This is a genomic window from Hydrogenophaga crocea, assembly GCF_011388215.1.
Taxonomy (GTDB): domain Bacteria; phylum Pseudomonadota; class Gammaproteobacteria; order Burkholderiales; family Burkholderiaceae_C; genus Hydrogenophaga; species Hydrogenophaga crocea.
Genome location: NZ_CP049989.1, coordinates 228,308 through 283,251 on the forward strand (window position 1 = coordinate 228,308; position 54,944 = coordinate 283,251).

A 54,944-nucleotide genomic window follows, 5' to 3' on the forward strand; every position below is an offset into this window, starting at 1 on the left:
GGCAGGCCGTGATTGCCGAAGCATCCAAAGCCTTTGGGCGCCATGGGTCACAGAACGTCTCTCTGGACGAAATTGCCAAGGCCCTCAACGTTACCAAGCCTGCGCTCTACTACTACTTCAAGAGTAAGCAGGAGCTCATTTACGAGTGCCATGAACTGGCGATGAAGATTGGCGATCAGGTGTTGAAGGACGCGATTGCCTCAGAGTCCACTGGATATGGTCGGGTCACGGCTTTCATCCGGAATTACATCTCACACCTGACGGATCAGATGGGTGCTCCGGCGATCCTGCGCGACTTCTCCGCCATGACGCCGGCAGATCGCAAGAAGATCACCGTGCGCAGAAGGAAGTTCGACCTCCAGCTCCGCAACATTATTGAAGAGGGCATTCGCGACGGTTCAATCGCCCCCTGTGATGCACGGCTCGCGGTATTCTGGTTTATGGGAGCGATCAGTTCCATTTCGCAGTGGTACCACGCCGATGGCAGCCTCACTGGCGACCAGGTGGCGGAGGTGTTCATCCGCTTCCTGGCCGATGGCATCCGTCAGCGGGCGACGAATCCGGTTCTCATCTGAGCCGGGAGGGCGAACGCCCGCTTCATTGGCGAGAACGTTCGCGACCAGCAGGCATTCGCGATACGGTGTCGGCGGTGCGCGCCATCAACCGTGAACTTCTCTGTTTCGGGTAAGCAAGCTTATCGCCTCAATCATTACCAATCACCACGGGTACTGCCTCTACGGCTTGAATCACAACTGATGTAGAGCGTTACTACCTCCGTGTCGCTGTATGGCATAGGAGATTTACGTGAAACGAACTGCATCGACCGCAGCTAAGCCCAACTCTGCAAAGACCAAACCGAAGACATCAGCCGCTAAGCTCGCGCCATCTCGATCTCTCTCGAGGGTGGTTGTAGCGCACTCGTCCAAGAAGGCTGGCAGGCAGCCAAACTCGAAAGCTGAACTGGTTGCGCAAGCGCAACCTCATGGAGCCGCTTCCGGAGAAGGTCCATCGAGCAAGCAATCGCAAGTGATTGCTTTGCTCAAGTCAGGCGCCGGGGCCTCAATGGCCCAGTTGATTGAGGTGACCGGCTGGGTGCCGCACACCGTTCGAGCAATGATCAGCACGGCTTTGCGCAGGCGGCTTGGCCTGAATGTTGAGCTGAAAGTTGAAAACGGTGTGCGCGTCTACCGGATCGTGGAGGTGGCCGGCCAATGACGGAGCTGGAAGTTATCCGGACGGCCAGCCGGGATCTCCTCGTGACCCGGTGGCAGGTGCGTTTCAACGTCAATCCACCACCCCGGGTTCACACCGAGCTGTTGCGCCGCGTTTTGGCCTGGCATGTCCAAGTCGAGGCCACTGGTCAGAAGGTGACCTTGCATCGTCCTAGCTCTGCATCGGTAGATCGGACAAGGTCGCTACTTACGCCAGGCACTCGGTTGTTGCGGGAGTGGCGTGGCACTACCCATGAGGTCTCGGTCTGTCCCGATGGGTTCGACTACGCAGGGAAGACCTACAAGAGCCTCTCTGCCATCGCTCGTGCCATTACCGGTACACCTTGGTCAGGTCCCGCGTTCTTTGGGATCAAGCGCTGATGGCGGCCAAAAAGTCAGGGAGTCTTTCTGCTCCCCAGGTCGATCCCTCGCTGGCTTGCGCGATTTACACACGCAAGTCGTCGGAGGAGGGCCTGGAGCAGGACTTCAACTCCCTTCACGCCCAGCGTGAGGCGTGTGAGGCTTTCGTGCTGAGCCAGAAGAGCCTGGGCTGGACCCTCATGCCGACCGCCTACGACGATGGTGGGTTTTCCGGCGGCAACGTCGAGCGACCCGCCCTCAAACGCCTCATCGCCGACATCGAAGCGGGCAAGGTCAAGGTGATCGTGGTCTACAAGGTCGATCGCTTGACCCGGTCGCTGGCTGACTTCGCCAAGCTGGTGGACCTGTTCGATGCCAAAGGCGTTTCCTTCGTCTCGGTGACCCAGCAGTTCAACACCACCACCTCCATGGGGCGCCTGACGCTCAACGTCTTGCTGTCCTTCGCTCAGTTCGAGCGCGAGGTGACCGGTGAGCGCATCCGCGACAAGATTGCCGCCTCCAAGAGAAAAGGCTTGTGGATGGGTGGTGTGCCACCGGTTGGCTACCTGGCCAAAGGACGCACGCTCGACCCCGAGGAGCCCCATGCAAGTCGTGTCCGAGAGATCTACGACTTGTATCTCAAGCTCAACTGCGTGCGCTTAGTCGCGGCAGAACTGAAGGCGCGGGGATGGTTGACGCCAGAGCGTGAAAACAAGCGTAAGGGGTTTGGTGGGAACCGGGCTTTCAGCCGCGGGCACCTCTACCGGATCTTAGGTAACCCGATCTATGCGGGCATGGTCTGCCACAAGGGCGAGAACTTTCCCGGGATGCATCCGGCCATCGTCGAGATGGATCTTTGGACGCAGGTCCAGCAGCGGCTGGAGGCCAATCGACAAGGTCACAAGACCCAGGTTAAGGCGAAGAATCCCAGCCCATTGAGCGGCAAGCTGTTTGATGAAACGGGTCGCCGGCTAATCCCATCCCACACCCGAAAGGCCAACAAGCGGTACCGTTACTACGTGACACCGATAGACGACCCAGGGGAGCCTATCCGACTACCTGCGGATGATCTGGAACAGCTCATCGTCCAGGCCATCGTGAATTGGTCTTCAAACGACAAGGAGGTACTGAATGCCGTGGGATGGAAGGACGCCAAGAGGGCGGCCGATGCCTTGAAGGAGGCGAAGCATCTGGCCACAGTCTTGCAGCACAAGCCGAAGACAGAACTGGCTTCCCGAATTGCTCGGGTCGAGGTAACTCCCAGCCTGGTGAGGATTTGGCTCAATCTGGCGAGTTCCGGGCTGCGCAAGGATGGCTTGGGACCTAAAGAAGCCATCATTGAGGTGGCTGCTGAGCGCAAGCGCAGCGGCATGGCTGTGCGGCTGGTCATCGGTGACCAGCGCCCCGGCAAACTGCAGATGCGTTCTCCTGATCCGACCCTGGTGTCCTTGATGACCAAAGGAAAGACCTGGTTGCAGCAGTTCACACAAGGCGGGCAGGCGATCGAGACCATTGCCGAGCGCGAAAAGCTCAGCTCCCGATATGTAAACCGGGTTATCAACGTCGCGCTGCTGGCGCCTGACATCGTGCAGGCGATCGAGCGAGGAGACCACCCGGAGGATCTGAACGTGACCAAGCTAATCACGACAGTGCCATTTCCTGTGGACTGGGATCAGCAGCGACAGCTATTGGGGATCGGATGACCAAGTCAGCCTTCGCGTGTTTGCTTGGGGTACATCGTTCCTGCCTGACGCGATACGAGAGCGAGGAGCTTGGGGCGCCACCGAAGGTCATCAACGATTGCCTGCGTGCAATAGCAGCACACCTGAATCCCATCTCAAGCGCAAGACCGCCGCTGGCGCAAGCACTTCACCACGCACGACAGGGGGTGGAGCTACTAGAGCGCGCTACCCCGTCGTAAGCGTTCGATGGAACACCTGAAAGATGGCGATCGAGCACAACCGGTCCAGGATATGAGTGTTGGATAGACCCCGCTGACTGCGGATATGACTGACGAACGACAGACGCCATCACACGGCCCGCCACACATCGATCAGGTCGGCTTGGGCGTCATAGATGCCGATCGCAGGCAAGAGACCAGTGCCAGCTCGTACCAACCTAGACGTCGAAATCCGCATGCGAAGCCACGGCCGTCATCAATACGGCGATCCAGTGGATCGCGACCATAAGCCGCATCACGATCTGCGGCCCGAAGGGAAAGAAATGCTCTCGCATCTTGGCCACCAGCAGCCACATAAGAACGGCAGTCCGACGGGATCTCGCTCACCTCATCGTTGCCTCGCTCGTTGTACCCCTCGATGAGATTGAGCTTGCGAAAATTCGCGTCGATCAGTTGCCACAGTGCATCCGCCGTGCCAGCGGGCTTGTACAACGCGAATGTGGCCCCTACACTGCGTCAGTTCGCTGCAATCCAGTCATCGAAATCCGCATGCGCAGCCACGGCCTCCATCAACACAGCGATCCAGTGGTTGCGACCATAAACCGCTGCACGATCTGCGGCCTGCAGGGAAAGAAATGCTCTCGCATCTTGGCCACCAGCAGCCACATAGGAACGGCAGTCCGACAGGATCTCGCTCACCTCATCGTTGCCTCGCTCGTTGTACCTTTCGATGAGATTGAGCTTGCGAAAATGCGAGTCGATCAACTGCCACAGTGCATCCGCCATGCCGGCGGGCCTGCGCAACGCGAACGTTGCCCCTACACCTTTTAAAGCTGGGTTCTTATGCAGCATCACTTGGATGAACGGCTCATCGGGCAAGTGATCTGAATAGGCATGCAAGTACTGCCGGCGGCCAGCCGCGCAAAGCCAATCGTCGTTCTTGATCGAATTGCAGATTGAGCAGCAGGGAACCAGGTTCAGCGGGTGCACAGAGAACTCTGGAAACTTTTCCGCAGGCAAGTAGTGGTCGAACGTTTTGGGCAGTGTGGTCCCGCACATCGGGCAGTACTTCAGGCGCCGTTCGGGCTGCTCGGCTTTGATGTCCCGCTTGAGTTCTTTAAGCGGCTGGGTGGCTCCGCCATAACACGCGCGCAGCGCTTCGCTGATCTGCCGGGCCTGGACGTTGGGTTGCAGGCTCTCCAACGCACCAAGCGCAACAGCTTGCGCATGGTCCTGGTACCTTTGGGTCAGTAGGGCGTGGTTGGCCACCAGTAGGCCTCGTGTTCCATGGTGCTTGCTGTCGCGGATAGACACATATCGACCAAGGTAATTCGCGGGCTCGGGCAGCGGACTCAGAGGCTTCACCGATTGCCCCCTGCCTTTTTGCCGTACTGCGCCAGGAGATAGGCCTGTGCAGACAGACTCAAGCCCTGCTCAAAACGTGCTATGACCTGCTGAACCGATTCGGTCTGTGCAAGCTCCTTGAGCGTGCGGCGATACACACTGTCCACCTCATCGGTCTCGAACACATGCCGCGTCAACTCCGTGACGCTTTCCCCGAAGCTCTCAAGACCCAGGGGTTCGGCTTCGGTCACGTTGCCCATGCGCTGGAACATGAGCACCCGTTTAGCCGGAATCTCCTGGATGACGATCGGCGAGTGGGTGGCGACAACGGCATAGGAATCTGATTCCTCGAGAATGTCCGAGAGAACGAGGAACAGGCTGGCCACAGCGTTGGGGTGCAGATGGGTCTCCGGTTCGTCAAACAACACGATGGAGTTGGGCTGAATCCAAGCCAGTAGAGCCGTGACGAAGTGCGCAAGTATCGATTGCCCTGAGCTGAGCAACGACAGCGCTTTGTCCTCCAGGTTGTCCGAGCCGATTTCATCCTCCAGGTCCATCGTCAGCTGAGCGCTCAGGTCGCCCAGAATCGCCTGCATGTAGCTTGTCCATTTGCGCTGGTCACCGCGCTCGCGGATACGCGCCTGATTGGCGCGGTAGCTATCGATCAAGGCGCTGCGCGAGAGGATGCCCTTGTCGTTGCGGATACCGCAGTACACGTAACTGCTGGAACTGTCCTGGTGCGGTCTCTTGAAGCGGTCAAACGCGCTGTAGGAAATTGCGATGACCCGCGTGAAAAGTGGCCGACCCAGCGGGAACCGTGTCTCGCGCTCATTCAGTTTTTCGGCCGAAGTCCGGGCGATCTGCGCCAGATCGGCAGCCAGGCTCGCCATGAACCGCGTCTTACCCACCGCGTTGCGGCCGATGATGCCCACGATGCGCCCGGGCACAGGATCCTCCGCGTAGAAAGCGAAACGCGCAGTGACCTCTGCTTCGGCCCCCTCGATGGCCCCGACGTAAGTGAAATCCAGTTTCTCAGTGACTTTCACGCCGGAAGCCCAGGGCCTGCCAAAGCGGCGCGCTCGGTGAGCTCCGTTTTCGCGCATCAGGGCGTTTCGGAATCCGGAAGTTGGCTCGAAATCGGCCGCCAGCGCCGGAAGCCAGGCGATGTCCCGCAAGGCCGTCAAAACGTCGCCGGCTTGCGCTCCCATGAGCTCATGAAGGCCCTTGTAATAGTCATCGTCCTGCCCGAGAGAGACGAACGAATCGTCCAACGCTTGGAACGACTCAGGCAGCACAGTGCTCTTGGCCAACCCAATCGCTTCACCAGGAGCACTGACCCGCTGAAGGACCTTCAGCGTTCCAAGGTGTGTTTGATAATTTTTTTCATCGACATAGGTCATTGAAGTCCCCTCGAATTCCTGAGCCAGTCAGAAGTAGAGGTTGGGGAACAGTTTGACACGGTACTCGACCGGAGGGATTCGGCCGAGGGCTTCATGGGGACGATGGTGGTTGTAGCGGTGCAGCCAGTCGGCCGTCATGTCACGGACTTCCTGCAGGCTGTCGAATACGTAGCAGTCCAGCACCTCGGTGCGGTAGGTCTTGTTGAATCGTTCGACATAGGCGTTCTGCGTGGGCTTGCCAGGTTGGATGTGCTGCAGGGCGATGCCCTTGCTCTGAGCCCACTGGGCCAGCGCGTGGGCGATGAACTCCGGGCCGTTGTCCAGGCGAATCGACAGCGGCGCACCTCGCACCTCCACCAACTCGTTGAGCGCCCGGATGACGCGCGCAGCAGGCAAGCTGGTGTCGACCTCGATGCGCAGGCCCTCGCGGTTGAACTCGTCGATGACGTTAAAGGTTCTGAAGCGCCGCCCTGACCACAGCGCATCGGCCATAAAGTCGCAGCTCCATCCCTGGTTGGGCTGGCCTGCGGCGTGCAGGGGCTGTTTGATGCGCGCAGGCAGGCGCTTCTTGCCCCGCCTGGGCAAGTTCAGCCGCAGCTCGCAGTACACGCGCCACAGCACCGTCTTGCCCCAGGGCTTGCCTTGGTGGCGGGCGCTGTCGTACAGCAGCCCAAAGCCGTGGCGCGGGTTCAGTGCCATGTAGGCCTGGATGAAGGTGATGACCCCGGAGTCGTCGCGTGCAACGGGTCGGTATCGCAGCGTGGAGCGGGCGATGCCGCTGGCCTGGCAAGCACGTCGCTCGCTCATGCCGTGCTCGTCCACGAGCGCGCGCACGACCAGCTCACGACGCTCCGGGGTCAGAGCTTTCGGTCAACGACGTCCTTGAGCGCGTGGTGCATGAGCGCCAGGTCGGCGTACATGCGTTTGAGCTTGGCGTTCTCATCTTGCAGTTGGCGCAGCTGCGCTAGATGCGAGACCGTCATGCCCGAGAACTGGCTCTTCCACTTGTAGTACGTCGGCTCGCTCACGCCGTGCTTCCTGCACGTCTCGCCGACCTTCGCACCCAGCTCGACCTCCTTGAGGATGCCGACTATCTGCGCTTCGCTGAATCTGGATTTCTTCATGTAGAGACTCCGTCTGGGGGAATTCTCTACTTCCGGGTGGTTCAGGTTTTCAGGGGGACTTCAAGTTGCTTTCGGAGCGAAAAGCCCGCGTGGTGTATGTCGACGACGACGAAGTTCTCACCTTTTTGATGGAGCGCCTGTTCGTGCGTGCGGGCTATCAGATCAATACCTTTAACGACCCTATGGTCGCACTGGACTGGATCGCCCGCCCGGATACGCAGGTAGACCTCATCCTCACTGACTACAACATGCCTCGCACCAACGGTATCGAATTCGCCCGAGCGCTGCGGGCCGCCGGTACAAATATCCCGGTGGCCATCATCACAGGACACATCACGGAGGTTCTGCGACAGCAGGCCGATCAACTGGGTGTGTACGGCATCGTCTACAAACCCGACAGTGCTGACGGCATGTTCCAGGAAATCGACCGCATGGTGGGTGAGTTGATGTTGCATGCAGATAGTCAAGCCTAAACGTTAACACCTGTGACGATTGAGCAGCCAAAACACGGATGACGATCTCATGCCTCGTGCGTCAAGGTGGACAACCTAACCCATCTACTCATAGGCGGTGGCCCAAATGCACGCCTCTGCCGCATTAAGAAAGTGCTCAGGCGCCCAACTCCATCGGAGGCTGAAATTTTTTGTACCCAGTTAGGTTCCCTCCTTCTCTAAATCTGCCAAATCGGCCTCGAAGCACCATTGGGGTGATTGCCGAGGAGAGCAGGTCGTCGATTGATTTGAAGAACTTGCAATGTTTCTCGTTAAACAAAAATCACATGCACTTTGGAGTTGAATCATGCCCTTAAATCGCAAACTTCTATTGATTAACGGCATTTTGATAGCCCTCCTGGTCGCCCTGAGCGCGAGTGTCTGGTTTGCCATGGGCAAGGTGGCTGGCGATGCCGCGCGCATCAACAACGACAACGTGCCCGCACTGCTGACCATAGCGGACATGGAGCTCAACGTCACCCGCACCTCGCTGCAGTTGCGCCACGGCATCCTGGCGCGCGACTCGCAGGAGCGCGATGAAGCTCTGGCCGATATCTCCACCAAAAAGGTCTTGCTGGCCAAGCTGCTAAGCCAGTTGGTAAAGGATAACGCCGCCCCAGAAGACGGCGAGTCCGTGCAATCGCTCGCCAGGCTGCTCGATTCCTTCTGGCAGGAAGGCGAGGCCAACGTCGCGCTCATTCAGCAAGGCCGTAAGGAAGAGGCTTTCGCCTACTTGGTGGACCGCACCATTCCCGCCCGCAATGCCCTCCTCAAGCCATTGGGCGAGCAGAAGCTTCGTCTAAGCCAGGAACTTAGCGCTAACGTGGAGGGCGTGCGCTCCATGGCTACGCTCGATCGCAACTTGGTGGTGGGCGCAGCCCTGCTCATCACCCTGGCCCTGACCGGCCTGGCCATGTTCTTGATGCGCATTACACGCGAACTCGGCGCTGACCCGCATGTCCTTAAGGCTGCTGCCGATGCCGTGGCCCACGGCGATCTCACCATCGACATCCCTTTGCGCCCAGGCGACACCACCAGCGTGATGGCCGCCCTGCGCGCAATGGTGGCTCGGCTTGAAGAGTCAGTGCGCGGCGTGCGTCAAAGCGCCGAGAGCGTGTCTCTGGCCAGTGGCGAGATCGCCTCCGGCAACTCCGATCTCTCCGCACGTACCGAAAGCCAGGCCAGCGCCTTGGAAGAGACTTCAGCCTCTACCGAGCAACTGCGCTCCGCCGTGCGCAGCACCGCTGACAACGCCGCCCTGGTCAATGAAGCGGCTCGCACCGCCAATGCCTTGGCCGGAGAGAGCGGTCAAACCGTGGCTAAAGTGGTGACCACCATGTACGGTATCGAAGAGAGCAGCCGTCGCATTCAAGACATCATCGGAGTGATTGAGAGCATCGCCTTCCAGACCAACATCCTAGCGCTCAACGCGGCAGTGGAGGCCGCTCGCGCCGGCGAACAAGGCCGCGGCTTCGCCGTCGTAGCCAGCGAGGTGCGCTCGCTCGCCCAGCGTTCTGCCACCGCTGCCAATGAAATCAAGCAGCTCATCGAAGCCAGCGGCGAGCGCGTCCAACAAGGTACAGACATGGTGGCCCAAGCCCAAGAGGTAATGCAGCGCATGGTGGCCTCCATCAGCGAGGTCTCGCAGTTGGTGGAATCCATCAGCCTGGCCAGCCGCGAGCAGAGCGCCGGGCTTGACCAAGTGGGTCAGGCAGTCAGCCAGATGGACCAGTCTACCCAGCAGAACGCCGCCATGGTCGAGCAGATGGCCGCCGCTGCCGCCAATCTCTCTACCCAGGCTACCGGCCTGCTCGAGACCGTCTCCACCTTTCAACTACGCCCAAACGGCATAGGTCAAGACTAGCAAGGGACAGAGATGCGTATTGCCGCGCTGGATGATGACGTGTTACAGCTGAACCTGATTCAGAGCAGCGTCAAATCCATTGGCCATGACTGTGCTGTTTTCCAAAGCGGTCTGGCCTTGCTACGGGAACTGCGCCGCAACACCTTCGACCTCCTTATCGTCGATTGGCAGTTGTCCGATATCAGCGGCCCCGACGTGGTGCGCTGGATTCGCGCCAACTGCGAGCACGCCATGCCCATTCTTTTTCTGACAAACCGCAGCGACGAGCGCGACCTGGTCGAAGGCCTGGACAGTGGAGTTGACGACTACACGGTCAAGTCTGCGCGGGTGAGCCTTGACGCTCGCTGCCACATCTGCGCGGCGGACATTCCCGATGGCAATCTCTAACTTTTCGTATCGTCAAGCAAGGCCTCAAGTAACCGATTGCCCACACAGTTCAGTAGCCGAACTGCGGATGTACAAGCGCGGGAGGGGAATGACTCCACTCGTTGCGTTATTGGACACCGGCTTGGAGACTTTATCGTTGAATCGAGCAGAGGTGCTGGCGATGCATTTGGCAGCGGCAGCGGGGATTGACGCAGTCCGGGTTAGGCTGCTCAATCCGGTGCAGCGGCCTATTCTCGTTGGCGAGCGCTTTGACCGTACTGAGGTGGGCGAGCGCCGTCCGTTCCTGTCTGCACGTAGCCTGCTCCTAGCCCACGGGCGTGATGACGTCGGGCCCCTTGACCTGCTGCAAGCGATGCGCGTGCATTGCAGGGATCATTCCGGTGACGCTAGTCAGCTATGGCAGCGTCTCGTTTTCATGCGGCTGATCTGTCAGCCGGGTAACGATTTGCGAAAAATCGGATTCCTTTATGCCGGTCATGGGCGTTGGCGTCTTGCGCCCGCGTACGGCTTGCGCCTTTATCCGGCTTTCGAGCCAAACGATGAGGCGGTGGCGAGCGGGAGTCCCCGGCTTACTTTGAAGGAGCTCATGGTGAGGGCGGAGGAGTTCGGGCTTGGCCCTGATCAGGCTCGGTGGCACCTCAGTCGCCAGCTGAACAGCCTCGGACGCTGGAAGACTATGGCCTCGCAGTTTTTCGTTCACATGAGCGCACTGGATATCGTGCTGCTCGAGCCAGCGATACACAACTCGTTGGTCGATGGTGCGCGCTTGCTGAGGGTGTTCCCGAGTTCGACCTGACCGTAGCGACGTCCTCGTGGCCTGAACATGCTTTAGCCACTATCTGTATCGACAAAAGCGCCGGGTAGAGAGAAACCAGCGCCAAAGCAGGGCAAGGGGGCTGCTAGCTGTATTTCGGAGAAGTGAGAGACGGGGTGCCATCGGCCGCAACCCCGCACCGCGCCTAGCGTTCGAACAATAAAAAAGCCCCTGCACTGCAGGGGCCTCAGACTCGCTGGCGGAGAGAGAGGGATTCGAACCCTCGATACAGGAGAACCTGTATGCCGGATTTCGAATCCGGTGCATTCGACCACTCTGCCATCTCTCCGTGTCGAAGCCCGCGATTCTAGCAGGCTGAAGACCCGGGTTCGCACGGCCCGCGCACGCCGCTTGCCAGTGCGACAATGCGCCGACTTCCAGCCCCTACATGCTCGTCGACACCCAACCCGCCACGCACCAGCACGCGCCAGCCGCCCCCGAGGTGCGCGACGCCTGGGTCAATGCCCAGCTCATTGGCGTCTTGATGGATCACCTCGGGCCGACGGTGCTGGCCTCGGCGGTCTTCGTGCCGGTGCTGGCCATGCTCATGTACGGCGAGGTCTGGACGCCGGGCCTGGCGCTCTGGGTCCTGGCGATGCTGGCCATGCTGGGCTTTCGCTACCACCTCATCGGCCTGTACCGTCTGCGGCACGACAGCGTCGAAGGCCCGCAGCGGCAGCAGTTCATCGACCGTTACCGCTGGACCTGGCCCGCCGCCGCCGTGCTCTGGAGCGTGCCCGTGGCCCTGAGCTACCTGCAGGCCGATTTCATCACCCAGTTCGCGTGCGCGCTGCTGGTGCTGGGCCAGGGCCTGCTCACGCTCAACGCCTACAGCGCCTACCTGCCGGTCTACCGCACCTACACGCACGGCCTCGCGGGCTCGGTGCTGGTGGGGCTGCTGGTGGGCGCCTTCCTGCACATGCACCAGCCCGACGTGGTGCGCTCCACGGCCATCTTCATGCTGCTGCTGCTGTCGTTCTGGTTCCTGCTGCTCATGGCCGGCGCGCGGCTGCACCAGGTGCACCGATCGAGCTTTGAGCTGCAGTTCTCCAACCAGGAACTGATCGACTCGCTGACCCTGCAGACGCGCGCCTCGCTGCGGGCCGTGTCCACCAAGAACCGGTTTCTGGCCTCGGCCGCGCACGACCTGCGCCAGCCGGTGCACGCGCTGAGCCTGTACGCCGACTGGCTCGCGAGCGAGCCCGAGATGGCGCGCGACATCGCGCCGCGCATCCTGCAGTCCACGCGCGCCATCAACGAGCTGTTCGACTCGCTGTTCGACCTCACGCGCATCGACGCGGGCAACTACAAGGTGCGCCTGCAGCATGTGGAGGTGCAGAAGCTGTTCGCCGACCTGCGGCTGCAGTTCGAGCCCGTGGCCTCGGGCAAGCAGCTGCAACTGCGCACGCGCGCCCACCCGATCACGCTGTGGTCCGATCCGGTGGTGCTGCGCCGCATTCTCGGCAATCTGGTGTCGAACGCCTTGCGCCACACCCAGCGCGGTGGCGTGCTGATTGCCTTGCGCCAGCGCAAGGACATGGTGGTCTTCGAGGTCTGGGACTCGGGCGTGGGCATCGCACGCGAGCACCAGCAGGCGATCTTCCAGGAGTTCTTCCGGGTGTCGCAGCACCAGGGCACCGAGGACAGCCTGGGCCTGGGGCTCACCATCGTGTCCAAGCTGGCGGCGCTCATGGGCTACCAGCTTGCGCTGCAGTCGGAGGCGAACCGGGGCAGCGTGTTCCGCGTGATGCTGCCGGCCTACACGCAGCAGGCACCGGGCGAACAGCCCCAGCCCACCATCATCCAGGCCAGCGCGGCCTGAGGCAGCCCCGGGGCTGCGGCGCAGGTTCGTTCAGCTCAAAGATCGAGCAGGCCGGCGGTGCGGGCCAGGTGGCTGGCCTGCGAGCGGCTCTTCACGTTGAGGCGGCGGAACAAACGCCACAGGTGCACCTTCACCGTGTGTTCGCTGATCTGCAGTTGTTCGGCGATGTCGCGGTTGGACAGGCCGCGGTCGAGCATGACCAACAGCTGTTTCTGGCGCTTGGACAGCTTTTCGGGAATGGTGGGAGCGTTCTCGTCCTCGATCTCGTCGGCGAGGAATTCGCGCAGCACCTTGGCGATCTGGGCTGCGCCCGCGGATTTCTCGACGTAGGCATCGGCGCCGGCTTCGCGCGCGAGGTCTTCGTAGTCGGAAGAAGGCGAGGCCGACAGCACGATGAGCGAGGCGTCGGGCAGCATCTGGCGGATCTCGCGCACGCCGGACACGCCGTTGGTGTCGGGCAGCTTGAGGTCCAGGCACACGAGTTCGGGCTCGCCATGTTCGGCGATGGCCTTGCTCACCGAGGCCAGCCGCTCGAGTTCGACGACCTGGGTCGAGGCGCGCAGGCGGCGCAGCAACATGACCACGGCCTCGCGCATCAGCGGATGATCGTCAATGACAAAAATACTCATGTCGCAGGGCGCACTTCATGATTTGGACTGACAGCGCAGCATAAAGGCATAACTGTCGTTTGGCGAGGGCGGCAATCCCCCGAAAGAGGGCGCGCGCTCGGCGGGCCGGGCGTGCAGCGCCGCGGAGCGGGGGATTGTGACCCAATTCAGGCGCCGGCCTCCCGCAATGCCTTGAGCGCAATCGTGACGCCTTCCACATCATCGGGTGCGATCAACTGTTGCGCCATTGCATCGAGCGCAACAGATCCCTCCCGCTGCAGGCGGGCCATGGCCTGGGCGGCGTCGCGCGGCGCGGCGAAGCCGCGGCTTTGCAGCAACACCGCGCCCTTGGCATCGGTGAGCTTGAAATAGAACTGACCGTCCTTCTCGCGGTACTGCTTGAAGGCCGGCAGTGCCGCCTTGGCGGCCTTGGCCGGGCCGCCGGACGGCGCGGCCTGGCGGTCGAGCGGGCGCAGGCCCACGGCGTGGCGCAGGCGCTGGGTGAAGGGGGTGGCGATGGCGCGGGCCTTCTCGGCCCCCATGCGCAGGGTCTGTTCGATGCGCGCCGGATCCTGGATCAGCGCGTCGTAGACCTCGCGCAAGGGCGCGATCTCGCGGTCCAGGCGCTCGAAGAGCCGCTGCTTGGCCTCGCCCCAGGCGATGCCCTCGGCATAGGCCTTGGCCAGGGCGGCGGTCTCGTCGGCGCTCGCGAAGGCCTGGTAGAGCTGGAACAGCGCCGAGCCCTCGGTGGCCTTGGGTTCGCCGGGTGCGCGCGAGTCGGTCACGATGCCCATGATGAGCTTGCGCAGTTGCTCGCGCGGCACGAACAGGGGGATAGTGTTGTCGTAGCTCTTGCTCATCTTGCGGCCGTCCAGGCCGGGCAGCGTGGCCACCTGCTCCTCGATGACCGCCTCCGGCAGCGTGAAGTGCTCGCCATAGAGGTGGTTGAAGCTCGAGGCCATGTCGCGCGCCATCTCGATGTGCTGGATCTGGTCGCGCCCCACGGGTACCTGGTGGGCGTTGAACATCAGGATGTCGGCCGCCATCAGCACGGGGTACATGAACAGGCCCGCGGTCACGCCGTCGTCGGGCTCGGCACCCGCTTCGTGGTTCTTGTCGACCGCAGCCTTGTAGGCGTGCGCGCGGTTGAGCAGGCCTTTGCCGGTCACGCAGGTGAGCATCCAGGTGAGCTCGGGGATCTCGGGGATGTCGGACTGGCGGTAGAAGGTGACCTTCTCGGGGTCGAGCCCGCAGGCCAGCCAGGTGGCCGCGATCTCCAGCGTGGAGCGTTGCACGCGCGCCGGGTCGCCGCTGGTCTTGATCAGCGCGTGGTAGTCGGCGAGAAAGTAGAAGCTCTCGACGTTGTCCAGGCGGCTGGCGCGCACCGTGGGCCGGATGGCGCCCACGTAGTTGCCCAGGTGGGGCGTGCCCGAGGTGGTGATGCCGGTGAGGACGCGTTGCGTTTTCATGGGGAGCGGGTTCAGAGCAGGAGCAGTCGCACGGGGGTGAGCAGCCATTCAATGGCGGTGCCCGTGAGGGTCATGAGCGGGCGCAGCCAGTAGTCGCCCACGAGGCCGGTGACCACGAGGGCCAGCACGATGAAAAAACCGTAGGGCTCCACGCGCGACACGGCCACGGCCTGCTTCCAGGGCAGCAGGCCCACGAGGATGCGGCCGCCGTCGAGCGGGGGCAGCGGGAACAGGTTGAAGGCGAACATCACGAGGTTGACCGTGACGCCCGCACGGCCCATGTCGAGCCAGAAGCGTTCGCTCACGCCGAGTGCGATCAGCACATAGACCAGCAGCACCCAGCCGATGGCCTGCACCAGGTTCGAGGCCGGGCCGGCGAGCGCGACCCAGATCATGTCGCGCTTGGGGTTGCGCAGCCGCCCGAAGTTGACCGGCACCGGCTTGGCGTAGCCGAACAGGAACGCGCCCGCCGTGGCGAAGTACAGCAGCAGCGGCATGGCGATGGTGCCCAGCGGATCGATGTGCTTGACCGGGTTGAGCGTGACGCGGCCGAGCTGCCAGGCCGTGGGGTCGCCGAAGTGGCGCGCCACGTAGCCGTGCGCCGCTTCGTGCAGCGTGATGGCGAACAGCACCGGGATGGCGTAGAGGGTGACCGTCTGGACGATGAGGGCGAAATCCATGCGTGGATTGTCCCAGACGCAGGATCAGAGCCCGAGCGGCGCGAGCGCGCCCTGGCCTTCGCGCACCACCTCGGGCTCGCCGCCCGTGCCCATGGGCACGAGGTCGAGCACGGTGGTGGGTTCGAGCGCGCAGGCGCCGGCGTCGATCACGGCGTCGATCTCGTGCTGCAGCCGCTCGCGGATGGCCTCGGGGTCGTTGAGCGGGTGCTCGTCGCCAGGGAGGATCAGCGTGGTGGCCAGCAGCGGCGCGCCGTGCAGTTGCAGCAGGTCGAGCAGCGCGCGGTGCTCGGGCACGCGCAGGCCGATGGTCTTGCGCGAGGGGTGGCTCACGCGGCGCGGCACTTCCTTGCTGGCTTCGAGGATGAAGGTGTAGGGGCCGGGCGTGGCGAGCTTGAGCAGGCGGTACTGGCGGTTGTCCACCTTGGCGTAGCTCGCGAGCTCGCTGAGGTCGCGGCACAGCAGCGTGAGGTGGTGCTTGTCGTCGACCTCGCGGATGCGGCGCAGCCGGTCGGCCGCGGCCTTGTCGTCGAGCTGGCAGGCCAGCGCGTAGCTCGAATCGGTGGGCACGGCGATGACGCCGCCGCGCTCGAGCAGCGATACCGCCTGCTTGAGCAGGCGCGGCTGAGGGTTGTCGGGGTGCACGCTGAACAGCTGCGACATGGCTCAATCCTCCGGCGGTGCGATGGGCAGCGAACGGCTGCGGGTGGCGCGCCAGCCGCTCACCGCGCCGCACAGCACGATGAGGGCGATGCCGGTGAGCTCCACCGTCCCCGGCACGTGGGCGAACACCAGCCAGCCGAACACCATGGCGAAGGCGATCTGCGCATACAGGTACGGCGACAGGGTGGAGGCCGGCGCGCGCTGGAACGCCATGATGAGCATCAGGTGGCCCACCGTGCCCATGCTGCCCACGAGCACCAGCAGGCCGAAGGTGCGCGCGTCGGGAATGGCCTGCCACACGAAGGGCAGCAGCGCGCTCGACACGAGTGCGCCCACCCAGCCGGTGTAGAGGTGCATGGTCAGCGGGTCTTCGGTGCGGGCCATGCGCGCGGTGAGGATCTGGAACCAGGCGCTCATGAACACCATGGTCAGGGGCAGGATGCTCGCCCAGCCGATGTCCTCGCCCTCGGGCCGCACCACCAGCAGCACGCCCGCGAAACCGCCCGCCACCAGGGCCCATTGCCAGGCCGACACGCGCTCGCGCAGCACGGTGGCGCCCAGCAGCGTCACGGCCAGCGGCGTGAACATGAGAATGGCCGTGAACTCGCCCACCGGCATCTGCTGCAGCGCCACCACGCCCATGAGGCTGAGCGAGAGCAACAGCGCGCCGCGCAGCAGCTGGAAGCGCGGGTGCGCGGTGCGCCAGGCGGCGCGCCCGCGCAGCGGCAACAGCACCGCCGTGGTGGCCACGGCATGGAACAGGTAGCGGAACCACACGATCATGAGCACCGGCATCACGGCGCCCACCAATTTGACGGTGGTGTCGAGCAGGCCGAAGCAGGCCGTGGCCGCGACCGCCAGGCCGATGCCGGCGAGCGTGCGGGTCGGAAGCAGGGCGGCGGCGGTGTTCATGCTTGGGGGGCGGCTCAGGCCTCGGGCGCGTCCACGGGCAGGCGCTGCTCGCGCGCCGTGAGCCAGCTCGCGCTGGCGCCGCACACCACGATGAGCGCGATGCCCGCGAGCTCGAGCGCGCCCGGCACATGGTGGTAGACCACCCAGCCGCACAGCATGGCGAAGCCGATCTGCGTGTACAGGAAGGGCGAGAGCGTGGACGCCGGCGCGCGCTGGAACGCGAGGATCAGCAGGAAGTGGCCCACCGTGCCCATGAGCCCGACCAGGCACAGCTGCGCGAGCGTGCGCGCGTCGGGCACGGCCTGCCACACGAAGGGCAGCGCTGCGCTGGCCACCAGGGCACCGACCCAGCCGGTGTAGAAGTGCAGGGTCATCGGGTCTTCGGTGCGGGCCATGCGCGCGGTGAGGATCTGGAACCAGGCATAGAGGAACACCAGGGTGAGCGGGATCAGCGCGGCCCAGCCCACCACGCCGGCCCCCGGCCGCACCACCAGCAGCGCGCCCGCGAAGCCGCCCGCCACCAGCAGCCAGCGCAAGGGCTTCACGCGCTCGCCCAGGAACAGCGCGGCCAGCAGCGTCACGGCCAGCGGCGTGACCATGACGATGGCGGTGAACTCGCCCACGGGCATGTACTGCACCGCGAGGAAGGACATGCCGCTCACCGACAGCAGCAACAGGCCGCGCAGCAGCTGGAAGCGCGGGTGTTCGGTGCGCCAGAGCGAGCGCCCGCGCAGCGGCAGCATCACGGCCGTGACCGCCACGGCGTGGAAGGCGTAGCGGAACCACACCGCGAGCAGCACCGAGACCACCGCGCCCACCACCTTCACCGTGGTGTCGAGCACCGCGAAGCAGGCGGTGGCCGCGACGAGGAAGCCGATGCCGGCGAGCGCCTGGCCAGGCCGTGGGGCGATGGCCATCAATGGACCCGCTCGGCCAGCAGCGACCACACCGGCGTCACGCTGCCGGGCAGGTCGGGCAGCTTGCCCAGGTCGGTGTGGCTTTCGTCGGGGCTGTGGAAATCGCTGCCGCGCGAAGCGGCCAGGCCGAACTCGGCGCAGAAGCCCGCGTACTTGGCGTACTCGGACGTGCTGTGCGCGCCCGTGACCACCTCGCACGCCTGGCCGCCGTGCTGCCTGAACTCGGAGAACAGCGCGTACTCCTCGGTGGGCGTGAACTTGTAGCGGCCCGGGTGGGCGATCACGGCCACGCCGCCCGCGCCCGTGATCCAGCGCACCGCGTCGCCGAGCGCGGCCCAGCGGTGCGGCACGAAGCCGGGCTTGCCCTCGGTGAGGTACTTGCGGAACACCTCGGGCACGTCGCGGCACACGCCGCTGTCGACCAGGTGGCGCGCGAAGTGCGAACGCGAGATCAGGTCGGGGTTGCCCACGTAGCGCAAGGCCCCTTCGAATGCGCCCTTGATGCCCACCTGGGCCAGGCCGTCGGCCATTTCGCGTGCGCGCTGCTCGCGCCCGCCGCGCGTGGCGCGCAGGCCATCGAGCAGGGCCGCGTTGCCGGGGTCCATGCCCAGGCCCACGATGTGGACCGTGGTGCCCGCGAAGGTCACCGAGATCTCGACGCCCGTGAGGTAGGGCAGGCCCAGGTCGCGCGCCGCGGCCATGGCGCGGTGCTGACCGCCGAGCTCGTCGTGGTCGGTCAGGGCCCAGAGCTCCACGCCGTTGTCCTTGGCGCGCGCGGCCAGCACCTCGGGTTCGAGCGTGCCGTCCGAGAGGGTGGAATGGCAGTGCAGGTCGGCGTTGAGCAAGGGGTTCACCCGGGCGATTTTAGGTGCCGCGCCATGTCCCCGCTGTCGCCGTTGTCACCGCAGCGGTCCCGCTCAGCCGGTGTTGCGCAGGCCGGCCGCGATGCCGTTGATCGCGATGTGGATGCCGCGGCGCAGCTTGCCGTCGTCGTCGTGCGCGAGCGCGCCCGCGCGGTGGCGGCGGATCAGCTCGACCTGCAGGTGGTGCAGCGGGTCGATGTAGGGGAAGCGGTGCTCGATCGAGCGGCGCAGCGCGGCGTTGCCGGCCAGGCGCTCGGGCTCGCCCGTGATCAGCGCCAGCGCGTCGACGGTGCGCTGCCACTCGGCCTCGATGGCGCTGAACACCTTGCGGCGCAGCGCCTTGTCCTCCACCAGTTCGGCGTAGAGCGAGGCCAGAGCCATGTCGCTTTTGGCCAGCACCATGTCCATGTTGGAGAGCAGGGTGCTGAAGAACGGCCAGTCGCGGTGCATGCGCTTGAGCAGCGCGGCGTGTTTCGGGTCGTCGGCCACGAAGGCCTGCACCGCCGCGCCGAAGCCGTACCAGCCGGGCAGCGTGAGCCGGCACTGGCCCCAGCTGAAGCCCCAGGGAATGGCGCGCAGGTCTTCGATGCGGCCCGTGGCCTTGCGGCTCGCGGGGCGCGAGCCGATGTTGAGCTCGGCGATCTCGCGGATCGGCGTGGCGCCGAAGAAGTAATCGGCAAAACGCGGTGTGTCGTAGACCAGGGCGCGGTAGGCCGCCATGCTCGCGCGCGACAGCGCCTCGGCGGCCTTGAGAAAGGCGGGCGAGGCTTCGCGCGTGGGCTGCAGCAGCGTGGCCTCGAGCGTGGCCGCCACCAGGGTTTCGAGGTTGCGGCGGCCGATCTCGGGGTTGGCGTACTTGGCGCCGATCACCTCGCCCTGCTCGGTCAGGCGGATCTGGCCGCGCACCGTGCCCGGCGGCTGCGCGAGGATGGCCTGGTAGCTCGGGCCGCCGCCCCGGCCCACGGTGCCGCCGCGGCCGTGGAACATCCTCAGGCCGATGGCCTTTCCGTTGCCCGCATTGAGCTCGTCGAACAGCTTCACGAGCGCGGTCTCGGCGCGGTAGAGCTCCCAGTTGCTCGTGAAGATGCCGCCGTCCTTGTTGCTGTCGGAGTAGCCGAGCATCACGTCCTGCTCGCCATAGCCGTCGGCCGCACCGCGCTGGACCATGGCGCGCACGCCCGGCAGGTCGTAGTAGGCGCGCAGGATGGGCGCGGCGTTTCGCAGGTCCTCGATGGTTTCGAACAGCGGCACCACGATGAGGTCGGCCACCGCGCCCTGCGCCAGCGTGCCGCGCACCAGGCCGGCTTCTTTCTGCAGCAGCAGCACCTCGAGCAGGTCGCTCACGGTCTCGGTGTGGCTGATGATGGCGTGGCGGATGGCCGCCGTACCGAAACGCTCGCGGCCGCTGCGCGCGGTTTCGAAGATAGCGAGTTCGCCCTGCGTGTGCGCGCTGTAGGCGGTGCCGGGCACGCGCAGCGGGCGCACGTCGTTGAGCGCGCGCAGCAGCACGGCGCGCTTGGCGTCCTCGCCGAGCGCGGCGTAATCGGGCTCGATCTGTGCCGCCGCGAGCAGCTCGGCGACCACCGCTTCATGCTGGTCGGAGCTCTGGCGCAGGTCGATGGTGGCGAGGTGGAAGCCGAACACCTCGACCGCGCGGATCAGCGGGCGCAGGCGCGCGTCGATCAGGGCCGCGCCGTGGTGCGCGCGCAGCGAGGCCTCGATGGTGCGCAGGTCGGCGAGGAATTCGGCCGCGTCCGCATAGGCGTTCTGCGGCGCCACCGCGTGGCGCGCGGCCTCGCCGCCCGTGAGCGCCTTGAGCGTGGCGGCCAGGCGCGCGTACATGCCGGTGAGGGCGCGGCGGTAGGGCTCGTCCTGGCGGTGGGCGTTGGTGTCGGGCGAGCGCTCGGCCAGGGCCTGCATCTCGGCGCTCGCGCCCACCAGCATGCCCGACATGGACAGCTCGCCGCCCAGCAGGTGCACCTGCGTGAGGTGGTGGCGCAGCGCGAGATCGGCCTGGCGCTGCAGCGCGAGCTCCAGCGTGGCCGCGGTGACGTTGGGGTTGCCGTCGCGGTCGCCGCCGATCCACTGGCCCATGCGCAGGAAGGGCGCCACGGGGCGGCCCAGCCCGGCCTCGAGCTCGGCGTACAGGCGCGGGATCTGCGACAGGAAGGTGCTTTCGTAGTGGCTGAGCGCGTTCTCGATCTCGTCGGCCACGCTGAGCTTGGTGAAGCGCAGCAGGCGCGTCTGCCATAGCTGCGTCACACGGGCGCGCATCTGCGCCTCGATCGTGGCCTGCTCGCGCGGCAGCGCTAGGTCGCGCTCGGCCAGTAGCCGCGCGATGTCGCGCTCGGCGTCGAGGATGCTCTTGCGCTGCACCTCGGTGGGGTGGGCCGTGAGCACGGGCGACAGGTGCGCCGCGGCCAGGGTGTGCGCCACGGTATCGGGCGTGAGGCCCGCGGCCTGCAGGCGCTGCAGCGCCAGGCCCAGGCTGCCGGTTTGCAGGCCCCCCGCGCGCTCGTGCACCGCGCGGCGGCGGATGTGGTGGCGGTCTTCGGCCAGGTTGGCGAGGTGGCTGAAATAGGTGAAGGCGCGGATCACGCTCACCGTCTGGTCGGCGCTGAGCGACTTGAGCAGCTTCTTGAGCGCCTTGTCGGCCGCGCGGTCGGCGTCGCGGCGAAAGGCCACCGAGAGCTGGCGGATGCGCTCGATGAGCTCAAAGGCCGCAGCCCCTTCCTGCTCGCGGATCACGTCGCCCAGGATGCGGCCCAGCAGCCGGATGTCTTCGATGAGGGGGCGGTCCTTGTCGTCGCGCCGGGCGGCGCGCGGAATCGTTCGGCTCATGGGGGGCTCGCGCGGCGGCGAGAGGACGGGGACGAGGGGCGGAGACAGCGGGGCGCATGCTAGCATCGACCGCGAGCCCGCGGGTTCCGAACCGATTACCAACCGCCGGACTCTCACGGGCGCTTGTTCCCGCCAGTGTCTGCATGCCCATGTCCCAGTCCACGCCCCAGGCCATCACCATCGCCACCCGCGAAAGCCGTCTCGCGCTGTGGCAGGCCGAACACGTGAAGGCCCTGCTCGAAGCGCGCGGCCACCGCGTCACCCTGCTGGGCATGACCACGCTGGGCGACCAGATCCTCGACCGCACCCTCTCCAAGGTGGGCGGCAAGGGCCTGTTCGTGAAAGAGCTCGAACTTGCGCTCGAAGACGGCCGCGCCGACATCGCGGTGCACTCGCTCAAGGACGTGCCGATGGAGTTGCCGCCCGGCTTCGCGCTGGCCTGCGTGATGGAGCGCGAAGACCCGCGCGACGCCTGGGTGTCGCCGCACTGCGCTGGCCTGGCCGATCTGCCGCCGGGCGCGGTGGTGGGCACCTCGAGCCTGCGCCGCGTGGTGCTGCTGCGCGACGCGCTGCGCGCCCTGGGCCGTGGCGACGTGCGCATCGAACCGCTGCGCGGCAACCTCGACACGCGGCTGCGCAAGCTCGACGAAGGCCAGTACCACGCCATCGTGCTCGCGGCCGCCGGCCTCAAGCGCCTGGGCCTGGGCGCGCGCATCCGCGCCATCTTCGAGCCCGAACAATCGCTGCCCGCGGCCGGCCAGGGCGCGCTCGGCATCGAGGTGCGTGCCGACCGCCACGACCTGATCGAAGCCCTGCGCCCGCTGGCCCACCAGGCCACCTGGCTGCGCGTGGCCGCCGAACGCACCGTCTCGCGCGCGCTCGGTGGCAGCTGCTCCATGCCGCTGGCGGCCCATGCCGACTGGCTCGGCGAACGGCTGCGCCTGCGCGGGGCCTGGGGCGAGCCCGAGGGTCAGGCGCCGCTGCTGCGTGCCGAGGCCGTGGCCGAGGTGGCCGACCTGTCCGCCGCCGAGGCCTTGGGCGCGCGCGTGGCCGAGGCGCTGCGCGCCGGCGGCGCCCACGCGCCCGCACAGGAGGCCTGAGCCGTGCCCGCGCCGATCGACGCCCGGGCAGACGCAGGGCGCGTGCAGCGCGTCGTCGTCACGCGGCCCGAGCCCGAGGCCACGCGCTGGGTGCAGGCGCTGCGTGAGCGCGGCTGGACCGCCGACGCCTGGCCGCTGCTGCGCATCGCCGATCCCCACACCGGTCCCGAACGCGACCGGCTTGCCCACTGGCGCAAGGCCTGGACCTCGCAGGACGCGCTGATGTTCGTGAGCGCGGCCGCGGTGCAGCGCTTCTTCGCCGACACCCTGTCGCCCGACAACGGCAGCACGCGCTTCTGGGCGCCCGGCCCGGGCACGGCGCGCGCACTGTCGCAGGCGCTGTGGCCGCTGGGCATCGGCGAAGACCGCATCGACATGCCGCCGCGCGAGGCCAGCCAGTTCGACTCCGAACACCTGTGGCCCGTGATCGCCGGGCAGGTGCAGCCGGGGCGGCGCCTGCTCGTGGTGCGCGGCGCGTCCGAGGGCGGCGCCGACGGCAGCCTGCCGGGGCAGGGCCGCGAATGGTTGATCGAGCGCTGCCGCGCGGCCGGGGTCGAGGTGGAGGCCTGCGTGGCCTACCGCCGCGAGCTCATCGAGCCTGGCCCGGCCGACTTTTCGCGGCTGCGTGATTTCACGGGCCGCGGCCAGGTCTGGCTGATCAGCAGCAGCGAGGCCCTGCAGGCGCTGCAGGGCCACTGGCCCCTGGGCGCGCGGGCCGCCGCGCTGGTCACGCACCCGCGCATCGCCGAGGCCGCGCGCCTGCTCGGTTTTGCCGAGGTGGTGCAGGCCCGTCCGGCCCTGGCCGACGTGATGCGCGCCCTAGAATCCTGGAACGGTTCCCCATGAACGCCGCTGTCCCCGATCCCACCCCGTCTTCCTCGGCGCCCGCTGCGGCCCCCGCCGGCCCGGGCCCCGCGGCCGACCGGCCGCGCGCCGCCAACGGCCTCGTGCTCTTCGTGCTGGCCGTGGCGGTGGTGGCGCTGGTGATGTGCGGTCTGCTCTGGCAGCGCCTGGGCTTCACCCAGGAAGAACTCGCGCGGCGCGCGCGCGACGCCGAGGCCCAGGTGGTCGAAGCCCGCACCCTGGCCTCGCAGGCCGAAGCGCTCACCCAGGAGCTGCAGGCCCGCCTGAGCGTGGCCGAGGTGCGTCTGTCCGAGGTGAGCCTGCAGCGCAGCCAGCTCGAAGAACTCATGCTCTCGCTGTCGCGCTCGCGCGACGACAACCTGGTGCAGGACCTCGAGGCCAGCCTGCGCGTGGCCCTGCAGCAGGGCCAGCTCACGGGCAGCGCGCAGCCGCTGATCTCGGCCCTGCAGGCGGCCGACCAGCGCATCGCGCGCGCGGCGCAGCCCCGCTTGAACCCGGTGCAGCGCGCCATCGCGCGCGACATCGACCGCATCCGCGGCGCTGCGCTGGCCGACATCCCCGCGCTCGCGAACCAGCTCGACGAGCTCGTGCGCCAGGTCGACGGCTGGCCCACGGCGAACGCGGTGGGCCAGTCGGCGTCGGCCGCGCGCACGCGCGCCGCGGTGGCGCGCGAGCCGGCGGTCGAAGCCGCTGCCCCCGGCGCCGGCGACGCGCCGGCCCCGGGGGCCGACGGGACCGCACCCGGCGCCTGGCAGCAGGCCGTCGCGCGCTGGAACGCGTGGTGGTCGGCCACCTGGGAGCACACGTTGCGGCAGGCGCGTGACCTCGTGCGCGTGAGCCGCATCGACCAGCCCGAAGCCGCGCTGCTGGCGCCCGAACAGGCCTTCTTCCTGCGCGAGAACATCAAGCTGCAACTGCTCAACGCGCGCCTGGCGCTGCTGGCGCGGCAGCTGCCCGCGAGCCAGGCCGACGTGCTCGCGGTGGAGAACCTGCTGCGGCGCTACTTCGACACGCGCTCGCCAGCGGTCAACAACGCGCTCGGCAGCCTCGGCCGCCTGCGGCGCGACCTGGTGGCGCAAGACCTGCCGCGCCCCGACGAGACGCTCGCCGCGCTTGCCGCGGCGGCGCGGGGCCGCTGATGCGCTCGCGTCAACGTGGCGCCATGCGCAGCGTGTTCTGGCTGCTGGGCCTCGCGGCGCTGGCGGTGGCGCTCGCACTGCTCGTGGGCAACAACCGCGGCACGGTCACGCTGTTCTGGCCGCCATGGCGCTTCGACGTCTCGTTCAACTTCTTCCTGTTCGCGCTCATCGCGGGCTTCGTGCTGGTCTACGTGGCGCTGCGCGCGCTGGCCGTGGTGCGCGAACTGCCCACGCAGGCGCGGCGCTGGCGCAGCCTGCAGATGGAACGCGCCGTGGTGGGCTGGGTGCTGGACGCGCTCGCCAACCAGCTCGCCGGCCGCTTCGTGCGCGCGCAGGGCGCGGCGCGCAACGCGCTGCAGCACCTGCAGGGCAGCACCAGCAACGACTGGCCGCGGCGCGCGCAGCTCGAGGCGCTGGCCCACCTGCTCGCCGCCGAAAGCGCCCACGCGCTGCAGAACCGCGCCCAGCGCGACGAGCACCTGCAGGCCGCGCTGCGCCCCGAGGTGGCCAAGGCCTCGCCCGAAATGGCCGAGGGCGCGCTGTTGCGCGCCGTGCGCTGGGCCGTGGAAGACCGCGACCCCGAGGCCGCGCGCAGCCGCCTGGCCGAGTTGCCGCAGGGCGCCGCGCGGCGCATCCAGGCCTTGCGCCTGAAGCTGCGCGTGGCGCGCCTGGGCGAAGCCACCGACGAGGCGCTCGAAACCGCGCGCCTGCTCGCCAAGCACCGCGCGTTTTCGCCCGAGGCCGCGGCCAGCATCGTGCGCGGGCTCGCGCTCGACGCCCTGCGCGATGCCCATGATCTCGCCCAATTACAGCGCGTGTGGGACGGGCTCGACGAGAGCGAACGCGGCGTGCCCGCGGTGGCGCTCGCCGCGGCCGACCGCGCCCATGCGCTGATGCGCCTGGACGCTGCGGGCGACGAGGGCCTGCAGGCCGACACCGCAGCGCGCGTGCGGGCCTGGCTCGAACCGTTGTGGGAACAGTTCGGTGCGCTCGAGGCGGGCCAGCAGGCGCGGCTGGCGCGTGTGTTCGAACCCGAGCTCGAGCACCTGGACGCAGCCGGCCTCGCGCGCCTGGAGAACCTGCAGCGCCAGTGGCCGCAGAACCCGCACCTGCAGTACCTGGCCGGCCAGGCCTGCCTGCACCGCCAGCTCTGGGGCAAGGCCGCCCAACTGCTGGGCCAGGCCCGCCACGGGCTCAGCGACACCACGCTGCAGCGCCGCACCTGGCGCGCGCTCGCGCGCCTGGCCGAAGAGCGCGGTGACAGCGCCGCCGCGGGCGAGGCCTGGAAGCAGGCGGCCTTGCTCGACTGAACGGCGGCCGCTGCCGCGGCGGGCGCCCGGCCCGGCGCCGCAGGCCCCATGAAAAAAAGCCACCGCGAGGTGGCTTTTTTGTGGGGAGCGCAGCGCCGCAGCGCCGCGCGGGCCGGGGCTCAGCGGGTCTCGAAGGGCAGCACGACCTGGCTCAGGTCCTTGCGCGTTTCCACCAGCACCAGCGGGCCCTCGTCGAGCACGACCACGGGTTTGGGCTCGCGCGGCACGTGGACGGGCTTGGGCTCGGCGGCGATCGCGGCCTGCGCCTGCGCCACCTTCTCGGCGTCGGAGTTCACCCACTCGAGGCCGCTGGCCGCGGCCACGGCCTGCAGCTCGGGCACGCTGAGCGTGTAGGCCTGCACCGCGGGCATGGCGCGCGCGGTGGTCGGCGCCGCGGGGGCTGCCGGCGCGGGAGCGGCCACGGGCGCCGGGGCGGCGCTCACCGGGGTGGGCGCGGCCACCACCGGCGCCGCGGGTGCGGCGGTTGCCGCGGCCGGAGCGGGCATGGTGAAGTAGCTGCGCACGGGCGCTGCATCCTGCTCGGCCGCGGTGTCGGCCGCCTCGGCCATGGGCTGCGTGTCGCCGGCTTCGGCGGGGGCTTCGCCGCCTTCACGCGCCGGGCGCTCGCGGCGATCGCCACGGCGGTCGCGGCCATAACGGTCGCGGCTGCGGCGCTCGCGCGGGGCCTGCTCGTCACCACCCTCGGCGCTGCCTTCGGCCGTGGTCACGGCCTCGGCCTGGGGCTGCTCGGCGCTCTCGTCGGCGCGCGGGGCGTCCTGGCCCTCGGGGCGGCGGCGCTCACCGTCGCGGCCACGGCCGCGGCCGCCGCGTTCGCCACGCTCGCGGCGCGGGGGCTGCTCGCTGCCCTCGGCGGCTTCGCTCGCGGGCACGGCCTGGGCCAGTTCGTTCGTGGCGTCGGCGGGGGCGGCCTCGCGGCGCTCGCCGCGGCGTTCACCGCGGCGGCCTTCGCCTTGTCGCTCAGGGCGTGCCTGCTCGCTGCGCTGGCCTTCGGCGCCAGCGTCGCGCGGGGTCGCGCTGTCGCGCTGACCTTCGCGCTGGCCGTTGCGGCCTTCGGGACGGGCTTCGCCGTTGCGGCGGTTCTCACCGCGGTTGCCCCGCGGCTGGCCGTCGGCCCCGGCTTCGCGCGGCGACTGAGCCTCGCGCTGGCCGTTGCGGCCTTCGCGGTTGTCGCGGCCCTCACCACGCTCTGCGCCACGGCCACCGCGGCGGCCACGGCCACCGTCGCGGCCGCCTTCACGGCGGCCTTCGGTGCGCGCGCCGTCGCGCGCGGCCGGGGTGGCAGCGGCGGGCGCCGGGGCGGCCGGCGCGGGCGCTGCGCCGCCGCCGAACAGGCCCTTGAGCCAGCCGAAGAAGCCTTTTTCGGCCGGGGCAGCGGCCACCGGGGCCGGGGCCACGGGCGCAGCCACCGGGGCGGGCGCGGGCTGCTCGGGCTTGGGCACGGCCACCGGCGCGGGCGCGTCGGGCAGCACGCCCTTGATCACGGGCTCCTGCTTGTTGGTGCGCTCCTGGCTGCGGCGCGTGAAGCTGGCCACGTCGTCGACTTCCTCGGCGAGCTTGTAGCTCGAGTCGAGGTTGTCCAGGCGCGGGTCGTCGTGCTTGAGGCGCTCGAGCTTGTAGTTGGGGGTGTCGAGCGACTTGTTGGGCACGAGCAGCACGCTGATGCGCTGCTTGAGTTCGATCTTGGTGATCTCGGTGCGCTTCTCGTTGAGCAGGAAGCTGGCGACCTCGACCGGCACCTGCACCAGCACGGCGGCCGTGCTGTCCTTGAGCGACTCTTCCTGGATCACGCGCAGGATCTGCAGCGCCGAGGACTCGGTGTCGCGGATGTGGCCGGAGCCGCCGCAGCGCGGGCAGGGGATGGACGCGCCTTCGTTGAGCGCGGGCTTGAGGCGCTGGCGGCTCATTTCGAGCAGGCCGAACTTGCTGATGGAGGCGAACTGCACGCGGGCGCGGTCCTGGCGCAGCGCGTCGCGCAGGCGGTTCTCGACCTCGCGGCGGTTCTTGCTCTCCTCCATGTCGATGAAGTCGATCACGATCAGGCCACCGAGGTCGCGCAGGCGGGCCTGGCGGGCCACTTCGTCGGCGGCCTCGAGGTTGGTGCGCGTGGCGGTTTCTTCGATGTCGCCGCCCTTGATGGCGCGCGCCGAGTTCACGTCCACGGCCACCAGGGCTTCGGTCTGGTCGATCACGATCGCGCCGCCGCTGGGCAGCTGCACGATGCGGCTGTACGCGGTCTCGATCTGGTGCTCGATCTGGAAGCGGCTGAACAGCGGCGCGTCGTCGCGGTAGCGCTTCACGCGGTGCCCGTGCTCGGGCATCACGTGGCTCATGAACTGGTGCGCCTGCTCGAAGATGTCATCGGTGTCGATGAGGATCTCGCCGATGTCGCTGTTGAAGTAGTCGCGGATGGCGCGGATCACCAGGCTCGATTCCTGGTAGATCAGGAAGGCGCCCTTGCCCGATTGCGCGGCGCCGTCGATCGCGGTCCAGAGCTTGAGCAGGTAGTTCAGGTCCCACTGCAGCTCGGGCGCTTCGCGGCCGATGCCGGCGGTGCGCGCGATGATGCTCATGCCGTTGGGGTACTCGAGCTGGTCGAGCGCGGCCTTGAGTTCGGCGCGTTCGTCGCCCTCGATGCGGCGGCTCACGCCACCGCCGCGCGGGTTGTTGGGCATCAGCACCACGTAGCGGCCGGCCAGGCTGATGAAGGTGGTGAGTGCGGCGCCCTTGTTGCCGCGCTCTTCCTTCTCGACCTGGACGATGAGCTCCTGGCCTTCCTTGATGACGTCCTGGATGCGCGCCTGCGACGGCGACACATTGCCCTGGAAATACTGGCGCGCAATTTCCTTGAACGGCAGGAAGCCGTGGCGGTCTTCGCCGTAGTCGACGAAGCAGGCTTCGAGCGAGGGCTCGACGCGCGTGACCACCGCCTTGTAGATGTTGCCCTTGCGCTGTTCGCGCCCTTCGATCTCGATCTCGTAGTCGAGCAGTTTCTGCCCGTCCACGATCGCCAGGCGGCGCTCTTCGGCCTGCGTGGCATTGATCAGCATGCGTTTCATGTTGCGTTCCCTTCGTGCTGCACACACGGCGGCGCTCGGGCCGAATTGCCCGGGCCGCCCGTCAGGCCGGGAAGCCGCACACGCAACGAACGCAGGAGGAATTGCCGGAGAGCCGTGACCGGGCGGTGGGTGGCGTCGCGCGCATCGGGCGCAGCGGCACCACGGCCGGGTCGGGCATGGGCGCGTGGAGTCGGATGCAGGGCAAAGGGCCTCGAGGGCCGCCGGCGACCAGGGGGTCGGTGGCGGGATCGGGCCGGGTTCTTTGCGGTGTCTCTTCGTCCTCGCTCAGGCCCCGTTGCGGGTGGGCCTGGGCGATCGGGGTATTCCGTTGTCTGTTCGTTGTGGGTCTGCGGATTCCACCTCGGCGTCCACCGGACGGTGGGTGGCTGGCGGTGCAGTGGATCGCACCGGGAGCCGCCCTCGGGCCGGGTGCCTTGGCTGGCCACCTTCCCCCATTGCAGGCTGCCGGCATCCCCGGACCAGCCCGTGCCGCCGTGGCTGCCTTAAACTCCAAGGCAAATCAACCACTTACAGCACACAATGGGCGCCGCGCATTATAGACACGTCCCCACTGGCGTGGTGCGCCCATGAATCCGCCTGCAGCCCCCGCCGTTCGCCACCTCACCGTCGATGAGGAATCCCAGGGGCAACGGCTCGACAACTTCCTCATCCGCGAACTCAAGGGCGTGCCCAAGACGCATGTCTACCGGATCATCCGGTCCGGCGAGGTGCGCCGCAACAAGGGCCGCGTCAGCGCCGACGACCGCCTCAATGCCGGTGACGTGCTGCGCATTCCGCCGATTCGGCTGTCGGCGGCAATCGAGGCCAAGGCCGAAAAGCCGGCGCCGGCGCGCGAATTTCCGGTGGTCTACGAGGACGATGGCCTGTTGGCGATCGACAAGCCGGCCGGCGTGGCGGTGCACGGCGGCAGCGGCGTGAGTTTCGGCGTGATTGAACAATTGCGCAGGGCGCGGCCGGCGGCGCGCCTGCTCGAATTGGTGCACCGGCTCGACCGCGAAACCAGCGGTTTGTTGCTGATTGCAAAGAAGAAAAGCGTGCTGAAGGCCGTTCAGGACCAATTCCGCGAACGCGAAACCGGCAAGACCTACCTCGCGCTGGTGGTGGGCAGCTGGCCGGCGCGCAAGAAGGTCATCGATGTGCCGCTGCACAAGTTCCTGCTGGCCGATGGCGAACGCCGGGTGCGTGCGACCACCGCCGACGACCCCGACGGCATGCGCGCGATCTCGCTGGTGAAAGTGGCGCAGCAATGGCCGGCAGGCGCCGACGGCCGCCCGGCGCTGAGCCTGCTCGAGGTGACCATCAAGACCGGCCGCACCCACCAGATCCGCGTGCACCTCGCCAGCGCCGGCCACCCGATCGTCGGCGATGATAAATACGGTGATTTTGAAATCAATCGTCAATTGGCGCGGGCCGGTTTCAAACGCATGTTCCTGCACGCCTGGCGATTGCACCTGCGCAACCCGCTGACGCAGCAGCCGTTGGCCCTGTCGGCGGAATTGCCACAGGAATTGAAAAGTTGCATTGAGACGCTGTGATTCGGGAATAGAATGCCGGCGTGCCGGTGAATGGCCGCGGCCAACAACGCCGGGTTGAGCACGAACCCTCCCCCTAGCAGAAGGACCGATCAATGGCAACGTATTCCGAGTTGATGGCGCAGGCGCAAAACCTGATGGCGCAGGCCGAACAAGCGCGCAAGGCCGAACTGGCCAGTGTGATTGCCGATATCAAGGCCAAGATGAAACAATTCGGCATCACGCCGGCCGATCTGGGCGGTGGTGCGCCGGTGGCGGGCGGCAAGCGCGCGGCCAAGCCGGCGTCGGCGCCCAAGTACCGCGGTCCCAACGGCGAGCTCTGGGCCGGCGGCCCGGGCCGCAAGCCGCAGTGGGTGCGCGACGTGCTCGCGGCCGGCAAGAGCCTCGACAGCTACCGCATCTGATCGCCGCCGCGGCGATCACCCACCAAGGCCCGCTTCCCGCGGGCCTTTTGCATGGGTGCGTGGCGCCGCTGGTTATGCTCGCGCGATGCATCAGGTTCTGTTGGTTTGCATGGGCAACATCTGCCGGTCGCCGCTGGCGAGCGCGGTGTTGCAGGCCGAGGTGGCGCGCCGCGGCCTGCAGCAGCGGGTGGGGGTGGATTCGGCCGGCGTCTACGACGGCCATGCCGGCGAAAAGGCCGACAGCCGGGCGCGCAAGCTCGCCCGGGCGCGCGGTTACGAGGCCATCGAGCGCGAGCGTGCGCGCGGCGTGACGGCGCAGGACTTCGATCGCTTCGACCTCATCCTCGCCATGGACCGCAGCAACCTGCGGCGGCTGCAGCAGCTGTGCCCGCCCGAGCACGGCCACAAGCTCCACCTCTACCTGGCCTACGCGGGCCAGGGCGACGCCGAGGTGCCCGACCCGTACTACGGGCCGGTCGAGGGGTTCGAGCTCGTGCTCGGCCTGTGCGAACGCGCCAGCGGCCCCGTGCTCGAGCGCCTGCTCGGCGCGCCGGTTCAGACCCGGTAGTGCTCGCGGTACCAGCGCACGAAGCGCGTGATGCCTTCGGCCAGCGGCGTGGCCGGCGCAAAGCCCACCCAGTCGTGCAGCGCGCGCGTGCTCGCGTAGGTGGCGGGCACGTCGCCCGGCTGCATGGGCAGCAGGCGTTTGGTGGCCTCGCGGCCGGTCGCGCGTTCGATGCAGGCGATGAAGTCGAGCAACTGCACCGGGTCGTGGTTGCCGATGTTGAACACGCGGTGCGGCGCGCCGCCCTCGGTCTCGGGCGTGGCGGGCTTGTCGAGCACGCGCAGCACGCCTTCCACGATGTCGTCGATGTAGGTGAAGTCGCGCTTCATGTCGCCGTGGTTGAACACGTCGATGGTGCGGCCTTCGAGCACGGCCTTGGTGAACGAGAAATAGGCCATGTCGGGCCGGCCCCAGGGCCCGTAGACCGTGAAGAAGCGCAGGCCCGTGGCGGGCAGCCGGTAGAGGTGGCTGTAGGTGTGCGCCATCAGCTCGTTGGCCTTCTTGGTCGCCGCGTACAGGCTCACCGGGTGGTCGACCGGATCGGTTTCTTCGAACGGCATCTTGGTGTTGCCGCCGTACACGCTGGAGCTGGACGCGTACACCAGATGTTTCAAGCCCTGCGCGCGGCAGCCTTCGAGCACGTGGCCGAAGCCCGTGAGGTTGCTCTCGAGGTAGGCGTGCGGGTTCGTGATCGAGTAGCGCACGCCGGCCTGGGCGGCCAGGTGCACCACGGCGTCGAAGGGCTGGCCGGCGAACAGCGCCTCCATGCCCGCGCGGTCGGCGAGGTCGAGCCGCTGGAAGCGAAAGCCCGGCAGCGCCTGCAGGCGCTCGAGCCGCGCGTGCTTGAGCGCCGGGTCGTAGTAGTCGTTGAGGTTGTCGATGCCGGTGACGGTGTCGCCGCGCCCGGTCAGGCGCAGCGCCGTGTGCATGCCGATGAAGCCGGCGGCGCCGGTGAGCAGGATGTGCATCCCGCGATCGTAGCCGGCCCGGCTTTCAATCTGCCCAGATCACGGGCTTGCCGCTGCGCTCCCAGGCCTCGTAGTGGCGCGCGTACACGTCTTCGATGCGGTTGCGCTTGACCTTGAAGGTCGGCGTGATCATGTCGTTGTCGACCGTCCACGGCGTGCTCACCACCACGATGCACTGCAGCTGCTCGTGCGGGTCGAGCGAGGCGTTGATGCGCTGGCGGTGCTCGGCGAGCGAGCGTTCGTAGGCGCCGCGTTCGTCGAGGCTCTTGAGGCGCTGGGCCGCGTCGGGCGTGAGCATCACAATGCCCAGCGGCTGGCCCAGGTTGGCCCCGGTGACCACGCAGGCCTCGATGCCCTCGTGCATCACGAGCTTGTCCTCGATGGGCGCGGGCGCCACGTACTTGCCCTTGCCGGTCTTGAACAGGTCCTTCACACGCCCCGTGATGCGCAGCAGGCCGCCGGCGTCGATCACGCCCTTGTCGCCGGTCTTGAGCCAGCCGTCGGCGGTGAAGGCCTCCTGGCTCTTCTCGGGTTCCTTGTAGTAGCCGAGCATGAGCGCGCGGCTGTGCATCTGGACCTCGCCGGTCTGGGGGTCGATGCGCTGTTCGACGCCCGGGTAGGTCGGGCCCACCGTGCCCTGCTGGTTCTTGCCCGATTCGGTGATGTGCGAGAGCGCGAGGTTCTCCGTCATGCCGTAGCCCTCGTTGATCGGGATGCCCAGCTTCGCGTACCACTGCAGCAGCGCGGGCGGCATGGGCGCGGCGCCACCCGCGGCGAACTTGCACTGGTCCAGGCCCAGGGCCTTCTGGATCTTCTTGCGCACGATGCCGCCCAGCAGGGGGATGCGCAGCAGCCGGTCGAGCTTGGCCGGCGGCATCTTGGCGTGGATGCCCTGCTGGAATTTCACCCACAGGCGCGGCACCGAGAAGAACACCGTGGGCCGCGCGCGCTGCAGGTCGGCTGCGAAGGTGTCGAGCGATTCGGCGAAGAAGATGTGCATGCCGGTGCGCAGCCAGCCGTGTTCCACGAGCATGCGTTCGACCACGTGGGCCAGCGGCAGGTAGCTGAGCATGCGGTCGTTCTGCGTGAGCGGGATGCGCGCCAGGCCCTTGTCGAGCGCCCAGGCGAAGTTGCCGAAGGTGTGCATCACGCCCTTGGGCATGCCCGTGGTGCCCGAGGTGTAGATCAGCGTGGCGAGGTCGTCCTCGATGCGCACCGGGCGCCCTTGCAGCGGCGCCGTGCGCGCGCAGATCGCGTCCCAGCCTTCGTAGGCCTCGATCGCGTCCACCGGCGAGAGCGGGTAGCTGATGCAGGGCAGACCGGCGGGCACGCCGGGCTTCATGCCCTCCCAGCCATCGAGCTTGCCCACGAACAGGGCTTTGGATTCGCTGTGCGCGAGGATCTGGCGGATGGTCTCGGGCGCGAGCGTGGGGTACAGCGGCACCGACACGTAACCCGCCATCCAGATCGCGAGGTCGCTCATCATCCACCAGGCGCAGTTCTTGGACAGGATGGCCACCTTGCTGCCCGGCGCCCAGCCCTGCGACTGCAGGTGCGCGGCCATGCGGCGCACCTGGTCGGCGATCTGGCCCCAGGTGAAGTCCTGCACCGCGCCCGCGCCCATGGGCTGCGTCAGCGCGATGCGCCCGGGGGCGCTTTGCTCCCAGTGGTACAGGCGTTGCAGGGCCAGCAGCTCGTCGGCGATCTTCGCGCTCATCGGGGTCGTCTCCTTGGTTGGTCGTGAACCTGTTGAGCCTAGCGAGCGCCGGGTGTTCCCTGCAGTGGGTTTTCCCGTGTCGCCCGCGCTTTGGAGAGCTCTCTCCAGAGCCTTTATGCTGCGGCGCATGCAAGACACCGAACTCCAGATCCTCGAAGGCGTGGCCGGCGAGCCCGGCGCGCAGCCCGTGGCCAGCGTAATCGTGCTGCACGGCCTGGGCGCCGACGGCAACGACTTCGTGCCCATCGCCCAGGCCTTCGACCTCTCCGCCATCGGCCCCGTGCGCTTCGTGTTCCCCACCGCGCCGGTGCGCCCCGTCACCCTCAACGGCGGCTACGCCATGCGCGCCTGGTTCGACATCTTTCCCCCGAGCGCCGACCCGGCCCAGCCGCGCCGCGAAGACGAGTCCGGGCTGCGCGCCTCGCAGCGGCAGGTGCAGGCCCTGATCGATCGCGAGGTGGCGCGCGGCGTGCCCGCGCAGCGCATCGTGCTCATGGGGTTTTCACAGGGCTGCGCCATGACGCTGCTCACCGGTCTGCGCGCGCCGCAGCGGCTCGCGGGGCTGGTGGCGCTTTCGGGCTACCTGCCGCTGCCCGGCAGCACCGCGGCCGAACGCAGCGCGGCCAATGGCCAGGTGCCGGTGTTCCTGGCCCACGGCGAAGACGACGAGATCGTGGTGCTGCCGCGCGGCGAGGCGGCGCGCGACACGCTGCAGGCCCTGGGCCATGCGGTCGACTGGCACACCTACCCCATGGGCCACAGCGTGTGCCCCGAGGAGGTGGCCGACATCAACCGCTGGTTGCTGCGCGTGCTGGCCGCTGCCGCCTGAGCCAGGCCAGCAGCGGGCCGCCGTACAGGATCAGCGCCAGCGCGGCGCCGATCAGGGGCAGGGCGACGAACACCCAGCCGTTGAGGCGCTCGCCCCCGAGCCACACGCCCACCGCGAGCGCCACCACCGGGTTCACGAACGAGTAGCTGCCCGCGAGCGCCGCGCTGGTGTTCTGCAGCAGCCAGAGGTAGGCGTTGAGCGTGACCATGGTGCCCAGCACCACCAGGTAGACCCAGGCCAGCGCCGACACCGCCGAGACCTGCGCGAACTGGAAGCTGCGCGCGCCGGGCTCGAACAGCAGCGCGGCCACCGTGCCCAGCAGGCCGCCGAGCAGCCACTGGGCGGCCGATGCCATGGCCGGTGCGGGCAGCGGGAGCTTGCGCGAGGCGTACGAGCCGACGCTCCAGGCCAGCGGCGCGCCGAAGGCGCACAGCGTGCCGAGAACGGTGGTCGAGAAATCGCCCTCGAGCGCGAGCAGCAGCGCGCCCGTGGCGCCCAGCACCAGGCCGATCCAGCTCGTGACGGGCACACGTTCGCCGCCCCAGCGCGTCCAGAGCGCGAGCCACATGGGCATGGTGGTGACCACCGTGGCCATCAGGCCCGAGCCGATGCCCGCCTGCTGCGCGAGCACCACCAGCGCCATGGCCGCGAAGGCCATGAGGCCGCCGATCAGCGCGCTCGCGCGCCACTGCGCGGCCGTGGGCCAGGCCAGGCCCTGCCAGCGCGCGATGGCCAGCATGGCCAGGCCCGCGGCCAGGAAACGCACGCCGTTCATGAGCACCGGCGGCAGGGTCTGCATGGCCACGCCGAGCGCGTAGTAGGTGGTGCCCCAGACGATGTAGACGATGAGCAGGGCCCCGGCGACCCCGAAACGGTTGAAAATGGACGGCATGCAGCCACCTGGCATGGAAAATGTCCGGCGAAATGCCGTGGGGCCGTATTTTGATCAGAACTGAGCCAGCATGCAAGCAAATATCCAGCTCGACGACACCGACGCCAGAATTCTTACGGCGCTGAGCGCCGACAGCCGTCGTTCGTACGCCGACGTCGCGGCCGAGGTGGGCCTGTCCACGGCCGCGGTGCACGAGCGCGTGAAGAAGATGCTCGAGCGCGGCGTGATCGAGCGCTTCTCGCTGCGCGTCGACCCCGAGCGCGTGGGCCTGCATTTCACGGCCTTCGTTGCCATCCGCAACGACGGCGGCGCGCACTGCCGCGACATCGCACCGCGCCTGCGCGAACTGCCCGAGGTGCTGGAGCTGCACAGCGTGGCCGGCGAGTACGACTTTCTCGCCAAGGTGCGCACCACGCACGCCCGCGGGCTCGAAGACGTGCTCTACCAGATCAAGGCCATTCCGGGCGTGGCGCGCACCACCAGCACCGTGGTGCTCAACACCGAGTTCGAAGAACGCCCGCTGCGCTGGCCGGGCAGCGCGCCCGCGGCCTGAGCCGGTACCGGTTCAGCCGCCGGCCACCAGCGAGGCCGCCAGGCGGTTGTGCCGCTCCACCAGCGGGCCCAGGTCCACGGTGGCGGTCTGGCCGTCTTTCACGAGCACGCGGCCATGCACCACCACGTGCCGCGCCGTGGGGCTCGCGCACAGGAGCAGCGCGGCCAGCGGGTCGTGCACCGCGCCGCCGGCCAGCGCCAGCGTGCCCAGGTCGAACAGCGCAAGGTCGGCGCAGCGGCCCGGCTGCAGCGAGCCGATGTCGTCGCGCCCGAGCACGCGCGCGCCGCCGCGCGTGGCCAGCCAGAGCGCGTCGCGCGCGGTCATCTCGGCCGGGCCCAGGTCGCAGCCGAAGAAACGGCGGCCCGCGCGCTCTTCGGGCGGCTGCATGGCGCGGCCCACGCGCGCGAGCAGCATGGCCTGGCGCGCTTCGTTGAGCAGGTGCGCGGCGTCGTTGCTGGCGCTGCCGTCCACGCCCAGGCCCACCGGAACGCCCGCGTTGCGCATGCGCCGCACCGGCGCGATGCCCGAGGCCAGGCGCATGTTGCTGCAGGGGCAGTGGGCCACGCCGGTGCGTGTGGCCGCGAACAGCGAAATGCCCTCGTCGTCGAGCCGCACGCAGTGCGCGTGCCACACGTCGTCGCCGAGCCAGCCCAGTTCCTGCGCGTACTGCGCGGGCGTCTTGTTGAACTTCTCGCGGCTGTAGGCGAGGTCGTGGTCGTTCTCGGCCAGGTGGGTGTGCAGGCGCACGCCCTGGCCCTTGAACGAGCGCGCGAGCGCGGCGCTCTCGCGCATGAGCGCGGGGCTCACCGAAAACGGCGAGCACGGCGCGAGCGCGACCTGCAGCAGCGCGCCCGGGCGCGGGTCGTGCCAGGCCTCGATCAGGCGCTGGCTGTCGCGCAGGATGTGGGCCTCGTCTTCCACCAGCGCGTCGGGCGGCAGGCCACCCGCACTCTCGCCCACGCTCATGCTGCCGCGCGTGGCCACGAAGCGCATGCCCACCGCCTGCGCGGCCTCGATGCTGTCATCGAGCCGCGCGCCATTGGGGAACAGGTAGAGGTGATCGCTCGACGTGGTGCAGCCCGACAGCAGCAGCTCGGCCATGGCCAGCTGGGTGGACACGCCGATCATCTCGGGCGTCAGGCGCGACCAGATCGGGTAGAGACCGCGCAACCAGCTGAAGAGTTCGGCGTCCTGCACGCCGGGCACGGCGCGCGTGAGGCTCTGGAACATGTGGTGGTGCGTGTTCACGAGGCCGGGCAGCACGATCTGCCCGCGCGCATCGATCACCTCGTCGGCCTGCTGCAAGGCCGGCGGCAGCTCGGCCGCGGGGCCTATCCATTCGATGAAGCCGTCGCGCGCGAACAGGCTGGCGTCGCGCCATTCGGCGCAGCGCGTGAGGTCGTCGTGGTCGAAGCAGGCGAGGTAGCTGGCGCGGTGGACGAGCAGGGTGGCCATGGGCGATCGCGGCCGGTGGGCCGGGGTGTGGACAATGCCGGGTTGGTCCGATTCTGTTCCATCGATCGCGCGGGGCCCTTGCCGGCCCACCGCCTCCCAAGCTTATGCCCCTGGTGAACGACCCCCGCGCCCTGCTGCGCCACCTCTACGATGCCGCGGTGCGCCGCGCGCTGCCGCTGCACAACACCGCCGCCTTCCTGCCGCCGCCGCCCAAGGGCCGCACGGTGGTGATCGGCGCGGGCAAGGCCGGTGGCGCCATGGCGCAGGCGGTGGAGGCGCTGTGGCCGGCCGATGCACCGTTGTCGGGGCTGGTGGTCACGCGCTACCACCACATCCCGCCGCGCCCCGCGGGCCTGCCCGAGCGCATCGAGGTGGTCGAGGCCTCGCACCCCGTGCCCGATGCCGCGGGTCTCGCGGCCGCGCAGCGCATCCTGAAGCTCGTGCAGGGCCTCACGGCCGACGACCTGGTGCTGTGCCTGATCTCGGGCGGCGGTTCGGCCTTGCTCACGCTGCCCGCCGAGGGCCTCACGCTCGACGACAAACAGCGCATCAACCGCGAGCTGCTGCTCAGCGGCGCGCACATCGGCGAGATGAACACGGTGCGCAAGCACCTCTCGCGCATCAAGGGCGGCCGGCTTGCCGCGGCCTGCGCGCCCGCGCAGGTGGTCACGCTCACCATCAGCGACGTGCCCGGCGACGACGTGAGCGTGATCGCCAGCGGCCCCACCGTGGCCGACGCCAGCACCTGCGCCGACGCGCTCGCCATCCTCGACCGCTACCGCATCGCCGTGCCCGCGCCGGTGCGCGCGGCGCTCGAACGCAGCGAGCTCGAAACGCCCAAGCCCGGCGATGCGCACCTGGCGGGCCACCACACGCACCTGATCGCCACGCCGCAGCAAAGCCTGGAGGCCGCGGCCGAGGCCGCGCGCGCGCTCGGCCTCCAGGCGCACATCCTGAGCGACGAGATCGAGGGCGAGTCGCGCGAGGTCGGCAAGGTGCACGCGGCGCTTGCGCGTTCGGTGGCGCTGGGCCGCAGCTGCTTCGAAGCACCCTGCGTGATCCTGAGCGGCGGCGAGACCACGGTGACGGTCAAGCCGCGCCCCGACGGCGCGCCCAAGGGCCGCGGCGGCCGCGCGGGCGAGTTCTGTCTGGGCCTGGCCCAGGCCCTGGGCGGCCAGGAACGCGTGTGGGCGCTCGCGGCCGACACCGACGGCATCGACGGCGTGGAGGACAACGCGGGCGCACTGGTCACGCCCGACACGCTCGCGCGCGCCGCGGCACTGGGCCACAAGGTGACCGACCACCTCGAACGCAACGACGCCTATGGCTACTTCGCGGCCATCGGCGACCTGGTGGTGACCGGGCCCACGCACACCAACGTCAACGATTTCCGCGCGTTGCTGATCCTCTGATCGCCACGCGCGGCCCGGGCGACGGGTGGCGGGGCGGCCTCGCGGACGCTGCAATATGCTGTACGCCCATACAGTACTGTTCCCGTGCCTGCCATGACCGACACCATCATCCCCGTGGGCCTGCTCAAGGGCCGCGGCGTGAGCTTTCGCCAGCCGCACCGCTTCGAATCCGCGCAGCGCAATCCCTTCGACGACGGCTGGGGCACGCTCGACGAGGCCCAGGCCGAAGCGCAGCCGGCGCCCGCCACCAGCGTGAGCTGGGAGGACGCGCGCAGCGCCATCACCACCAACGCCTCGCCCGACATCGGCTTCCTGCACGGGCTCAACCCCTACCGCGGCTGTGAGCACGGCTGCGTGTACTGCTACGCGCGGCCCAGCCACAGCTACCTCAACCTCTCCCCCGGTCTCGATTTCGAGACCCGGCTCATCGCCAAGCGCGGCCTCGCCGAGGTGCTCGCGCGCGAGCTGCAGCGCCCGGGCTACCGGCCCGAGCACATCGCCATCGGCACCGTGACCGACGCCTACCAGCCGATCGAGCGCGAACTCAGGCTCACGCGCGCCTGCCTGGAGGTGCTCGCGCGCGCCCAGCACCCGCTGGCCATCGTCACCAAGGGCAGCGGGGTCGAGCGCGACATCGACCTGCTCGCGCCCATGGGCGCGAACGGGCTGGCCGCGGTCTACGTCACGGTGACCACGCTCGATGCCCGGCTCGCGCGCGTGCTCGAACCGCGCGCGGCCGCGCCGCACCGGCGCCTGCGCACCATCCGCACCCTGGCCGAGGCCGGCATTCCCGTGGGCGTGAGCGTGTCGCCGCAGATCCCCTTCCTCAACGAAGACATGGAGCAGGTGCTCGAAGCCGCGCGCGAGGCCGGCGCGCGGCGCGCCTTCTACCAGGTGCTGCGCCTGCCCTGGGAGCTCTCGCCCATCTTCCGCCAGTGGCTCATGCAGCACTGCCCCGATCGCGCGGGTCGCGTGATGGCGCGCATCCAGGACATGCGCGGCGGCCAGGACTACGACAGCGACTTCGGCACCCGCATGAAAGGCAGCGGCCCCTGGGCCGACCTGCTGCGCCAGCGCTTCCACAAGGCCTGCACGCGCCTGGGTTACCAGCAGGAGCGCACGCCCTTCGACACCACGCGCTTCACGCCCGGGGCCTTGTCGGCCCAGGGTCAGCTGTTCTGATCGAGCAGCGCGAGCGCGTCGTCGGCCCAGTAGCGCACGGCGTTGTAGTAGCCCTCCCACACGCAGCCGTTGCAGCCGCGGCCACAGCAGGTGGTGGGCTCGGGCGGCGGCGCGCGCAGGGCCTGCTCGAGCGCGATGCCTTCGCGCTGCGCGCGGTGGCGCAGGTGCGCGATCAGCGCGTGCGCGGTGGCAAGGTCGGCCGGCATCAGGTCGGCGGCGCGGATGCGGCGGAAGCGCTTTTGCTCGAGGCCTTCGAACCGCCCCGTCTCGTTGAACATGGCCGCGGGCCGCACCCACAGGCCCTGGGCGCCGTAGAGCGCGCGGTACAGCACCAGCGGCTGCAGCGTCTCGCTGCAGCGCACGGTGTCGATCACCTCGTACCAGCCGCCCTTGTAGTGGCGGTACAGGCCCGGCGGGGTCGGGGTCAGCGGGGGCAGGTCGTGGTCGGTCACGCGGGGAGGGGGGCAGGGGAGGCAGGGGGGGCAGGGCGGTCGGGCGCGAGTGTAGGGTGTGGCCAGGCCGGGGGCGTGATGCGCGAGCGCGAGCGGCCTTCGCGCCAGGCCGCCTGCCACACGGGCAGCGTGGCGTGCGGGTCGTCGCCCAGGCCGCGCACCACGCAGGCCGTGGCCGCGCCCGTGGCCGCGGCCTGCGCCAGTTGCTCGGGCGCCAGGATGCCGCCGATCGCGACCACCGGCAGGCCCGCCATGCGCACCCACCAGGCGAGGTTGTCCAGGCCCTGCGGCACCCAGGGCATGGCCTTGGTGAGCGTGGGCCACACCGGGCCGCAGGCCACCATCGCGGGCGCCGCGCCGCGCGCGCGGCACAGTTCCCACAGGCTGTGCGAGCTCAGGCCGAGTTGCAGGCCCAGGGCCTGTGCGGCCGCGATGGCCGCACGCTCGGTCTCGTCGAGCGACAACCAGTCCTCCTGGCCCAGGTGCAGCGCGGGCGCGCCGATGGCGAGCGCGCTGCGCCAGTGGTCGTTGACCACCAGCGTGGCGCCGTGGGCCTGCGCAGCGCGCAGCGCCTCGCGCAACTCGGGCACGAGCGCGGGGTGGTCGCGTTCGGCCTTGATGCGCAATTGCACCAGCCGCGCGCCGGCCTCGGCGCAGGCGCGCACGCGCGCCGCGCTGTCGACGATGGCGTAGACGCCAGCATCGGGCCGCGCGTCGCGCGGCGGCACCCAGGGGATGCGGCGGTCGCCGCACGAGAGCACGGGCAGGTCGGCCGCGCTGGCGTGGTCGGGCAGGCGCGCGAGCACCGCGGCGTCGGCCGCGACCCAGCCCTGCGCGAGCGCGGCCTCGAAGCGCGCCGCGTGGTCGGCGGGCCCGCTGCGCGGGCGCGCCAGCCAGCCCTGCGCGTGCGGCGTGTCGAGCCAGTCGTGCGTGTCGCCCGTGATCACCACGGCCGCGGCGCCGCGCGCGCGCAGCACGCGCGCGAGCATGGGCACGGGCGTGTGGCCCGCGAGCAGGTTCAGCCGCGCGGCGGCTTCGCGCGCACCGATGCGCAGCACAGGCGATTCGCTCATGGCGGGCCTCATCCGATCAGCAGCGGCCGGCCGGCCACGGGTGTGCTGGCCACGGCCATGTCCTGCGGCGCCATCACGCCGGCCTCGAAGGCCAGGCGGCCCGCGCGCACCGCGTCGCCGAAGGCGGACGCCATGGCCACCGGGTCGCGCGCCTGCGACACGGCCGAGTTGAGCAGCACAGCGTCGAAGCCGAGCTCGAGCGCCTGCGCCGCGTGCGAGGGCGCGCCGATGCCGGCGTCGACCACCAGGGGCACGCCGGGCAGCCGCGCGCGCAGCGTGCGCAAGGCCCAGGGGTTGAGCAGGCCCTGGCCCGAGCCGATCGGCGCGCCCCAGGGCATGAGCAGTTCGCAGCCCGCATCGAGCAGGCGCTGGCAGCTCACGAGGTCGTCGGTGCAGTAGGGGAACACCGCGAAGCCCGCGCGCACGAGCTCGGTCGCGGCCTCGAGCGTGCCCCAGGGGTCGGGCTGCAGGGTGTGCTCGTCGCCCACCACCTCGAGCTTGATCCAGCGCGTGCCGTGCAGCTCGCGCGCCATGTGGGCCAGGGCCACGGCCTCGCGCGCGCTGCGGCAGCCCGCGGTGTTGGGCAGCAGGTGCAGGCCGCGCGCGCGCAGCTCGGTGAGCAACTCGCCCAGAAAGCCGTTGTCGCCCGCGGCCGCGAGCGTGCGCCGCAGTCCCACGGTGACCACCGCCGCGCCGCTGGCGGCGATCGCGTCGCGCAGCACCGCGGGTGAGGGGTAGCCCGCGGTGCCGATCATGAGGCGGCTGGGCAGGGCTTTGCCGTAGGCGGTCCAGGTCTCGGTTGCGGTGTTCACTTTCAGCCTCCAACGATGGCTTCGAACGTGACGACCACATCGCCCGCGCGCAGCGGCGTTTGCGCGCGTGCTTCGCGCGGCACGAAGCGCGCGTTGAGCGCGGTGGCCACGCGCGCGGGGTTCACGCCCTGCTGTTCGAGCAGGGCCGCGAGGGTGAGGCCTTCGGGGCAGGGCAGTGGATGGTCGTTGAAGTGCACGGTGGCCTCAGGCGGTGGCGGTGTCATGGGGGTTCTCCAGGCCCGCGGCGGCGAGCGCGTCCTGCACCAGCGCGGGGGCGATCAGCCAGCCGTGGCGGAACAGGCCGTTGAGGCGCAGCAGGCCGCTTTCGTGGTGCACGAAGGGCAGGTGGTCGGTGCGCGCGGGGCGCAGGTGGCTGTCCAGGCGCTCGATGCGCGCCTCGGCGAGTTCGGGCACCAGGCTGTGCGCGGCGCTCAGCAACTCCACGGTGCTGCGCAGGCTCGGCGCCGAGGTGTCTTCGCTTTCGATCTCGCTTGCGCCCACCACGATGCGTCCGCCCGGGCGCGGCACCAGGTAGACGCGGTGGCGCGGGTGCAGCAGGCGCAGCGGCCGCGCCAGTGGCACGCCGGGCGCGTGCAGCCACACGAGCTCGCCGCGCACGCCGCGCAGCGCCACCTGTGGCCGCGCGCCCAGGCCGCGCGTGTCCACCGCGAGCTCGCAGCGGTGTTCGCGGCCGTGGCTGTCGCGCAGGCGGCCCGGGTCCACGCTGCAAATGGCGGTGCCCCAATGCCAGCGCACGCCCGGGGCCTGCTCGGCCAGCGCCTGCAGCAGTTCGCCGGGCAGCACCTGGCCTTCGCCGGGCAGGTGCCAGGCCAGCAGGCCGGGCGCGAGCGCGGGTTCGAGCGCGCGCTGCTGCGCCGCGTCGAGCGGCTCGGGGGCCGGGGCTTCGGGCACGGCCGCGATGCGCGCCAGCACGCGCGCGGCCGCGCCGCGGTCGCTGCCGTGCGCGAGCAGCAGGCTGCCCTGTGTGCGCACCAAGGGCTCGGCGCCCCCGAGCGCGGCCCCGATGGCCTGCCAGCGCGGCAGCGAGCGCCAGCCGAGCCGCGCGATGCGCGCATCGGCGTGGTCGAGTTCGGCGATGGGGCTGAGCATGCCGGCGGCGCTGAAGCCCGCGGCGCCGGAACGCCCGCCTGGGGAACCCCCACCTGTATGGGCTGGGGGCGGTGGGCACGGCCCGTCGGCGGGGTCGAACACGCTCACCGAATGCCCGGCGTGCGCGAGTCGCCAGGCCATGAGCCGGCCCGCGACGCCCGCGCCCGCGATCGCGATGCGGGCCATGGCTCAGCCCTTCTTCAGCGTTTCGAGCGGCACGTAGAACGCGCCGCCCGCGGCCTTGAACGCGGCCGACTTCTCGGCCATGCCGCGCTCGGCGTACTCGCGCACGTCCTGCGTGATCTTCATCGAGCAGAACTTGGGGCCGCACATGGAGCAGAAGTGCGCTTCCTTGCTCGAGTCCTTGGGCAGGGTCTCGTCGTGGTAGGCCTCGGCGGTGTCGGGGTCGAGACCGAGCGCGAACTGGTCGCGCCAGCGGAACTCGAAGCGCGCCTTGCTCATGGCGTCGTCGCGCGCGCGTGCGCCCGGGTGGCCCTTGGCGATGTCGGCCGCGTGGGCCGCGATCTTGTAGGCGATGATGCCCTGCTTGACGTCGTCGCGGTCGGGCAGTCCCAGGTGTTCCTTGGGCGTCACGTAGCACAGCATGGCCGTGCCCATCCAGCCGATCATGGCCGCGCCGATCGCGCTGGCGATGTGGTCGTAGCCCGGGGCGATGTCGATGGTGAGCGGGCCCAGGGTGTAGAAGGGCGCCTCGTGGCAGTGCTTGAGCTGCTCGTCCATGTTGGCCTGGATCAGGTGCATGGGCACGTGGCCGGGGCCTTCGATCATGGTCTGCACATCGTGCTTCCACGCGATCTGCGTGAGTTCGCCGAGCGTGCGCAGCTCGGCGAATTGCGCCTCGTCGTTGGCGTCGGCGGCGCTGCCGGGGCGCAGGCCGTCGCCGAGCGAGAAGCTCACGTCGTAGGCCTTCATGATGTCGCAGATCTCTTCGAAGTGCGTGTAGAGGAAGTTCTCCTTGTGGTGCGTGATGCACCACTTGGCCAGGATGGAGCCGCCGCGCGAGACGATGCCGGTGCGCCGCTTCGTGGTGAGCGGAATGAAGGGCAGGCGCAGGCCCGCGTGGATGGTGAAGTAGTCCACGCCCTGTTCGGCCTGCTCGATCAGCGTGTCGCGGAACACCGCCCAGCTCAGGTCCTCGGCCACGCCGCCCACTTTTTCGAGCGCCTGGTAGATCGGCACGGTGCCGATGGGCACCGGTGAGTTGCGCACGATCCAATCGCGCGTGGTGTGGATGTTCCTGCCCGTGGACAGGTCCATCACGGTGTCGCCGCCCCAGCGGATCGACCACACGAGTTTTTCCACCTCTTCCTCGATGCTCGAGGTGACCGCCGAGTTGCCGATGTTGGCGTTGATCTTCACCCCGAAGTTGCGGCCGATGGCCATGGGCTCGAGCTCGGGGTGGTTGATGTTGGCGGGAATGATCGCGCGCCCGCGCGCCACCTCGTCGCGCACGAACTCGGGCGTGATCCGCTCGGGGATGCGCGCACCCATGGGGTTGCCGCGCAGGCGCGCCTCGCGCTCGGCGTCGCCCAGGTATTCCTGCATCCACTCGCGCTTGCCGTTCTCGCGGATCGCCACGTACTCCATCTCGGGCGTAACGATGCCCTGCCGCGCGTAGTGCATCTGGGTCACGTTGCGGCCGGTCCGGGCGCGGCGCGGCGTGCGCTGCAGCGCCGCGGCTTCGGCGCGCAGCGCGGCGAGGCGCTCGGTCGCACTTGAATTCGGGGCCTCGTGCTTCGCACCATCGTCGAGCGCCTGGCGTTCACGGCCCGCGTAGGCCTCGGTGTCGCCGCGGGCGTCGATCCAGGCTGCGCGCACCGGCGCCAGGCCCTGGCGCACGTCGATCTGCGCCGTGGGGTCGGTGTAGGGGCCCGAGGTGTCGTAGACCGTCACGCGCTCGCCGTTGGTGAGCGCGATCTCGCGCATGGGCACGCGAACACCCGGCAGTGCGCCGGGCACGAAGACCTTGGTGGAAGCGGGAAAGGGCTCGCGCGTCAGCGTGAGCAGCGGGGCAAAGGTGTCGGGGGCGTTCATGGCGGTCTCCAGAGGGCGGGCAAACACGGCGGGGTGTCTGCTCCGGAGGACCGCCAACGGGGGCGCGCCACGGGCCCTGCGCCCACCAAGGGCCTGGCCATGACACGCCCGGTGTGGGCATGCGCTCTTCTTTCGCCGGTACTAGCCGGATCAAGTTCACGGGTTCGGCTTCACAGCCATCTCAGCGCGGGCCTTTGCAGGCCGGTGCACCCCGGAGCAGCGCGCAGTGTACGCGGCAGCCGCGGGGGGCCGTCAAGTCAGGCCTTGCCGCAGGCTTGCAGGTAGCGCGGCTCGTTCTCGAGCACGTGGCCGCGCAGCAGCGCCGCGGCCTTCTTCGGGTCCTGGTCTTCCACCGCGTCGACCAGCACCTGGTGGCTGGACACCGCGTTGCTGATCGGCGAGCGGTGGCGCAGCGCCGTGAGCTGGTGGCGCAGCAGCTCGTAGCTCGCGCGCAGGTACTGGTTGTCGCAGCACTCGAAGAAGGCGTGGTGGAAGCTCATGTCGATGCGCGCGAGGGCCGGCAGGTCCTTGGCGCGCTCGGCCACCTTCATCTCCTTCACGCACTGCGCCATGCGCTGCAGCAGCGCCTGCGGGTGCGTGGCCATGGCCTCGCGCAGCGCCTCGATCTCGACCATGGCGCGGAACTGCAGCAGGTGTGCGAGCTGCTGCGGCGACAGCGTGAACACGAAGGTGCCGCGCTGCGGATGGATCTCGACCAGGCCCTGCGACTGCAGACGCACCAGCGCTTCGCGCACCGGCGTCTTGCTCACGCCCATGCGCGCCGCGAGCTGCGCCTCCGACACCTGTTCGCCCAGCTTCAGGTCGCCCGTGACGATGGCCTCGCGGATGCGTTCGCCCACCACATCGGTGAGCAGGCGGGGGCGTTGCAGTTCAAGGGCGGCGTTCATGGGGATGAGGCTCGTGAGGCCGCGAGTATAGGGTTATTGCTGATTTGAGATCTGAGATATCAGATACGATAGCCGACACCGCGTCAAGCAGAACAACCCGGAGACACGCCTTGAGCTCCCCGCCTTCCGCCGCGCCCGCGCATCCGCTGGCGCGCGCTTTCCTCGCCGCCAACCGCTGGGCGCTGATCGGCCTGCTCGGTGTGATGGCCGTGCTGGTCATCGGCAATGTGATCACGCGCTACGCGTTCGGCCATTCCTATCCCTGGGTGGAAGAGGCCACGCGCTACATGATGATCTGGGCCGCCTTCCTCGGCGCTGGTCCTGCGCTGCGCGTGGGCGGGCACATCGCGATCGACACCTTGCAGGTGGCGCTGCCGCCTGCGCTGGCGCGCCTGCTGCGCGCCCTCATCGTGCTCATCGTGGCGGCCACGCTGGCCCTGGTGCTGTGGCTGGGCATCGAATACGTGGACTTCGCCTGGTACCAGGAGTCGCCCGTGCTGGGCTGGTCGCTCGGCAAGGTCTACCTCGCGCTGCCGCTGGGCGCGGCGCTGATGCTGGTGCACCTGGCCATGGTGGCGCGGCGCTGGATTGTCCAGGGCGAATGGGAGCGGGTCGAGGGCTTCGACCCCCAGGCCCTCTGAGCACGGAGCACGCACGATGACGACCGTTCTCGGCCTGGTGTTTCTCGCCCTCATGGTGCTGGGCGCACCCATCGCCTTCGCCATGCTCATCGCCGGCCTCGTGGCCGTGTGGCTCAAGCCCGGCCTGAGCGAACTGGTGGTGATGCAGAACCTCTTCAGCGGCCTCGACAGCTTCCCGTTGATGGCCATTCCCTTCTTCATCCTCGCGGCCGAGCTCATGACCGGCGGTGCGCTCACCGACGTGCTGCTCAGGTTCGCCGCGCGGCTCGTGGGCATGCGCCGCGGCGGCCTGGGCCACGCCAACATCCTCACGCTCACCTTCTTCTCGGGCATCAGCGGCTCGGCGCTGGCCGACGCCGCAGGCCCGGGCGCCATGCTGATCAAGATGATGCGCAAGGCCGGCTACCAGGACGCGTACGCGGCCGCGCTCACCGCGAGCACCGCCATCGTGGGACCCATCATCCCGCCCTCGATCATCATGATCGTCTACGCGCTGACCGACACCAGCGTGACCATCACCGGCCTGTTCCTGGCGGGCGTGGTGCCGGGCTTTCTGATCGCGCTCTCGCTCATGGTGGTCAACCACTGGATCAGCGTGAAGCGCGACTACCGATCTTCGCCCGACCTGATCGACCCTGCGCCGCTGCTGCGCCTGTTCTGGCGCGCGCTGCCCGCGCTCATGCTGCCGGTGATCATCCTGGGCGGCATCCACCTGGGCATCTTCACGCCCACCGAGGCTTCGGCCGCCGCGGTGCTCTACGCGCTGATTGTGGGCCGCTACGTGTACGGCACGCTGCGCTGGTCCATGCTGCCCGACATCCTGTTCCGCTCGGCGCTGATGACCGCGTCCATCCTGTTCATCGTCGCGACCTCGGCGGTGTTCGCGTGGGTGCTCACGGTGGGTCAGATCCCGCAGCAGATGGCGGCCTGGATCGCGGGCATGCAGCTCTCGCCGATCGAGCTGCTGATCGCGATCAACGTGCTGTTGCTGCTCGTGGGCATCTTCATCGAGCCGCTGCCGGGCGTGATGATCATGGTGCCCATCCTCGCACCGCTGGCCGAGGCCGCGGGCCTGAACCCGCTGCACTTCGCGATCGTGGTGATCGTGAACCTCACGCTGGGCATGGTCACCCCGCCCGTGGGCGGCCTGCTGTTCGTCACTTCGGCCGTCTCGGGCGTGCGCATGGGCCCCATGGTGCGCGAGATGGCGCCCATGCTGGCGGCGCTGTTCACCGTGCTCGCGCTGCTCACCTTCGTGCCCGCTTTCTCCACCTGGCTGCCCAACCTGCTGGGCTACGCCCACTGACCCTTCCCCCAAGACCCACCACCGCAAGGAGACATCCCGTGAAACTGCACCGCAAGCACTTCCTGACCGCCGTGGCCGCCGCTGCGCTGGCCTTCGGCGCCGGCCCGGCCTTCGCGCAGAAGGTGCTCAAGTACACGCACTTCCAGCCCGCGGGCAACGACCAGCCCAAGCACGCCGCCGCGCTCGCCTTCAAGGAGCACGTGGAGAAGGCCACCAACGGCTCGATCAAGGTCGAGCTCTACCCCGCGGGCCAGCTCGGTCCCGCGCAGCAGGTCATGGAAGGCCTGCGCCTGGGCTCGGTGGAGCTCGCCGTGGTGCACGACGGCGGCATCCCCGGCGTCTACAAGACCTTCAACATCTTCGGCCTGCCCTTCCTGTTCAACGACCACGCGCACGCCTACGCGGTGCTCGACGGCAAGTTCGGCCAGGAGCTGGCAGAAGACATGCGCAAGCGCACGGGCATCCGCCTGATGGGCTACGCGGACAACGGCATCCGGCACTTCACCAACAGCAAGCGCGCCATCCGCACGCCCGAGGACATGAAGGGCCTGAAGATCCGCGTGCAGCCCAGCCCGGTGTTCGTGAAGCTGGTCGAATCGCTGGGCGCGAGCCCGACCGCGATCGATTGGGGCGAGCTGCCCGCCGCGCTCGCGCAAGGCACGGCCGATGGCCAGGAGAACGGCGTCACCAACATCATGGCGGCCAGCCTGTTCCAGCACCAGAAGCACATCACGCTCGACGGCCACGTGTACAGCCTGCACGCCTACATGGTGAGCGAGCGTTTCTTTAACGGCCTGAGTGCCGCGGAGAAGCAGGCCGTGACCGAGGGCGTGGACAAGGCCAAGAAGATCCACCGCGACATGACGCGCGCGCAAGACCTCTCGGCCAAGAAGGTGCTGACCGAGAAGGGCATGACGGTGACCGAGCTCACGCCGGCCGAGATCGACCGCTTCCGCAAGGTCGCCCAGCCCGTGGTGCGCGCCTACCTCGAAGCCGAGGTGAGCAAGGAGTGGACCGAGAAGCTGCTGCAGGCCGCGGCGACCACCAAGTGAGCGGGCGTCCGACCCTCGACCGCCTGGTGGTGGCCCTGGACGACGGCTACGCCGCCTACGACCAGGAAGAGGCGCTGCTGGCCGAGGTGGGCGCGCGCTTCGAGCTGCGCCCCTGCCGCCGCAACGAAGACGCGGCCATCGCCTCGGTGGCCGACGCCGACGTGCTGCTGGTGCGCGAGTCGCCGGTGACGCGGCGCGTGCTCGAGGCCGCGCCGCGCTGCCGCGCGGTGATCCGCTACGGCATCGGCGTGGACAACATCGACCAGGCCGCCGCGCGCGAGCGCCGCATTGCGGTGGCCAACGTGCCCGACTACGGCACCGACGAGGTCAGCTCGCAGGCCGTGGCGCTCGCGCTCGCGGTTTCGCGCCGCATCGGCCTGCACGACGCCGAGGTGCGCGCGGGCCGCTGGTCCACCGGCGTGCTGCAGCCCATGTACCGGCTGCGCGGCCGCACCCTGGGCCTGGTGGGCTTCGGCCGCATCGCGCGCATGACGCTGGACAAGCTCGCGGGCTTCGGCTTCGGCCGCGTGCTGGTGCACGACCCCAAGAGCGAGCTGCCCGCGGGCGTGCAGCGCGTGGACATGGACACGCTGTGTGCCGAGGCCGATGTGATCTCGCTGCACGCGCCGCTCAACGAACACACGCGCCACCTGCTCGATGCGCGCCGCATCGGCCTGATGCGGCCCACCGCCATCGTGGTGAACACCGCGCGCGGCGGGCTGGTCGACACGCAGGCGCTGTACGAAGCGCTGCGCGAGCGCCGCATCCTGGGCGCGGGGCTCGATGTGTTCGAGCAGGAGCCGCCGGGCGCGCACCCCATCTTCACGCTGGACAACGTGGTGGTGACCAACCACATGGGCTGGTACAGCGAAGAAGCCATGCGCGAGCTGCAACGCAAGACCGCGCTGGAGGCCGCGCGCGTGCTGCGTGGCGAAGAACCCCTGCACTGGCTCAACCGCTGGTGAATTCCTGAACGACGACTGGAGTGGAAATGGACAAGCAATTGCAGACCCTGATCGACGGCTTCAACCAGGTGGCCGTGGCCTCGGTGGCCGACGCCGTGGACAAGGTCTGTGGCCGCCGTGGCTACATGGCGAGCGACATCAAGCCGCGCATCAACGACAAGCGCATCTGCGGCCCGGCGGCCACGGTGCTCGAAGCGGCCACCGATGAATTCGTACCGCCGCAGCACGCGCTGGACCTGATCGACGAGGCCGAGGCCGGCAGCGTGATCGTGATCAGCATCGAAGGCGGCGAGCCCGATGTGGCGGTGTGGGGCGGGCTGATGACCGCGGGCGCGGTGGCCAATGGCCACGCGGGTGCGGTGCTCGACGGCGGCGTGCGCGACCTCACCGAGATCCGGCGCGACTACGGCTTTCCCGTGTACGCGCGCGACGTGAGCCCCGCCACCACGCTGGGCCGCTACCGCACCGTGGCCTCGCAGGTGCCGGTGCGCGTGGCCGGTGTGATCGTGCACCCGGGCGACATCGTGGTGGGCGACGTGGACGGCGTGGTGGTGGTGCCGCGCGAGCAGGCCGCCGAGGTGCTGCGCGTGGCGCGCGAGATCGACGAGCGCGAGCTCGAGCAGGCCCGACTCATCATCGCCGAGAAGTCGCTGCGCAAGGGCCTTGCCAAATATGGCCGCATCTGAGCCCAAGCCAGCCACGCCCGGGGCCGCGGACATCGTGGCCTACGGCGAGGCCATGGTGGAGTTCAACCAGACCGGCGAGGGCGGCGGGCGTCAGTACCTGCAGGGCTTTGGCGGCGACACCTCGAACTTCGCCATTGCCGCGGCGCGCCAGGGTGCGCGCGTGGCCTACCTGAGCGCGCTCGGCGACGACCCCTACGGCGCGATGCTGCGCCGCCTGTGGGATGAGGAGGGCGTGGACCACACGCACGTGGCCACCGACCCGGCCGCGTTCAGCGCGATCTACTTCGTCACGCACGGCGAGCGCGGCCACCAGTTCAGCTTCTTCCGCACCGGCTCGGCCGCGAGCCGCATGACGCCCGCCACGCTGCCGCGTGCGCCCATCGAGGCCGCGCGTGTGCTGCACCTGTCGGGCATCTCGCTCGCGATCTCGCCCAGCGCCTGCGACGCGGGCTACGCCGCGATCGACTGTGCGCGCGCCGCGGGCACCTGGGTCTCGTTCGACACCAACCTGCGCCTGAAACTGTGGAGCGTGCAGCGCGCGCGCGCCGTCATGAGCGACGTGATCGGCCTGTGCGACATCTGCCTGCCCAGCTACGACGACGTGGTCGCCATCACCGGCCTGACCGAGCCCCATGCGCTGGTGGACCATTGCCTGCGCCTGGGCGCAAAGACGGTCGCGCTCAAGCTCGGCGAGCAGGGCGCGATCGTGGCCAGCGCGCACGAGCGCCACCGCATTGCGCCCGCGGCCTGCCGGCCGGTGGACGCCACCGGGGCGGGGGATGCGTTCGGCGGCGCCTTCGTGGCGCGCCTGGTGGCCGGTGACGACCTGGCCAGCGCGGGGCGTTACGCGGCCACGGTGGCGGCGCTGTCGACCGAGGGCTACGGCGCGGTGGCGCCGATCCCGCGCGCTGCGCAGGTGCGCGCACTCACACAGGCCGCAAGCCATCCCGCGGCGGATCGACCGCGCTCAGCCGGCTGAGCTTGCGTCGGGCGCCGGGGCTGAGCCGCGCGAGCGTGCGCACGACCTCGGCCGTCGACACCGCCTGGGCGTTGCGGGGCAAGTGGGATCGTGCCTGCGCCAGCACCTCCGCATTGCCCTGCACCCAGCCGATGCCGTCCACGATGCCGCGAAGGATGTGGGGCGCGGCCGCCGCGGCGGTGTCGCGCAAGCGCTCTCGGGCGCGCTGCTCGGCCAGGGCATCGAGTGCGCGCAGGCCGCGGCGGATGTCGAGCAGTCGCTGCTAGCTGCTCTCTTTGAGCCGCTGCATGGCCTCGCGGCCCCCGTCTTGCGACCCCGAGTCTTCCAGCTGTGCGTCGATCCGCATCTGCAAGGCGGCGCACTCGGCTTCCGATTTGTTCAGCCGTCTGTGCTGCCGTTGTTCGGCCGGGGTCAGGAATTCGTGGCTCGTGAACAGCCCGCCGTTGGCCTGGAAGGCCACGTTCCAGAAGTCGCACATCGCCTCATCGAGGTGCTGGCGCCAGTCGGCGGGCAGATGCCCCGAGTCGCCGACGCGCCGGGCGAGCCGTTCAAGCCCGTCCACCAGCCGCCCGAGCTGGGCGATCGAGCGGTCGTCGAGGCCCTGGCGTTCGCCGGGCGCCAGATCGATCACGCTCAAGCGGTCGGGGACACCGGCGCCGTCGCCCTCCGTGAAGATCAGGTTGGTCCAGTTGTTGCTGCCGCAGCCGTCGGGGGCCAGATGGTCGTGCAGGCCCACCAGGGGCCCCACCACGAGCGTGCCGCCGATCGCGCGGCCGATCGCCGGGTTCGCCAGCAAGGCGGCGCGCTGGTCCCGCGGCGCGTCGCTGATGGACACGCCGCGGATGGCCTCCTGCCGCACGACCACGCCACCCACCTCGAGCGACGACTGGATCTTCTGCAGGGGGCCCAGGCGATCGGGTGAGGCCCTGGCGGTCTTCAGGCGTTGCACCTGTCGCGGGGAGGGTGCGTCGGACACGTGGTGGCCGAAGCCAAACGGCAGGGCCTGCGCGGCGGTGCTGGCCAGGTGGTCGAGCGCGCCATAGACCTGCAAGGTGGCTCTGGCTTGCGCCGGGTCTTCGACCTTGACGATCTCGTCGACGCGCACCGCTTGCCGTTTCGGCTCGGCCACCTGGAAGGCGGGCGGGCTCTTGGGGTCGCCGGCGTCACGGTGGATGCGCGGGATGCGGGGCGGGTCGTCGGGCGCCCGGCGCGCGCGCGGGGCTTGCAGCAAGGGGCCGGATTCGGAGGACCCGACGAGGCTGGACGCATCGGATGCATCGGACACATCGGACCCATCGGATGTGTCGGAGGCCGACCGCTCGGCCGCGCGCGCCGGTGGCTGGGCGCGCGCCTTGGCAAACGCTCTGCGTCTGCAGCAGCTGGGTGCTCACGATCAGGGCGCCGCCGGCGCCGTTCTTGGACAGGGTTGCGGTCTGCGCGGGTTTGGCGGCCAGATCGCCCCGGAGTTGCTCGCGCACCGCTTCGCGGTGCTGCTCGTAGGCCGTCACGGCGTCCACGCGGGACCATTCGAGGCAGAGCTCCTGTCGCAAGAGCTGCAGGTAGCGCCGGGTGTGTGATCGTTCCTCGAACGTTGGCACCACCGCGTCGATGCCCGCGATCTGGCGCTTGAGCTCGGCGTGGCAGGCCTGGCGCTCGGCGGCGCTTGCCGGCACCGGCTCCCGGCCGCGTGGGGTGGACAAAGCGCTGCTGGCCGCGCAGAACTGGCGGAAGACGCGCTTGACGGTGCGCGGATCGGGGTCGTTGCTGCCCAGGGTGCGCAACAACGCTTCGCGGTGGCGCTGGGCGCGTGCCTGGCGGTACGCGTGCAGCTCGGTGCGGTAACGCAAGCGGTCGGTCAGGGCCAGCAGCCTGCTGGGCCGGCTCGCCGGGGCCGGCACCAGCCCGCGCGCGGCCTGCAGGGGGTGCAAAGGCGGCCCGTGCGGCACGGGCGCTGCCCTGGCGCGGCGGGGGGCCGACGGATGGAGGCTGTTGGGTTTCATCGCGGAGCCGATCGGGAACCTGGGATCGTTCTGGGTTACTTGCTCGACACCCCGGTTCCGCGGCCCGCCGCCCTGCGGCCATGGCCTAGGCCCATCCCACGCCTGCGGTGGCGCGGCGAAGGCCGGCGCGGCATAGTGCGGGGTTCCCGTCCATTCCCTCAGGAGGCTCCCATGAAGAACAACCCCGTCGGCTGGTTCGAGATCTACGTGCAGGACAT

Annotated in this window: 54 protein-coding genes, 1 tRNA gene, 1 pseudogene and 1 riboswitch (2 of these 57 running past the window's edge); of the genes and pseudogenes, 27 read left to right on the forward strand and 29 right to left on the reverse strand. The window is 69.0% G+C overall.

What is annotated here, in order from left to right:
• From G9Q37_RS01050 to G9Q37_RS01065, 4 genes are all read left to right on the forward strand, one after another.
• Positions 1-575: the 3' portion of a TetR/AcrR family transcriptional regulator gene (locus tag G9Q37_RS01050; RefSeq protein ID WP_166223286.1), read on the forward strand. The gene continues 121 nt to the left of window position 1, outside the view; only the last 575 of its 696 coding nucleotides appear in the window; its start codon lies off the left edge, out of view; its stop codon occupies positions 573-575.
• Between the two features lie 229 nt (positions 576-804).
• A complete protein-coding gene (locus G9Q37_RS01055) occupies positions 805-1,215 on the forward strand; it encodes a DUF3489 domain-containing protein (RefSeq protein WP_166223289.1) in 411 nt (136 codons plus the stop codon).
• Entirely contained in the window at positions 1,212-1,592 is a 381-nt protein-coding gene (locus G9Q37_RS01060; protein ID WP_166223292.1) for a DUF2924 domain-containing protein, read from the forward strand. The genes G9Q37_RS01055 and G9Q37_RS01060 overlap by 4 nt, the downstream gene beginning before the upstream one ends.
• The gene (locus G9Q37_RS01065; RefSeq protein WP_166223295.1) at positions 1,592-3,274 is read left to right on the forward strand and encodes a recombinase family protein; all 1,683 of its coding nucleotides are present in this window, start codon (positions 1,592-1,594) and stop codon (positions 3,272-3,274) included. Before G9Q37_RS01060 ends, G9Q37_RS01065 begins: the two co-directional genes overlap by 1 nt.
• 415 nt (positions 3,275-3,689) lie before the next feature.
• On the opposite strand, the gene G9Q37_RS01070 is transcribed toward G9Q37_RS01065, so the two are convergent.
• From G9Q37_RS01070 to G9Q37_RS01085, 4 genes are all read right to left on the reverse strand, one after another.
• Positions 3,690-3,827 carry a hypothetical protein gene (locus G9Q37_RS01070; RefSeq protein WP_166223298.1) on the reverse strand — a complete coding sequence of 46 codons (138 nt, stop codon included), beginning with the start codon at positions 3,825-3,827 and terminating at the stop codon, positions 3,690-3,692.
• 160 nt (positions 3,828-3,987) lie between these two features.
• A complete protein-coding gene (locus G9Q37_RS01075; protein WP_205710705.1) occupies positions 3,988-4,740 on the reverse strand; it encodes a hypothetical protein in 753 nt (250 codons plus the stop codon).
• Positions 4,741-4,832: 92 nt separating this feature from the next.
• Complete coding sequence (locus tag G9Q37_RS01080; protein WP_166223304.1) at positions 4,833-6,215, reverse strand: AAA family ATPase; 1,383 nt, start codon at positions 6,213-6,215, stop codon at positions 4,833-4,835.
• A 27-nt stretch (positions 6,216-6,242) separates the two neighbouring features.
• A protein-coding gene (locus G9Q37_RS01085; RefSeq protein ID WP_240936472.1) for an IS3 family transposase occupies positions 6,243-7,339 on the reverse strand; the annotation gives its coding sequence in 2 pieces (ribosomal slippage) (positions 6,243-7,087 and positions 7,087-7,339; 1,098 coding nt in all).
• Between the two features lie 92 nt (positions 7,340-7,431).
• Between G9Q37_RS01085 and G9Q37_RS01090 the strand changes: the two genes are divergently transcribed.
• The 4 genes from G9Q37_RS01090 to G9Q37_RS01105 all read left to right on the forward strand — a co-directional run bounded on the left by G9Q37_RS01090 (position 7,432) and on the right by G9Q37_RS01105 (position 10,877).
• A complete protein-coding gene (locus G9Q37_RS01090; protein WP_166223307.1) occupies positions 7,432-7,812 on the forward strand; it encodes a response regulator in 381 nt (126 codons plus the stop codon).
• 325 nt (positions 7,813-8,137) lie between these two features.
• A complete protein-coding gene (locus G9Q37_RS01095) occupies positions 8,138-9,694 on the forward strand; it encodes a methyl-accepting chemotaxis protein (protein WP_166223310.1) in 1,557 nt (518 codons plus the stop codon).
• A gap of 12 nt (positions 9,695-9,706) precedes the next feature.
• Complete coding sequence (locus G9Q37_RS01100) at positions 9,707-10,081, forward strand: response regulator (protein ID WP_166223313.1); 375 nt, start codon at positions 9,707-9,709, stop codon at positions 10,079-10,081.
• Positions 10,082-10,217: 136 nt separating this feature from the next.
• Positions 10,218-10,877 (forward strand): HipA domain-containing protein, encoded by a 660-nt coding sequence (locus G9Q37_RS01105; RefSeq protein ID WP_166223316.1) that lies wholly within the window; start codon positions 10,218-10,220, stop codon positions 10,875-10,877.
• 215 nt (positions 10,878-11,092) lie between these two features.
• Here G9Q37_RS01105 and G9Q37_RS01110 read toward each other — a convergent pair.
• Positions 11,093-11,184, reverse strand: a tRNA-Ser gene (locus G9Q37_RS01110).
• Between the two features lie 99 nt (positions 11,185-11,283).
• Between G9Q37_RS01110 and G9Q37_RS01115 the strand changes: the two genes are divergently transcribed.
• Complete coding sequence (locus G9Q37_RS01115; protein WP_166223319.1) at positions 11,284-12,717, forward strand: sensor histidine kinase; 1,434 nt, start codon at positions 11,284-11,286, stop codon at positions 12,715-12,717.
• A 35-nt stretch (positions 12,718-12,752) separates the two neighbouring features.
• Here the strand turns inward: G9Q37_RS01115 and G9Q37_RS01120 are convergent, their stop codons facing one another.
• The 8 genes from G9Q37_RS01120 to ppc form a co-directional block, all read right to left on the reverse strand.
• Complete coding sequence (locus G9Q37_RS01120; RefSeq protein ID WP_166223321.1) at positions 12,753-13,346, reverse strand: LuxR C-terminal-related transcriptional regulator; 594 nt, start codon at positions 13,344-13,346, stop codon at positions 12,753-12,755.
• 146 nt (positions 13,347-13,492) lie between these two features.
• Complete coding sequence (locus G9Q37_RS01125; RefSeq protein WP_166223324.1) at positions 13,493-14,794, reverse strand: tryptophan--tRNA ligase; 1,302 nt, start codon at positions 14,792-14,794, stop codon at positions 13,493-13,495.
• Positions 14,795-14,805: 11 nt separating this feature from the next.
• Entirely contained in the window at positions 14,806-15,474 is a 669-nt protein-coding gene (locus tag G9Q37_RS01130; protein WP_166223326.1) for a site-2 protease family protein, read from the reverse strand.
• Positions 15,475-15,498: 24 nt separating this feature from the next.
• The gene (locus G9Q37_RS01135) at positions 15,499-16,134 is read right to left on the reverse strand and encodes an L-threonylcarbamoyladenylate synthase (protein ID WP_166223329.1); all 636 of its coding nucleotides are present in this window, start codon (positions 16,132-16,134) and stop codon (positions 15,499-15,501) included.
• 3 nt (positions 16,135-16,137) lie between these two features.
• Positions 16,138-17,046 (reverse strand): DMT family transporter, encoded by a 909-nt coding sequence (locus G9Q37_RS01140; protein WP_166223332.1) that lies wholly within the window; start codon positions 17,044-17,046, stop codon positions 16,138-16,140.
• 14 nt (positions 17,047-17,060) lie between these two features.
• The gene (locus G9Q37_RS01145; RefSeq protein WP_166223335.1) at positions 17,061-17,963 is read right to left on the reverse strand and encodes a DMT family transporter; all 903 of its coding nucleotides are present in this window, start codon (positions 17,961-17,963) and stop codon (positions 17,061-17,063) included.
• A complete protein-coding gene (locus G9Q37_RS01150) occupies positions 17,963-18,817 on the reverse strand; it encodes a 3',5'-nucleoside bisphosphate phosphatase (protein WP_166223337.1) in 855 nt (284 codons plus the stop codon). Before G9Q37_RS01150 ends, G9Q37_RS01145 begins: the two co-directional genes overlap by 1 nt.
• A 63-nt stretch (positions 18,818-18,880) precedes the next feature.
• Positions 18,881-21,667, reverse strand: a complete 2,787-nt coding sequence (gene ppc, locus G9Q37_RS01155; protein WP_166223339.1) for a phosphoenolpyruvate carboxylase — start codon at positions 21,665-21,667, stop codon at positions 18,881-18,883.
• A gap of 149 nt (positions 21,668-21,816) precedes the next feature.
• On the opposite strand from ppc, the gene hemC reads away from it, so the two are divergent.
• From hemC to G9Q37_RS01175, 4 genes are read left to right on the forward strand one after another with little or no spacing between them, the layout of a single operon-like run.
• Positions 21,817-22,767: a hydroxymethylbilane synthase gene (hemC, locus tag G9Q37_RS01160; protein ID WP_166223341.1), complete on the forward strand. Its 951-nt coding sequence runs from the start codon at positions 21,817-21,819 to the stop codon at positions 22,765-22,767.
• Between the two features lie 3 nt (positions 22,768-22,770).
• Positions 22,771-23,613: a uroporphyrinogen-III synthase gene (locus tag G9Q37_RS01165; protein WP_240936473.1), complete on the forward strand. Its 843-nt coding sequence runs from the start codon at positions 22,771-22,773 to the stop codon at positions 23,611-23,613.
• Complete coding sequence (locus tag G9Q37_RS01170) at positions 23,610-24,770, forward strand: uroporphyrinogen-III C-methyltransferase (RefSeq protein WP_166223343.1); 1,161 nt, start codon at positions 23,610-23,612, stop codon at positions 24,768-24,770. Before G9Q37_RS01165 ends, G9Q37_RS01170 begins: the two co-directional genes overlap by 4 nt.
• A gap of 23 nt (positions 24,771-24,793) precedes the next feature.
• Positions 24,794-26,080 (forward strand): heme biosynthesis HemY N-terminal domain-containing protein, encoded by a 1,287-nt coding sequence (locus G9Q37_RS01175; RefSeq protein ID WP_166230837.1) that lies wholly within the window; start codon positions 24,794-24,796, stop codon positions 26,078-26,080.
• A 119-nt stretch (positions 26,081-26,199) separates the two neighbouring features.
• Here G9Q37_RS01175 and G9Q37_RS01180 read toward each other — a convergent pair whose 3' ends face one another.
• The gene (locus G9Q37_RS01180) at positions 26,200-29,157 is read right to left on the reverse strand and encodes a ribonuclease E/G (RefSeq protein ID WP_166223345.1); all 2,958 of its coding nucleotides are present in this window, start codon (positions 29,155-29,157) and stop codon (positions 26,200-26,202) included.
• A 587-nt stretch (positions 29,158-29,744) separates the two neighbouring features.
• On the opposite strand from G9Q37_RS01180, the gene G9Q37_RS01185 reads away from it, so the two are divergent.
• The 3 genes from G9Q37_RS01185 to G9Q37_RS01195 all read left to right on the forward strand — a co-directional run bounded on the left by G9Q37_RS01185 (position 29,745) and on the right by G9Q37_RS01195 (position 31,682).
• Positions 29,745-30,713, forward strand: a complete 969-nt coding sequence (locus G9Q37_RS01185) for an RluA family pseudouridine synthase (protein WP_166223347.1) — start codon at positions 29,745-29,747, stop codon at positions 30,711-30,713.
• Positions 30,714-30,805: 92 nt separating this feature from the next.
• Positions 30,806-31,114, forward strand: coding sequence for an H-NS histone family protein (locus tag G9Q37_RS01190; RefSeq protein WP_166223349.1), 309 nt, complete (start codon positions 30,806-30,808; stop codon positions 31,112-31,114).
• An 85-nt stretch (positions 31,115-31,199) separates the two neighbouring features.
• The gene (locus G9Q37_RS01195; RefSeq protein ID WP_166223351.1) at positions 31,200-31,682 is read left to right on the forward strand and encodes a low molecular weight protein-tyrosine-phosphatase; all 483 of its coding nucleotides are present in this window, start codon (positions 31,200-31,202) and stop codon (positions 31,680-31,682) included.
• On the opposite strand, the gene G9Q37_RS01200 is transcribed toward G9Q37_RS01195, so the two are convergent.
• Together G9Q37_RS01200 and G9Q37_RS01205 are read right to left on the reverse strand one after the other, a co-directional pair.
• Positions 31,670-32,647: an NAD-dependent epimerase gene (locus G9Q37_RS01200; RefSeq protein ID WP_166223353.1), complete on the reverse strand. Its 978-nt coding sequence runs from the start codon at positions 32,645-32,647 to the stop codon at positions 31,670-31,672. The genes G9Q37_RS01195 and G9Q37_RS01200 overlap by 13 nt on opposite strands.
• Positions 32,648-32,672: 25 nt before the next feature.
• Entirely contained in the window at positions 32,673-34,364 is a 1,692-nt protein-coding gene (locus G9Q37_RS01205) for an AMP-binding protein (protein WP_166223356.1), read from the reverse strand.
• A 127-nt stretch (positions 34,365-34,491) separates the two neighbouring features.
• Between G9Q37_RS01205 and G9Q37_RS01210 the strand changes: the two genes are divergently transcribed.
• Positions 34,492-35,193, forward strand: coding sequence for an alpha/beta hydrolase (locus tag G9Q37_RS01210; RefSeq protein WP_166223359.1), 702 nt, complete (start codon positions 34,492-34,494; stop codon positions 35,191-35,193).
• Here the strand turns inward: G9Q37_RS01210 and G9Q37_RS01215 are convergent.
• On the reverse strand, positions 35,153-36,085 hold the full coding sequence (locus G9Q37_RS01215) for an EamA family transporter (protein WP_166223362.1): 933 nt from the start codon (positions 36,083-36,085) through the stop codon (positions 35,153-35,155). The genes G9Q37_RS01210 and G9Q37_RS01215 overlap by 41 nt on opposite strands.
• Positions 36,086-36,155: 70 nt before the next feature.
• On the opposite strand from G9Q37_RS01215, the gene G9Q37_RS01220 reads away from it, so the two are divergent.
• On the forward strand, positions 36,156-36,638 hold the full coding sequence (locus G9Q37_RS01220) for an Lrp/AsnC family transcriptional regulator (RefSeq protein ID WP_166223365.1): 483 nt from the start codon (positions 36,156-36,158) through the stop codon (positions 36,636-36,638).
• A 12-nt stretch (positions 36,639-36,650) separates the two neighbouring features.
• Here G9Q37_RS01220 and G9Q37_RS01225 read toward each other — a convergent pair whose 3' ends face one another.
• A complete protein-coding gene (locus tag G9Q37_RS01225) occupies positions 36,651-38,093 on the reverse strand; it encodes an 8-oxoguanine deaminase (RefSeq protein ID WP_166223368.1) in 1,443 nt (480 codons plus the stop codon).
• A 104-nt stretch (positions 38,094-38,197) separates the two neighbouring features.
• Between G9Q37_RS01225 and G9Q37_RS01230 the strand changes: the two genes are divergently transcribed.
• Together G9Q37_RS01230 and G9Q37_RS01235 are read left to right on the forward strand one after the other, a co-directional pair.
• Positions 38,198-39,505 carry a glycerate kinase type-2 family protein gene (locus tag G9Q37_RS01230; RefSeq protein ID WP_166223371.1) on the forward strand — a complete coding sequence of 436 codons (1,308 nt, stop codon included), beginning with the start codon at positions 38,198-38,200 and terminating at the stop codon, positions 39,503-39,505.
• 93 nt (positions 39,506-39,598) lie between these two features.
• Positions 39,599-40,687, forward strand: coding sequence for a PA0069 family radical SAM protein (locus G9Q37_RS01235; protein WP_166223374.1), 1,089 nt, complete (start codon positions 39,599-39,601; stop codon positions 40,685-40,687).
• Here the strand turns inward: G9Q37_RS01235 and G9Q37_RS21740 are convergent.
• The 8 genes and pseudogenes from G9Q37_RS21740 to G9Q37_RS01270 all read right to left on the reverse strand — a co-directional run bounded on the left by G9Q37_RS21740 (position 40,675) and on the right by G9Q37_RS01270 (position 47,097).
• Positions 40,675-40,893, reverse strand: coding sequence for an oxidoreductase-like domain-containing protein (locus G9Q37_RS21740; RefSeq protein WP_205710754.1), 219 nt, complete (start codon positions 40,891-40,893; stop codon positions 40,675-40,677). The two genes, G9Q37_RS01235 and G9Q37_RS21740, sit on opposite strands and share 13 nt — an antisense overlap.
• Before the next feature lie 18 nt (positions 40,894-40,911).
• Positions 40,912-41,139: pseudogene (locus G9Q37_RS21745) on the reverse strand (DUF1653 domain-containing protein); the annotation flags it as partial.
• Positions 41,136-42,212: a thiamine phosphate synthase gene (locus tag G9Q37_RS01245; protein ID WP_166223380.1), complete on the reverse strand. Its 1,077-nt coding sequence runs from the start codon at positions 42,210-42,212 to the stop codon at positions 41,136-41,138. The pseudogene G9Q37_RS21745 and the gene G9Q37_RS01245, both read right to left, overlap by 4 nt.
• Positions 42,213-42,220: 8 nt before the next feature.
• On the reverse strand, positions 42,221-42,967 hold the full coding sequence (locus G9Q37_RS01250; RefSeq protein WP_240936697.1) for a thiazole synthase: 747 nt from the start codon (positions 42,965-42,967) through the stop codon (positions 42,221-42,223).
• A 59-nt stretch (positions 42,968-43,026) separates the two neighbouring features.
• The gene (thiS, locus tag G9Q37_RS01255) at positions 43,027-43,248 is read right to left on the reverse strand and encodes a sulfur carrier protein ThiS (protein ID WP_166223386.1); all 222 of its coding nucleotides are present in this window, start codon (positions 43,246-43,248) and stop codon (positions 43,027-43,029) included.
• Complete coding sequence (locus tag G9Q37_RS01260) at positions 43,229-44,320, reverse strand: FAD-dependent oxidoreductase (RefSeq protein ID WP_166223389.1); 1,092 nt, start codon at positions 44,318-44,320, stop codon at positions 43,229-43,231. The genes thiS and G9Q37_RS01260 overlap by 20 nt, the downstream gene beginning before the upstream one ends.
• A 3-nt stretch (positions 44,321-44,323) precedes the next feature.
• The gene (gene thiC, locus G9Q37_RS01265; protein ID WP_166223392.1) at positions 44,324-46,189 is read right to left on the reverse strand and encodes a phosphomethylpyrimidine synthase ThiC; all 1,866 of its coding nucleotides are present in this window, start codon (positions 46,187-46,189) and stop codon (positions 44,324-44,326) included.
• 110 nt (positions 46,190-46,299) lie between these two features.
• A riboswitch (TPP riboswitch) is annotated at positions 46,300-46,413 on the reverse strand.
• A 33-nt stretch (positions 46,414-46,446) separates the two neighbouring features.
• A complete protein-coding gene (locus tag G9Q37_RS01270) occupies positions 46,447-47,097 on the reverse strand; it encodes a GntR family transcriptional regulator (RefSeq protein WP_166223396.1) in 651 nt (216 codons plus the stop codon).
• Positions 47,098-47,207: 110 nt separating this feature from the next.
• Between G9Q37_RS01270 and G9Q37_RS01275 the strand changes: the two genes are divergently transcribed.
• From G9Q37_RS01275 to G9Q37_RS01300, 6 genes are read left to right on the forward strand one after another with little or no spacing between them, the layout of a single operon-like run.
• The gene (locus G9Q37_RS01275) at positions 47,208-47,738 is read left to right on the forward strand and encodes a TRAP transporter small permease (protein ID WP_240936474.1); all 531 of its coding nucleotides are present in this window, start codon (positions 47,208-47,210) and stop codon (positions 47,736-47,738) included.
• Positions 47,739-47,754: 16 nt separating this feature from the next.
• Positions 47,755-49,044 carry a TRAP transporter large permease gene (locus G9Q37_RS01280; protein ID WP_166223399.1) on the forward strand — a complete coding sequence of 430 codons (1,290 nt, stop codon included), beginning with the start codon at positions 47,755-47,757 and terminating at the stop codon, positions 49,042-49,044.
• Positions 49,045-49,082: 38 nt separating this feature from the next.
• On the forward strand, positions 49,083-50,096 hold the full coding sequence (locus tag G9Q37_RS01285) for a TRAP transporter substrate-binding protein (protein ID WP_240936475.1): 1,014 nt from the start codon (positions 49,083-49,085) through the stop codon (positions 50,094-50,096).
• A complete protein-coding gene (locus G9Q37_RS01290) occupies positions 50,093-51,061 on the forward strand; it encodes a C-terminal binding protein (RefSeq protein WP_166223402.1) in 969 nt (322 codons plus the stop codon). The genes G9Q37_RS01285 and G9Q37_RS01290 overlap by 4 nt, the downstream gene beginning before the upstream one ends.
• A 26-nt stretch (positions 51,062-51,087) precedes the next feature.
• Complete coding sequence (locus G9Q37_RS01295; RefSeq protein ID WP_166223405.1) at positions 51,088-51,747, forward strand: RraA family protein; 660 nt, start codon at positions 51,088-51,090, stop codon at positions 51,745-51,747.
• The gene (locus tag G9Q37_RS01300) at positions 51,734-52,726 is read left to right on the forward strand and encodes a sugar kinase (protein ID WP_166223408.1); all 993 of its coding nucleotides are present in this window, start codon (positions 51,734-51,736) and stop codon (positions 52,724-52,726) included. The genes G9Q37_RS01295 and G9Q37_RS01300 overlap by 14 nt, the downstream gene beginning before the upstream one ends.
• Here the strand turns inward: G9Q37_RS01300 and G9Q37_RS01305 are convergent.
• From G9Q37_RS01305 to G9Q37_RS01315, 3 genes are all read right to left on the reverse strand, one after another.
• The gene (locus tag G9Q37_RS01305; protein WP_166223411.1) at positions 52,674-52,916 is read right to left on the reverse strand and encodes a hypothetical protein; all 243 of its coding nucleotides are present in this window, start codon (positions 52,914-52,916) and stop codon (positions 52,674-52,676) included. The genes G9Q37_RS01300 and G9Q37_RS01305 overlap by 53 nt on opposite strands.
• Positions 52,917-52,988: 72 nt before the next feature.
• Entirely contained in the window at positions 52,989-53,957 is a 969-nt protein-coding gene (locus G9Q37_RS01310; protein ID WP_166223413.1) for a hypothetical protein, read from the reverse strand.
• Positions 53,890-54,726, reverse strand: coding sequence for a hypothetical protein (locus G9Q37_RS01315; RefSeq protein ID WP_166223416.1), 837 nt, complete (start codon positions 54,724-54,726; stop codon positions 53,890-53,892). The genes G9Q37_RS01310 and G9Q37_RS01315 overlap by 68 nt, the downstream gene beginning before the upstream one ends.
• Before the next feature lie 171 nt (positions 54,727-54,897).
• On the opposite strand from G9Q37_RS01315, the gene G9Q37_RS01320 reads away from it, so the two are divergent.
• A protein-coding gene (locus tag G9Q37_RS01320; RefSeq protein WP_166223419.1) for a VOC family protein crosses the window boundary here: on the forward strand, positions 54,898-54,944 show its 5' end (the start). It continues 340 nt past the right edge of the window; only the first 47 of its 387 coding nucleotides appear in the window; the start codon lies at positions 54,898-54,900; its stop codon lies beyond the right edge, outside the window.

What these genes read in the sequence shown, in the direction of transcription:
- G9Q37_RS01060 (WP_166223292.1), top strand. Translation starts at nt 1,212, where the DNA reads ATGACGGAGCTGGAAGTTATCCGGACGGCCAGCCGGGATCTCCTCGTG.
- G9Q37_RS01065 (WP_166223295.1), top strand. Translation starts at nt 1,592, where the DNA reads ATGGCGGCCAAAAAGTCAGGGAGTCTTTCTGCTCCCCAGGTCGATCCC.
- G9Q37_RS01070 (WP_166223298.1), bottom strand. Translation starts at nt 3,827, where the DNA reads ATGTGGCTGCTGGTGGCCAAGATGCGAGAGCATTTCTTTCCCTTCGGG.
- G9Q37_RS01080 (WP_166223304.1), bottom strand. Translation starts at nt 6,215, where the DNA reads ATGACCTATGTCGATGAAAAAAATTATCAAACACACCTTGGAACGCTG.
- G9Q37_RS01095 (WP_166223310.1), top strand. Translation starts at nt 8,138, where the DNA reads ATGCCCTTAAATCGCAAACTTCTATTGATTAACGGCATTTTGATAGCC.
- G9Q37_RS01100 (WP_166223313.1), top strand. Translation starts at nt 9,707, where the DNA reads ATGCGTATTGCCGCGCTGGATGATGACGTGTTACAGCTGAACCTGATT.
- G9Q37_RS01115 (WP_166223319.1), top strand. Translation starts at nt 11,284, where the DNA reads ATGCTCGTCGACACCCAACCCGCCACGCACCAGCACGCGCCAGCCGCC.
- G9Q37_RS01120 (WP_166223321.1), bottom strand. Translation starts at nt 13,346, where the DNA reads ATGAGTATTTTTGTCATTGACGATCATCCGCTGATGCGCGAGGCCGTG.
- G9Q37_RS01125 (WP_166223324.1), bottom strand. Translation starts at nt 14,794, where the DNA reads ATGAAAACGCAACGCGTCCTCACCGGCATCACCACCTCGGGCACGCCC.
- G9Q37_RS01130 (WP_166223326.1), bottom strand. Translation starts at nt 15,474, where the DNA reads ATGGATTTCGCCCTCATCGTCCAGACGGTCACCCTCTACGCCATCCCG.
- G9Q37_RS01135 (WP_166223329.1), bottom strand. Translation starts at nt 16,134, where the DNA reads ATGTCGCAGCTGTTCAGCGTGCACCCCGACAACCCTCAGCCGCGCCTG.
- G9Q37_RS01140 (WP_166223332.1), bottom strand. Translation starts at nt 17,046, where the DNA reads ATGAACACCGCCGCCGCCCTGCTTCCGACCCGCACGCTCGCCGGCATC.
- G9Q37_RS01145 (WP_166223335.1), bottom strand. Translation starts at nt 17,963, where the DNA reads ATGGCCATCGCCCCACGGCCTGGCCAGGCGCTCGCCGGCATCGGCTTC.
- ppc (WP_166223339.1), bottom strand. Translation starts at nt 21,667, where the DNA reads ATGAGCCGAACGATTCCGCGCGCCGCCCGGCGCGACGACAAGGACCGC.
- hemC (WP_166223341.1), top strand. Translation starts at nt 21,817, where the DNA reads ATGTCCCAGTCCACGCCCCAGGCCATCACCATCGCCACCCGCGAAAGC.
- G9Q37_RS01170 (WP_166223343.1), top strand. Translation starts at nt 23,610, where the DNA reads ATGAACGCCGCTGTCCCCGATCCCACCCCGTCTTCCTCGGCGCCCGCT.
- G9Q37_RS01175 (WP_166230837.1), top strand. Translation starts at nt 24,794, where the DNA reads ATGCGCAGCGTGTTCTGGCTGCTGGGCCTCGCGGCGCTGGCGGTGGCG.
- G9Q37_RS01180 (WP_166223345.1), bottom strand. Translation starts at nt 29,157, where the DNA reads ATGAAACGCATGCTGATCAATGCCACGCAGGCCGAAGAGCGCCGCCTG.
- G9Q37_RS01185 (WP_166223347.1), top strand. Translation starts at nt 29,745, where the DNA reads ATGAATCCGCCTGCAGCCCCCGCCGTTCGCCACCTCACCGTCGATGAG.
- G9Q37_RS01190 (WP_166223349.1), top strand. Translation starts at nt 30,806, where the DNA reads ATGGCAACGTATTCCGAGTTGATGGCGCAGGCGCAAAACCTGATGGCG.
- G9Q37_RS01195 (WP_166223351.1), top strand. Translation starts at nt 31,200, where the DNA reads ATGCATCAGGTTCTGTTGGTTTGCATGGGCAACATCTGCCGGTCGCCG.
- G9Q37_RS01200 (WP_166223353.1), bottom strand. Translation starts at nt 32,647, where the DNA reads ATGCACATCCTGCTCACCGGCGCCGCCGGCTTCATCGGCATGCACACG.
- G9Q37_RS01205 (WP_166223356.1), bottom strand. Translation starts at nt 34,364, where the DNA reads ATGAGCGCGAAGATCGCCGACGAGCTGCTGGCCCTGCAACGCCTGTAC.
- G9Q37_RS01210 (WP_166223359.1), top strand. Translation starts at nt 34,492, where the DNA reads ATGCAAGACACCGAACTCCAGATCCTCGAAGGCGTGGCCGGCGAGCCC.
- G9Q37_RS01215 (WP_166223362.1), bottom strand. Translation starts at nt 36,085, where the DNA reads ATGCCGTCCATTTTCAACCGTTTCGGGGTCGCCGGGGCCCTGCTCATC.
- G9Q37_RS01220 (WP_166223365.1), top strand. Translation starts at nt 36,156, where the DNA reads ATGCAAGCAAATATCCAGCTCGACGACACCGACGCCAGAATTCTTACG.
- G9Q37_RS01225 (WP_166223368.1), bottom strand. Translation starts at nt 38,093, where the DNA reads ATGGCCACCCTGCTCGTCCACCGCGCCAGCTACCTCGCCTGCTTCGAC.
- G9Q37_RS01230 (WP_166223371.1), top strand. Translation starts at nt 38,198, where the DNA reads ATGCCCCTGGTGAACGACCCCCGCGCCCTGCTGCGCCACCTCTACGAT.
- G9Q37_RS01235 (WP_166223374.1), top strand. Translation starts at nt 39,599, where the DNA reads ATGACCGACACCATCATCCCCGTGGGCCTGCTCAAGGGCCGCGGCGTG.
- G9Q37_RS21740 (WP_205710754.1), bottom strand. Translation starts at nt 40,893, where the DNA reads ATGCCGGCCGACCTTGCCACCGCGCACGCGCTGATCGCGCACCTGCGC.
- G9Q37_RS01245 (WP_166223380.1), bottom strand. Translation starts at nt 42,212, where the DNA reads ATGAGCGAATCGCCTGTGCTGCGCATCGGTGCGCGCGAAGCCGCCGCG.
- G9Q37_RS01250 (WP_240936697.1), bottom strand. Translation starts at nt 42,967, where the DNA reads ATGATCGGCACCGCGGGCTACCCCTCACCCGCGGTGCTGCGCGACGCG.
- thiS (WP_166223386.1), bottom strand. Translation starts at nt 43,248, where the DNA reads ATGACACCGCCACCGCCTGAGGCCACCGTGCACTTCAACGACCATCCA.
- G9Q37_RS01260 (WP_166223389.1), bottom strand. Translation starts at nt 44,320, where the DNA reads ATGGCCCGCATCGCGATCGCGGGCGCGGGCGTCGCGGGCCGGCTCATG.
- thiC (WP_166223392.1), bottom strand. Translation starts at nt 46,189, where the DNA reads ATGAACGCCCCCGACACCTTTGCCCCGCTGCTCACGCTGACGCGCGAG.
- G9Q37_RS01270 (WP_166223396.1), bottom strand. Translation starts at nt 47,097, where the DNA reads ATGAACGCCGCCCTTGAACTGCAACGCCCCCGCCTGCTCACCGATGTG.
- G9Q37_RS01280 (WP_166223399.1), top strand. Translation starts at nt 47,755, where the DNA reads ATGACGACCGTTCTCGGCCTGGTGTTTCTCGCCCTCATGGTGCTGGGC.
- G9Q37_RS01295 (WP_166223405.1), top strand. Translation starts at nt 51,088, where the DNA reads ATGGACAAGCAATTGCAGACCCTGATCGACGGCTTCAACCAGGTGGCC.
- G9Q37_RS01300 (WP_166223408.1), top strand. Translation starts at nt 51,734, where the DNA reads ATGGCCGCATCTGAGCCCAAGCCAGCCACGCCCGGGGCCGCGGACATC.
- G9Q37_RS01315 (WP_166223416.1), bottom strand. Translation starts at nt 54,726, where the DNA reads ATGAAACCCAACAGCCTCCATCCGTCGGCCCCCCGCCGCGCCAGGGCA.